Annotated in this window: 39 protein-coding genes, 1 pseudogene and 1 riboswitch; of the genes and pseudogenes, 11 read left to right on the top strand and 29 right to left on the bottom strand. The window is 44.0% G+C overall.

All coding sequences use genetic code 11. The features are described 5' to 3' along the window. The first annotated feature begins 649 nt into the window (after positions 1–649). On the top strand, positions 650–1,789 hold the full coding sequence (locus AB1L08_RS11080) for an ATP-binding protein (protein ID WP_413064715.1): 1,140 nt from the start codon (positions 650–652) through the stop codon (positions 1,787–1,789). 95 nt (positions 1,790–1,884) lie between these two features. On the opposite strand, the pseudogene AB1L08_RS11075 reads toward AB1L08_RS11080, so the two are convergent. After that, a pseudogene (locus AB1L08_RS11075) lies at positions 1,885–1,962 on the bottom strand (YjcZ family sporulation protein); the annotation flags it as partial. A 227-nt stretch (positions 1,963–2,189) separates the two neighbouring features. Between AB1L08_RS11075 and AB1L08_RS11070 the strand changes: the two are divergent. Next, positions 2,190–4,286, top strand: coding sequence for a DNA topoisomerase III (locus tag AB1L08_RS11070; RefSeq protein WP_413064714.1), 2,097 nt, complete (start codon positions 2,190–2,192; stop codon positions 4,284–4,286). A 101-nt stretch (positions 4,287–4,387) separates the two neighbouring features. Here AB1L08_RS11070 and ribH read toward each other — a convergent pair whose 3' ends face one another. Genes ribH through ribD form a run of 4 tightly spaced genes read right to left on the bottom strand, consistent with a single transcriptional unit; the run spans position 4,388 to position 7,832 of the window. Further along, positions 4,388–4,858: a 6,7-dimethyl-8-ribityllumazine synthase gene (gene ribH / locus AB1L08_RS11065; protein WP_413064713.1), complete on the bottom strand. Its 471-nt coding sequence runs from the start codon at positions 4,856–4,858 to the stop codon at positions 4,388–4,390. An 18-nt stretch (positions 4,859–4,876) separates the two neighbouring features. Beyond that, positions 4,877–6,070 (bottom strand): bifunctional 3,4-dihydroxy-2-butanone-4-phosphate synthase/GTP cyclohydrolase II, encoded by a 1,194-nt coding sequence (locus tag AB1L08_RS11060; protein WP_413064712.1) that lies wholly within the window; start codon positions 6,068–6,070, stop codon positions 4,877–4,879. A 30-nt stretch (positions 6,071–6,100) separates the two neighbouring features. Beyond that, positions 6,101–6,688, bottom strand: a complete 588-nt coding sequence (gene ribE, locus AB1L08_RS11055) for a riboflavin synthase (protein ID WP_413064711.1) — start codon at positions 6,686–6,688, stop codon at positions 6,101–6,103. A gap of 25 nt (positions 6,689–6,713) precedes the next feature. Next, positions 6,714–7,832, bottom strand: a complete 1,119-nt coding sequence (gene ribD / locus AB1L08_RS11050) for a bifunctional diaminohydroxyphosphoribosylaminopyrimidine deaminase/5-amino-6-(5-phosphoribosylamino)uracil reductase RibD (RefSeq protein WP_413064710.1) — start codon at positions 7,830–7,832, stop codon at positions 6,714–6,716. A gap of 153 nt (positions 7,833–7,985) precedes the next feature. Beyond that, positions 7,986–8,126, bottom strand: a riboswitch (FMN riboswitch). Positions 8,127–8,268: 142 nt separating this feature from the next. Here ribD and AB1L08_RS11045 point away from each other — a divergent pair. Then, entirely contained in the window at positions 8,269–9,249 is a 981-nt protein-coding gene (locus AB1L08_RS11045) for an SDR family oxidoreductase (protein WP_413064709.1), read from the top strand. 531 nt (positions 9,250–9,780) lie between these two features. After that, positions 9,781–11,316 (top strand): multicopper oxidase family protein, encoded by a 1,536-nt coding sequence (locus AB1L08_RS11040; RefSeq protein ID WP_413064708.1) that lies wholly within the window; start codon positions 9,781–9,783, stop codon positions 11,314–11,316. 223 nt (positions 11,317–11,539) lie between these two features. On the opposite strand, the gene aceA is transcribed toward AB1L08_RS11040, so the two are convergent. The 9 genes from aceA to AB1L08_RS10995 form a co-directional block, all read right to left on the bottom strand. Continuing rightward, positions 11,540–12,823 (bottom strand): isocitrate lyase, encoded by a 1,284-nt coding sequence (gene aceA / locus AB1L08_RS11035; RefSeq protein ID WP_413064707.1) that lies wholly within the window; start codon positions 12,821–12,823, stop codon positions 11,540–11,542. 137 nt (positions 12,824–12,960) lie between these two features. Further along, positions 12,961–13,248 (bottom strand): hypothetical protein, encoded by a 288-nt coding sequence (locus tag AB1L08_RS11030; RefSeq protein ID WP_413064706.1) that lies wholly within the window; start codon positions 13,246–13,248, stop codon positions 12,961–12,963. A 144-nt stretch (positions 13,249–13,392) separates the two neighbouring features. Beyond that, positions 13,393–15,576 (bottom strand): malate synthase G, encoded by a 2,184-nt coding sequence (locus AB1L08_RS11025; protein WP_413064705.1) that lies wholly within the window; start codon positions 15,574–15,576, stop codon positions 13,393–13,395. 210 nt (positions 15,577–15,786) lie between these two features. Next, positions 15,787–16,620, bottom strand: a complete 834-nt coding sequence (gene tatC, locus AB1L08_RS11020; protein WP_413064704.1) for a twin-arginine translocase subunit TatC — start codon at positions 16,618–16,620, stop codon at positions 15,787–15,789. A 17-nt stretch (positions 16,621–16,637) separates the two neighbouring features. Beyond that, positions 16,638–16,829: a twin-arginine translocase TatA/TatE family subunit gene (gene tatA, locus AB1L08_RS11015; protein WP_413064703.1), complete on the bottom strand. Its 192-nt coding sequence runs from the start codon at positions 16,827–16,829 to the stop codon at positions 16,638–16,640. Positions 16,830–16,847: 18 nt separating this feature from the next. Continuing rightward, positions 16,848–18,557, bottom strand: coding sequence for a GMC family oxidoreductase (locus tag AB1L08_RS11010; RefSeq protein WP_413064702.1), 1,710 nt, complete (start codon positions 18,555–18,557; stop codon positions 16,848–16,850). Positions 18,558–18,571: 14 nt separating this feature from the next. Then, a complete protein-coding gene (locus AB1L08_RS11005; protein ID WP_413064701.1) occupies positions 18,572–19,318 on the bottom strand; it encodes a gluconate 2-dehydrogenase subunit 3 family protein in 747 nt (248 codons plus the stop codon). 126 nt (positions 19,319–19,444) lie between these two features. Further along, positions 19,445–20,380, bottom strand: coding sequence for a dipeptidase (locus tag AB1L08_RS11000; RefSeq protein ID WP_413064700.1), 936 nt, complete (start codon positions 20,378–20,380; stop codon positions 19,445–19,447). 77 nt (positions 20,381–20,457) lie between these two features. Continuing rightward, positions 20,458–22,866 (bottom strand): heavy metal translocating P-type ATPase, encoded by a 2,409-nt coding sequence (locus AB1L08_RS10995; protein ID WP_413064699.1) that lies wholly within the window; start codon positions 22,864–22,866, stop codon positions 20,458–20,460. A gap of 274 nt (positions 22,867–23,140) precedes the next feature. Here AB1L08_RS10995 and AB1L08_RS10990 point away from each other — a divergent pair, with 274 nt between their 5' ends. Next, complete coding sequence (locus AB1L08_RS10990; protein WP_413064698.1) at positions 23,141–23,428, top strand: hypothetical protein; 288 nt, start codon at positions 23,141–23,143, stop codon at positions 23,426–23,428. On the opposite strand, the gene AB1L08_RS10985 is transcribed toward AB1L08_RS10990, so the two are convergent. Continuing rightward, positions 23,425–23,769, bottom strand: a complete 345-nt coding sequence (locus AB1L08_RS10985) for a hypothetical protein (RefSeq protein ID WP_413064697.1) — start codon at positions 23,767–23,769, stop codon at positions 23,425–23,427. The two genes, AB1L08_RS10990 and AB1L08_RS10985, sit on opposite strands and share 4 nt — an antisense overlap. Positions 23,770–23,881: 112 nt before the next feature. Beyond that, positions 23,882–25,291 carry a SpoVR family protein gene (locus AB1L08_RS10980; protein ID WP_413064696.1) on the bottom strand — a complete coding sequence of 470 codons (1,410 nt, stop codon included), beginning with the start codon at positions 25,289–25,291 and terminating at the stop codon, positions 23,882–23,884. 214 nt (positions 25,292–25,505) lie between these two features. Here AB1L08_RS10980 and AB1L08_RS10975 point away from each other — a divergent pair, with 214 nt between their 5' ends. The 3 genes from AB1L08_RS10975 (at position 25,506) to AB1L08_RS10965 (ending at position 26,814) form a co-directional block, all read left to right on the top strand. Next, a complete protein-coding gene (locus AB1L08_RS10975; RefSeq protein ID WP_413064695.1) occupies positions 25,506–25,754 on the top strand; it encodes a YhdB family protein in 249 nt (82 codons plus the stop codon). A 158-nt stretch (positions 25,755–25,912) separates the two neighbouring features. Beyond that, the gene (locus AB1L08_RS10970; RefSeq protein WP_413064694.1) at positions 25,913–26,347 is read left to right on the top strand and encodes a disulfide oxidoreductase; all 435 of its coding nucleotides are present in this window, start codon (positions 25,913–25,915) and stop codon (positions 26,345–26,347) included. Then, positions 26,344–26,814, top strand: a complete 471-nt coding sequence (locus tag AB1L08_RS10965; RefSeq protein WP_413064693.1) for a thioredoxin family protein — start codon at positions 26,344–26,346, stop codon at positions 26,812–26,814. The genes AB1L08_RS10970 and AB1L08_RS10965 overlap by 4 nt, the downstream gene beginning before the upstream one ends. A gap of 42 nt (positions 26,815–26,856) precedes the next feature. Here AB1L08_RS10965 and AB1L08_RS10960 read toward each other — a convergent pair whose 3' ends face one another. Together AB1L08_RS10960 and AB1L08_RS10955 are read right to left on the bottom strand one after the other, a co-directional pair. Next, the gene (locus AB1L08_RS10960; RefSeq protein ID WP_413064692.1) at positions 26,857–27,258 is read right to left on the bottom strand and encodes a DUF5365 family protein; all 402 of its coding nucleotides are present in this window, start codon (positions 27,256–27,258) and stop codon (positions 26,857–26,859) included. Positions 27,259–27,369: 111 nt separating this feature from the next. Further along, positions 27,370–28,233: an aldo/keto reductase gene (locus AB1L08_RS10955; protein ID WP_413064691.1), complete on the bottom strand. Its 864-nt coding sequence runs from the start codon at positions 28,231–28,233 to the stop codon at positions 27,370–27,372. Positions 28,234–28,365: 132 nt separating this feature from the next. Here AB1L08_RS10955 and AB1L08_RS10950 point away from each other — a divergent pair, with 132 nt between their 5' ends. The 3 genes from AB1L08_RS10950 to AB1L08_RS10940 are packed head-to-tail and all read left to right on the top strand — an operon-like array spanning position 28,366 to position 31,330. Then, positions 28,366–28,986, top strand: coding sequence for a DUF47 domain-containing protein (locus AB1L08_RS10950; RefSeq protein WP_413064690.1), 621 nt, complete (start codon positions 28,366–28,368; stop codon positions 28,984–28,986). Between the two features lie 14 nt (positions 28,987–29,000). Continuing rightward, a complete protein-coding gene (locus AB1L08_RS10945) occupies positions 29,001–30,005 on the top strand; it encodes an inorganic phosphate transporter (RefSeq protein ID WP_413064689.1) in 1,005 nt (334 codons plus the stop codon). Positions 30,006–30,031: 26 nt separating this feature from the next. Next, positions 30,032–31,330, top strand: a complete 1,299-nt coding sequence (locus AB1L08_RS10940) for an NCS2 family permease (RefSeq protein ID WP_413064688.1) — start codon at positions 30,032–30,034, stop codon at positions 31,328–31,330. Between the two features lie 220 nt (positions 31,331–31,550). On the opposite strand, the gene AB1L08_RS10935 is transcribed toward AB1L08_RS10940, so the two are convergent. The 11 genes from AB1L08_RS10935 to yhbH form a co-directional block, all read right to left on the bottom strand. After that, positions 31,551–32,549: an alpha-ketoacid dehydrogenase subunit beta gene (locus tag AB1L08_RS10935; protein WP_413064687.1), complete on the bottom strand. Its 999-nt coding sequence runs from the start codon at positions 32,547–32,549 to the stop codon at positions 31,551–31,553. Then, positions 32,546–33,613 (bottom strand): pyruvate dehydrogenase (acetyl-transferring) E1 component subunit alpha, encoded by a 1,068-nt coding sequence (gene pdhA, locus AB1L08_RS10930; RefSeq protein WP_413064686.1) that lies wholly within the window; start codon positions 33,611–33,613, stop codon positions 32,546–32,548. Before pdhA ends, AB1L08_RS10935 begins: the two co-directional genes overlap by 4 nt. Before the next feature lie 31 nt (positions 33,614–33,644). Beyond that, positions 33,645–34,754 carry a Leu/Phe/Val dehydrogenase gene (locus AB1L08_RS10925; protein ID WP_413064685.1) on the bottom strand — a complete coding sequence of 370 codons (1,110 nt, stop codon included), beginning with the start codon at positions 34,752–34,754 and terminating at the stop codon, positions 33,645–33,647. A 197-nt stretch (positions 34,755–34,951) separates the two neighbouring features. Further along, positions 34,952–35,749 (bottom strand): ABC transporter ATP-binding protein, encoded by a 798-nt coding sequence (locus tag AB1L08_RS10920; protein ID WP_413064684.1) that lies wholly within the window; start codon positions 35,747–35,749, stop codon positions 34,952–34,954. Next, on the bottom strand, positions 35,727–36,776 hold the full coding sequence (locus AB1L08_RS10915; RefSeq protein WP_413064683.1) for an ABC transporter permease: 1,050 nt from the start codon (positions 36,774–36,776) through the stop codon (positions 35,727–35,729). Before AB1L08_RS10915 ends, AB1L08_RS10920 begins: the two co-directional genes overlap by 23 nt. A 23-nt stretch (positions 36,777–36,799) precedes the next feature. Next, positions 36,800–37,828, bottom strand: a complete 1,029-nt coding sequence (locus tag AB1L08_RS10910) for an ABC transporter substrate-binding protein (RefSeq protein ID WP_413064682.1) — start codon at positions 37,826–37,828, stop codon at positions 36,800–36,802. A 165-nt stretch (positions 37,829–37,993) separates the two neighbouring features. Continuing rightward, a complete protein-coding gene (locus AB1L08_RS10905; RefSeq protein ID WP_413064681.1) occupies positions 37,994–38,767 on the bottom strand; it encodes an enoyl-CoA hydratase-related protein in 774 nt (257 codons plus the stop codon). 11 nt (positions 38,768–38,778) lie between these two features. After that, positions 38,779–39,555: an enoyl-CoA hydratase-related protein gene (locus AB1L08_RS10900; RefSeq protein ID WP_413064680.1), complete on the bottom strand. Its 777-nt coding sequence runs from the start codon at positions 39,553–39,555 to the stop codon at positions 38,779–38,781. Continuing rightward, the gene (locus AB1L08_RS10895) at positions 39,548–39,853 is read right to left on the bottom strand and encodes an EthD family reductase (protein WP_413064679.1); all 306 of its coding nucleotides are present in this window, start codon (positions 39,851–39,853) and stop codon (positions 39,548–39,550) included. Before AB1L08_RS10895 ends, AB1L08_RS10900 begins: the two co-directional genes overlap by 8 nt. Positions 39,854–39,948: 95 nt before the next feature. Beyond that, positions 39,949–40,305, bottom strand: coding sequence for a 1,2-phenylacetyl-CoA epoxidase subunit PaaB (gene paaB / locus AB1L08_RS10890; protein ID WP_413064678.1), 357 nt, complete (start codon positions 40,303–40,305; stop codon positions 39,949–39,951). 455 nt (positions 40,306–40,760) lie between these two features. After that, positions 40,761–41,930 carry a sporulation protein YhbH gene (yhbH, locus tag AB1L08_RS10885; protein WP_413064677.1) on the bottom strand — a complete coding sequence of 390 codons (1,170 nt, stop codon included), beginning with the start codon at positions 41,928–41,930 and terminating at the stop codon, positions 40,761–40,763. Between the last annotated feature and the right edge of the window lie 266 nt (positions 41,931–42,196).

Below are 42,196 nucleotides of genomic sequence, written 5' to 3'. Positions count from 1 at the left end.
TAAAAGATCACCGACAATGGCTAAACCGGAATGTGCTGTAATTCGTTCATCTGTCGTTTCAATAATAAACTTTTTCATAGAATACCACCCGTTTGGTGAAGTTACTAATTTTATCTTTTTTGGGTATTATACCTGATTTCACCAGCTTTTGGATGCATTTTAGCTAAATTTTGTCACGGATTAAGGTTCTTCTTAAATTCAATATTAAATAAAACTTATACTTGGCTCCACACGGCTTGCGATTTTTCTTGATAGCTCAGTTGGCCGGTTTCAGGGAAATAAGCCTCAAAGATAGTTCTGTCCGATTTCATCTGGCTGACAGAACCGCGTTTTATCTCCCGGGAAATGGTTCTCCATAGCTTTGGCGATGTCTGGTTACAGACGCCCCTTCGTTAAGCAGGGGCGGAGATTTTTCCGCGGTCAATAGCTGTCAAATGTGTAAAGGTGCGTTTGTTTGTGGTAGACTGTGTTTGAGCCATAGATAAACCCCTCCGTATTGATTGTGTTTTCGTCGACCTAATCATACACGGTTTGTCTATGGTTTTTCACGTTTTAGGTGTTGCATTTGATTATACAACTAGCCTAAATATATTTTTCATAGAGCTTTTTATTTTCTAGTTGTTATAATAGAAGAGAGGTGAGTGAGGGTATGGACCAGCTAAAGGATGATGTGATATCTTATCTCCAAGAAAAAAAGGCAACCATCCTCGAAAGATGGAACAATAAAGCAATGCATCCGCCCGATCAGTCCAAATCAGAACAATTGAAAACAAATCATGTAGGGCGATTTATTTTAAAGATAGCATTACATGGTCTGTCACTATCCCAAACTGAATTGGAAAATTATTTGAAAGCCAATGCCTGCAAATTGGCCAAGATGAAAATGAAGGATAACTTGGGCATTGAAATACTCGTATATAATGTCAATGTAGCAAAAAACATGCTCATTGATGAATTATGCCGTTATCCTGCCCATGTAAAAAAATTGGAGAATATCTTTTCGCAATTATTAAATATCATTGATCGATTTACATTCCATTTGGTTGCCCACTATAGTGCCATGAAAAAACAAGTGAATGAAGAGAAAAACCGCCATATTCATTCCAGCCATGAAGACCGCCTGACACTGCTTGGCCAGATGACATCCAGCTTTGTGCATGAATTTAGAAATCCGCTTACAACCGTGCAGGGATTCGTTCAATTATTGCGTGCCGAACACCCGGATCTCCCGTACATGGATATTATTGCAGCGGAATTGGATCAGTTGAAATTTCGGATTACGCAATTTCTCATGCTCTCAAAAAAACAAGTCGTTGATCAGGAAAAAGTGGTTTTTTCTTTAAATGATCTTTTAGAGCAAATTGCCGCCTTTGTTTATCCCAGGCTGCTCGAATTAAATGTTACCTTAAAGCAGGAATTGGAACAAAATCTATTTGTAAAAGGCGTTCAGGAAGAAATTCGCCAAGTGATCATCAATATTATTTTCAATGCGATTGAGGTGATGGAAGCAGAGAAAGCCGAAGCCGTTATACATATAAAAGGGTACAGAAATGGCGAAAAAATTGTATTGGAAACATCCAATACAGGGCCCAAAATACCGGAGCATTTAATGAAAGATATTTTTGAACCGTTTGTAACGACTAAAAAAACAGGAACCGGCCTCGGACTGTATGTATCGAAGGAAATTATTGAAAAACATAACGGGAAATTATTTTGCGAGTCAAACGATGATTGGACTACTTTTACAATTATACTTGATGCATATGATAAACAAGAAAAGTTTGACTAAAATTTGATCAAGTTGCAGACTGCCCCATACCTAGTGAAAAATGAGGCAGTCTTTTTAAAAATATTTAGGCGGAGAAAACAATTCTCCACCTCATTTTAGTAAACCCACGCCGCGCCTACAATGATCAACAAAATAAACAATACGACGATCAACGCGAATCCTCTGCCGTATCCATAACCGCCGTATCCATAGCCTCCATAACCATAACCGCATCCCCAGAAGCCCATGATGAAATCACCTCCTGATTCGGGAATAAGGGAGAATCCCCTACACCATAAACTATTCAAAAGTTCAGCTTTTGGACTGGGCAGATCCATTACAAATCATCAACTATTTTATCTTTCGCCCATTGACCGTTATACTAAAAGGATATGAACCCCAGTTCGAAAGGAGCACCATTATGAAATCATTAATATTGGCGGAAAAGCCCAGCGTTGCCCGTGATTTGGCACGTATTCTCGGCTGTAAAACAAAACAAAAACATCATATAGAAGGAGACAAATTCATTATTACTTGGGCGCTCGGGCATTTAGTGGAATTAAAGATGCCCGAAGACTATGACACAAAATATAAAACCTGGCGCATGGAAGACTTGCCGATCATCCCTGAAAAAATGGGTTTAAAAGTCATCCGGCAAACAACAGCCCAGTTTAAAGGAATTGAGAAGCTGGCGAGAAGAAAAGACATTAAAGAACTGATTATCGCTACGGATGCCGGACGGGAAGGTGAACTTGTCGCCCGCTGGATTATTGAAAGAATCCGATGGAATAAACCGCTTAAAAGGCTGTGGATCTCATCCTATACCGACCGTGCGGTAAAAGAAGGCTTTCGCCGTCTGAAGCCTGCAAACCAATATGATTCACTATACAAATCAGCTGTTTGCCGTGCAGAAGCCGATTGGCTCATCGGTTTAAACGCAACCCGTGCGCTGACGACAAAATATGAAGACCCTTTATCCGCCGGCCGGGTCCAAACGCCGACATTGGCCATGATCCTGAATCGCGAAAAAGAGATTCAATCTTTTATCCCCCAGAAATACTGGACCGTTCATGCCCAAATCGGAACCTTTACGGCCATTTGGGAAGCAAATGGGGAAAGAAAAGTTTTTTCGGAACAAAAAGCAAAACAAATATTAGACAAAATAAAGGGAAAGCAGGCCTTTGTAAAAACGATTGACCGAAAAGAAAAAACAGAACCGCAGCCGCTTCCCTATGATCTGACTGAACTGCAGAGAGATGCCAACAGGCGGTACGGGTTTTCGGCCAAAAAGACTTCCAACGTATTGCAAGGCCTTTATGAACATCATAAAATCGTTACTTACCCGAGAACGGATTCACGGTATTTAACGACGGATTTGGCCGCGACGATGACCGAGAGACTTTCCGCCCTTTCATCCGTTTATAAGGAAGAAGTGCGCCATGCAATGAAACATAATGGGAAAGTTTTGGCGAAACGGGTTTTTAATAACGAAAAAGTAACCGACCATCACGCCATTATACCGACAGAAGAAAGACCTTCCATGAATGATCTTTCCGGGGATGAAAAAAAATTGTACAGCTTGATTGCCGAACGTTTTTTGGCTCTTTTTTATCCCGCCTGCCGATTTGAGTCCGTGCGCGCAGTGTTTGAAATTGAAGGGGAGCGCTTTACAGTCCGTGAATCCGTAACGGTCGATCCGGGATTTAAAGTCATATTCCGGCAAAGCAATGAACAATCCGAATCATCCAATCAGCTGGCAGTTCTAAAACCAGGCAGGAAAATAGCCGTTCGGGATGCCAGCCTGAAAGAAGATTTGACAGAAGCGCCGCCGCGGTTTGACGAATCGGATTTGCTTGCCCGCATGGAGAAATACGGTTTGGGAACGCCGGCAACGAGAGCGGACATCATTGAAAAGCTCCTAAGCTCCGAAGTGATTGACCGCCAAAATAATCGGCTGTATCCAACCCCAAAAGGCAAACAGCTCATTGATTTAGTAAACGACGATCTAAAGTCACCTGAATTAACAGCCAAATGGGAAGCCGAGCTGGAAGCCATTGCTCGCGGAATAGGAAATCCGGATGAATTTTTGCGGAAAATAAGAAAACAAACAAGGCAAATCGTAACAGAAATCAAGCAGAGCGAAAAGAAATATAAAGCACATAATATTACCGGGACGAAGTGTCCGGAATGCGGTTCTCTTATGAAAGAGAAAAAAGGAAAAGACGGCCGGATGCTCATTTGTTCGGACAGGGAGTGCGGCTTTCGGAAACGGAAAGACCCGAAACTGTCAAACCGCCGGTGCCCGCAATGCCGCAAAAAAATGGAAATTCACGAGGGAAAGGCGGGCGCATACTTTCAATGCCGCCGCTGTAACATTGTAGAGAAACTGGAAAAACAGAAAAAAGCTGTGTCAAAAAGAGAGGAGCGGCAGCTTCTAAACAAATATGCCAATGATGAATCTTTTGGAAACAGTTTGGCCGATGCTTTAAAAGCCGCCTTGGAACAGAAAGAAAAATGAACGGAATGACTCATTACTGATGAATACAATTTGAAGGTAAAAAGTAGGGAGAATTGTTATAAAAACAGGCTGGGCTGAATGCCCTGCCTGTTTTTATGTCTCTATTGATCCATGGATCTGTAAAGGTTGGCCATTTCAATGGCGCTGACAGCGGCTTCCCAACCTTTGTTCCCCGCTTTCGTCCCGGCGCGTTCAATAGCCTGTTCAATCGTGTCAGTCGTTAATACCCCAAAAATTACGGGGATTCCGGATTCCATTGCAGCGTTTGCCACACCTTTTGCCGCTTCGGCGCTTACATACTCAAAATGGGGTGTAGCCCCGCGGATCACTGTTCCGAGTGTAATAATTGCATCATAATGGTTTGTTTTGGCCATTTTTTTCGCAGTTAACGGAATCTCAAATGCACCGGGTACCCAGGCAACGGAAACGTGCTCTTCTGAAACTCCATGCCGCTTGAGCGCGTCCAATGCACCGGAAAGCAGCTTTCCCGTAATAAATTCATTGAACCTCCCTGCTGCAATTCCGATTTTTAAACCTGTCCCAACAAGATTTCCTTCAAAAACTTTCGTCATTCAAACCTCTCCCTTATATTAAAATATCAGCATATGTCCCAGCTTTTCTGCTTTAGCTTTTAAATATCTTTCGTTTTCACGTTTGGTCGGCAGTTGAATCGGGATTCTCTCAACAACGTCCAAACCAACATCACGCAAACCGGATATCTTTCGCGGATTATTCGTTAAAAGCCGGACTTGTTTGACGCCCAAATCCTTTAATATTTGCGCTCCTGCAGAAAAATCACGCATGTCGGCGGCAAAGCCGAGCATCTCATTCGCCTGTACCGTATCGTACCCTTCATCCTGCAATTGATAAGCTTTTAATTTATTGACGAGCCCAATTCCTCTCCCCTCCTGGCGCAAATAAACAAGCACACCGTTTTTCTCTTCCGAAATCCTTTTTAAGGCAGCTTCAAGCTGGGGGCCGCAGTCACAGCGGCATGATCCGAACACATCGCCGGTTAAACATTCAGAATGCAGGCGAACGATCACAGGTTTGTCAGGCATAATTTCCCCTTTTACAAGTGCCACATGCTCTTTACCGTCCGATTTGTCCGTATAAGCCATGATCGTGAAATCTCCGTATTCCGTAGGCAGCTTTGTTTCTGCTGCGCGGATCATTTGGGATTCAGAAAAAAGCCTGTACATGATTAAATCTTTTATCGTAATAATGACCAAATCAAATTGTTTGGCCAATGCTTCAAGATCGGGGAGTCTGGCCATCGTTCCGTCATCATTCATAATTTCACAAATAACACCTGCCGGTTTTGCCCCGCACAGTATGGCAAGATCGACAGCAGCTTCCGTATGTCCGGGGCGCTTCAATACTCCCCCGTCCGCAGCAATAAGGGGAAATACATGGCCAGGTCTTTTAAAATCATCAGGCCCTGCTCCGTCTTCAAGCATTTCCAAAATCGTTTTGGAACGCTCAAATGCGCTGATGCCGGTATGAGTGGAAATATGATCGATGCTGACAGTAAACGCCGTTCCGAACGGGTCCGTATTTTCACGGGCCATTTTAGGCAAATGCAAGCCGGCGGCCAGCTGCTTTGTAATGGGTGTGCAAATAAGGCCCCTTCCCTGTTTTGCCATAAAATTAATGACTTCCGGAGTTGCCTTTTCGGCAAGGGCTACAAAATCCCCTTCATTTTCCCGGTCTTCATCATCCACAACGATAATCACCTTTCCTTTTTTCAGCTCTTCCAATGCTGTTTCTATATCAGCAAACATACTTTCACCTCCATACTTGAAATACGGGACTTATATAAAACCATTATTTGCGAGTTTCTCCATTGTTACCCCGCTCTGCTTGCTCAGCATATGATAAGCATATTTTGCAAGCATGTCACATTCTATATTTACTTGGTCTCCGACCGTTTTTTCAGCCAGAATGGTTGCCGTTTGTGTATGCGGGATAAGGGAAATGGTTACGTTATTTCCATTCACCCCAAAAACGGTCAGCGAAGTTCCGTCAATGGCGATCGACCCTCTGCCATGAATAAAAGGAACACATTCAGCGGGTACTTGAATCGTTGCATACAAGGCGTTTTCACTCCGCTTTTTCTTTATAATGGTGCCTGTACCATCGACGTGGCCGCTCACAAAATGTCCTCCGAATCTGCCATCTGCCCTCATCGCCCGCTCAAGGTTGACGGGCGAACCAGGCTGCAATTTTTTCAAGGAGGTGGCCATATACGTTTCAGGGATCACGTCGGCTTCAAAAGTGTTGGTACCGAATTTTGTAACGGTAAGACATGCGCCATTGACAGAGATGCTGTCTCCCAACTTAACATCTTCCAACACTTTTGTGGCTGAAATCATGATGGTAAAAGATTGGGAGCCGGTCACGACCTTCGAAACAGTCCCGATTTCTTCAACAATCCCCGTAAATATCGTCCTCTCCCCCTTCCTTTGGTACGGCGGTGATCTTTATGTCCGGGCCCATTTTTTCAACCGATTGAAATGCAATCGGCGTTCCTTCTTTTATCAGCTCTTTTGGAGGCCCGCCAAATGCCGGACGGCCCTTGGCGTCGCATAAAATTGTCGGTGCCATGTACATGATAATTTCTTGAAAAGCCTGCGCCTGAATAAAAGAGGAATGTACCGTGCTTCCTCCTTCCACAAACAGGGAGGTGATCTGCTCATTTCCCAGCCATTTTAAAAGTAAATCAATATGAATCATGTCTGATGGCATTCTTTTTACCTTTACGCCTTGTTGTTCAAGGGCATCCTGCCTGCTTTGTTCCGCGCCTTTCCCGCAAACAACAATAACGGGAGCGGCACCATCATGAAGCATATGGGCATCTAAAGGCATGTTTAAACAGGTGTCTAAAACAATTCGAATGGGATGTATTCCACCTTGGGGCAATCGGGTGGTGAGATGGGGGTTATCGGCCAGGACCGTGTTCACGCCAACTAAAATCGCATCATGGCGATGGCGGTATTCGTGAACATCCATCCGTGCCACTTTAGAAGTAATCCATTTGCTGTTCCCGCTTGAAGCTGCTGTTTTTCCGTCGAATGTAACAGCTGTTTTCAATGTGACAAACGGTGTTTTTGTTCTGATGTAATGAAAATAGTGTTTATACAATTCCTTGGAAATATGTTCGCATATTCCCGATTCAACAAAGATTCCGGCAGTGCGCAACCTGTCTGCACCTTTTCCCGCCACAAGCGGATTCGGATCCATACTTGCAATATAAACGCTTTTAACCTTTTTACGAATAATGAGATCTGCGCAAGGAGGCGTTTTGCCCGTATGCGAGCAAGGTTCAAGCGTTACATACAGATCGGCCCCTTTGGCCTTCTCTCCAGCCTCCACAAGGGCATTTACTTCCGCATGCGGTTCTCCCGTCTTCATATGCGCCCCCATTCCGATGATCTTGCCGTCTTTGACAACGACACAGCCAACGGGCGGGTTCGGACTTGTCTGTCCGACAACAGACTCAGCAAGCTGCAGTGCCATTTTCATATAAAATTCTTTACCGGGCATGGCTCCTCCTTTCAAAATGTACATTGATCATCGACGGAAAAAGCCCCGAAACCAATGGTTTCGGGGCTTAAAAAGAACAGCAAATAAACGTTAAGACGAAAACTTTTCCATGGGAAAACAGACATGCCCAAAAGCATGTTTCGCCCTTACGCCGGTTTCCTTCTCCCATCCAGACTTTCACTGTCGGCTTTGGAATTTCACCAAATCCACCGTCTTGACTCAAGACGGGTCACGGGCTAAGAGATTAATCTCATCACCGCCGGTCGGGATTTTCACCCTGCCCCGAAGGAAAAACCTATTCGATTAAATACTATTATCTATATTTAATCATGGTAATGTCAAGGTTTATCTTTTCTTAATCTGAATGATTCTAATTTATTTGTAGTGAACAGCATAAACATTCTATAGAAGAAAATTATTTCTATAGGAGGTTTCCATGGATCAAAAGGATCAAAGTCGTCAATTAGACCAAATAAAGCAAATGCAACAAATGTTTAGAGCGAACATGAAAACTCAACCTTATCCCATGTACCCTAACTATGGGAAAATAACACGTTACGAAGAAATTCCGATAAGTTTACCTGAACAGCGCCAGCTGCGCCATCCCGGAGTGGAAAAATTTATGGTACCCCTTCCAATTATCGAAAACCCGAACTATAAAGGGAGTGGGAAGTTAACAGGAAAAGTAGCACTTATTACAGGAGGTGACAGTGGTATTGGTGCAGCAGTAGCAATTGCGTTTGCTAAAGAAGGCGCAGATGTTGCTATTTCATACTTAGATGAACATGAAGATGCAAATAGAACAAAAACGAGGATTGAACAACTCGGACAACGTTGTTTTCTAATGCCTGGTGACTTGCGAGACAAACAACAGTGTATCTCCATTGTAGAACAAACAGTAAATACGTTTGGACATCTTGATATTCTTTGTAACCACGTTGGTATCCAATTCCAACAACTAAGTCTGCTTGACATTACAGATGAGCAATTCGATGACACCTTCAAAGTTAATATATACTCTCATTTTTACACAACAAGAGCAGCGCTTCCTCATTTAAAACCAGGCAGCTCAATCATTGGCACTTCTTCAGTGGTGACGTATGTAGGTGAGCAGCAAATGATTGATTATACGGCCACAAAAGGCGCAATAGTTGGTTGGACACGTGCCTTGGCTAAAAATGTCGTGAAACAAGGGATCCGAGTCAATGCCGTCGCCCCCGGCCGAATTTGGACCCCACTTATTTCAGCAAGTTTCTCGTCAGACCAAGTCGCTGTATATGGAGCATTTAATCCAATGGAACGAGTTGCCCATCCATTTGAACTCGCACCAACCTTTGTCTATCTTGCTTCTGATGATTCCCGTTTTGTTACTGGTCAAGTTCTTCATGTTGATGGGGGAGAATCCACACATTCCTAACGGAAGGGGGTTACCATTTTGAGATATGAATTTAATCCAGAAGTAAAGCTATTGCTAGTAAACCATTCAAATGAAAAAGTAAAGATGGTCTATATAGAGGATTCCTGGTCAATGTCTAAAATCGCACTTAGACCACCATACTATTGCTACCCAAGTTACAAGCTGAATTATCCAATAATCTAAATAATAACAGACAAAAAGACACAGTGCGGAAGTCCATTCAACATTTTGCTGGCCAAACCATTCATGTTAATGGTGGAGAGCTGACATCATCTAAGAAACTATTCAATCAGTAAGATTAGTTAATCTTGATGCTTGATAAATTCCATTAAATAAATTAATTATTGAGGGTACAACTTGTCAGTTCCTTGGTGTTAGGGATTTTTAAGTGTTGCGTGTGGTAACCTCACTTTTAATCTAAAACTATGGGAGTAGCAAGTTTTTTGCATTTATAGCCCTTTAAATCAAGGATTATTAACTCTTTTAATATAAAAGTTTTGACATTACGGTATGTTATAAAGGAGGCGAATTATGATTCTCTCTAAATTTGTAGACGAACTACCCATCCCACCTATTTTAAAACCTCGATGGAAAGATCAGTTTTATACTTATTACGAAGTAAATATGACTGAATTCAGTCAATCACTTCATAGTCAGTTAAATGACTCGACTGTTTGGGGGTACGAAGATGGATATCCAGGACCTACAATTGAAGTCGAAAGTGGAGAAAAAGTGTTTATTAAATGGATTAACAATCTTCCTGATAAGCATCTTTTTCCAATCGATTATACGGTTCATGGTGCCGATCGGGATGTGCCTGATGTAAGAACAGTGGTGCACGTACACGGTGCTTGTGTTGAATGGGAAAGCGATGGCTACCCAGAGGCTTGGTTTACAAAGGGATTCAAACAAGTGGGGCCATATTTTAGAAAGCAAATATATCGATATGATAATTGTAATTATGCCTGCACTTTATGGTATCATGACCATACGATTGGTATTACGAGGCTAAATATTTATGCAGGTTTGGCAGGATTTTATCTTATCAGAGAAAATCGGGAACGTTCATTGAATTTACCGAGTGGGAAATATGAGATTCCTCTTATGATACAAGACAAGACATTTAATAAGGATGGTTCTCTTTACTACCCGAAGCAACCAGAAAAACCGATTCCTGAATTAGAAACGTCGATTATTCCTGAATTTATTGGGGATACGATTCTAGTAAATGGTAAAGTATGGCCTTATTTAAAAGTGGAACCACGTAAATACCGCTTTAGGCTTTTAAACGCATCCAACACTCGTTTCTATAGGATTAAGCTTGATTCTGGACAACTTATGTATCAAATTGCGACTGATGGAGGGTTGCTGGAATATCCAATTGGTATCAAGGAAATCATGTTAGCACCTGCAGAAAGGGCAGATGTGATCATTGATTTTACCAATTTAGAAGGGAAGAATATTATCATGACAAATGATGCCCCCGCTCCTTTTCCAGGGGGCGACAAACCGGATCCATATACGGTTGGTCAAGTGTTGCAATTTAGAGTAACTCTTCCTTTATCAAGTGTTGACACTAGTACAATTCCGGCTTATATGATACCTGTTCCAAAAATAAAAGAACAGACAGTTACGAGGATAAGATACCTAACATTAAATGATAATATGGATCAGTACGGTCGTGAATGGATGCTATTGGATAATAAACCATGGGATGCACCCATATCGGAAAATCCAAAATTAGGGGCAACCGAAATATGGTACCTCATCAACGTAACTGATGATTCACACCCAATTCATCTTCACTTAATTGATTTTCAAATACTTGACCGAAGAAATTTCGATGTTGATCAGTTTAACAAGGAGAAGGTTATCGAATATACAGGTCCGGCAATGCCACCGGAACCACAAGAACGAGGATGGAAAGATACCGTTCGAGCTAATCCGAAGCAAGTTACTCGAATAATCATGCAGTTCGGACCATTTACCGGGTTATATATATGGCACTGTCATATCTTGGAGCACGAGGATTATGAGATGATGAGACCGTATATTGTTATCCGATAATAATCGGGGATCTGTCAAAATTAACTTAATTAATTGGGGGAAAAAGTGAATTTGTTAGTGTCCCATCGGCAAAAAGAAATAGACCTCCCTTGGGGGTGGTCTATTTCACAAGATTATTCGAGACGGCTATAGTGCTAGAGCGTGTTGCCAGCACTTGCGGTCTTTATAAATTCGTATTTCTTCCCCTTTTTATAACAAATTTCCCCGGAACGAATGCTGCAGATCAGCTTTGCTGGAATTGTTCTTCTTCTGTTGAACCCGACAATGCCGTTGTTGAAGATGTTCCGCCTGAAATAACGAGGGAAACCTCATCAAAATAACCGGTTCCGACTTCACGCTGGTGGCGGGTTGCCGTGTATCCGTCAGCTTCAGAAGCGAATTCGGCCTGTTGTAGCTTGGAGTATGCGGCCATCCCTGCTTCTTTATATCCTTTTGCAAGCTCAAACATGCTGTGGTTGAGGGAATGGAATCCGGCAAGCGTAACAAATTGGAATTTATACCCCATTTTGCCCAACTCTTGCTGGAAACCGGCAATTTCTTCATCTGAGAGTTTGCTCTTCCAGTTAAATGACGGCGAGCAGTTGTATGCGAGCAGTTTTCCCGGAAATTGCTCATGAATCGCTTCAGCAAACCTTCTTGCTTCATCCATATCGGGTTCGGCCGTTTCACACCAAATAAGATCGGCATATGGAGCGTAAGCAAGGCCTCTTGATATCGCCTGGTCAAGACCCGGCCTTGTATAGTAGAATCCTTCCGGGCTTCTTTCTCCCGTGATAAACGGATGATCGTAAGGATCCACGTCGCTTGTCAGCAAGTTCGCCGCATTGGCGTCCGTTCGCGCTATGATGACAGTAGGAATATCCATGACATCGGCCGCGAGTCTTGCAGCAATCAAATGCTTGATTGCCGTTTGGGTAGGTTGAAGTACTTTTCCGCCAAGATGCCCGCATTTCTTTTCGGATGCAAGCTGGTCTTCGAGGTGTACGCCGCCCGCCCCGGCTTCAATCATCGCCTTTGTCAATTCAAATACATTTAACGGACCCCCGAATCCTGCTTCCATGTCCGCTACGATCGGCGCAAACCAATAAGTGTCCCCTTTTCCCTCCGCCTGTTGAATTTGATCGGCGCGTTGCAAAGTTTGGTTAATGCGCTTGACAACATGCGGTACGCTGTTGGCAGGATACAAGCTTTGGTCGGGATACATTTGCCCGGCCAGGTTTGCATCTGCCGCCACTTGCCAGCCGCTTAAGTAGATGGCTTTCAGACCTGCTTTTACCTGCTGCATGGCCTGGTTTCCGGTTAAGGCGCCCAGGGCGTTGATGTAGTCCTCTTCATTGATGAGTTCCCACAATCTTTCCGCTCCCATGCGTGCCAATGTATGTTCAATCACGACCGATCCCCGCAGTTTTGCAACATCGGCCGCCGAATACGGGCGTTCAATTCCTTTCCAGCGTTCTGATTTCCAGCTTTTTTCGATTTGGCGAATTTGTTCCTCTCTTGTCGTCATTCTTCTTCTCTCCCATTCTTACATGTTTATTTTTTATAATGAATAGATTGGGCCCGGGCGCAATCTATCATTCACCGAATCTGTTATACATCTATAATTCAAGTTTTAAAATGTTATATAACAGTATAGGCAAAAAATTAATCGATATGTGCACAGCATTCCAAGGATTCCTTGTAAGAGGAGTGCTCTGTTCCGCATGCACGGCAAAAATTTACATTTTCTTCCGGTTTTTCCAACACGACCACTTCCGGTGCTCTTTGCGGTTCAACAACAAACGAACCATCAACTTTTTTCTTTAATGTCAATAATTCATTTCCGTATACGAATGTTGTTCCGTCCATCTCGTCCACCGATTTTCCCATGATCAACCTTTCCATTACCCATTCGTCAATAAAGATTCGTCCTTCTGATTGTTTCGTTTGCATGTTTTCACCTTCTTATTTAAGTTGTTTCTAATATATAACAGATACAAATAATTTTCAACTGTTATAAAACAATTATTTTGAAATTTTTTTATCGCTTTGGCCATTTTTGATCAATGGGTCAAGAATCACTTGACCCATTCCCCTTTACGCCCTGTTTAAAGCCCGGTTCTGCTTATATGCCAACCGGCGGCGGTGCAATATCGGTTCTGTGTACCCGTTTGGCTGTTCGGTCCCCTTGAATACAAGTTCACATGCAGCCTGAAATGCGGCTGATTCATCATAATTTCCGGACATCGGCGTATAATTTGGATCTCCCGCATTTTGTTCATCAACCACTTTTGCCATTCGTTTCATCGTTTCCAGTACTTTCTCCTTCGTGCAAACCCCATGGCGAAGCCAGTTGGCCATATGCTGGCTTGAAATCCGGAGAGTAGCCCTGTCTTCCATTAGGCCGACATTATGAATATCCGGCACTTTGGAACATCCCACACCTTGTTCAACCCAGCGGACAACATATCCCAATATGCCCTGGGCATTATTATCCAATTCTTCCTGAATTTCTGCTTCGTTCCAATTGGGAATATTCTGCAAAGGAATATCGAGCAATTCATCCCTGACATCCGGAATAGATTTACGGAGATCTTTCTGTACTTCTTCCACATTTACTTGATGATAGTGAAGCGCGTGCAATGTGGCTGCTGTAGGCGACGGCACCCAGGCCGTGTTCGCACCGGCCTTCACATGGGCGATCTTTTGCTCCAGCATATCTTTCATTTTATCCGGCATTGCCCACATGCCCTTGCCAATTTGGGCTTTGCCTGGAAGTCCTGCAGCAAGCCCGGTAAAAACATTTGATTTTTCGTACGCACCAAGCCATTTCGACTGTTTCATTTCATTTTTTCTGATCATCACCCCTGCTTCCATAGAGGTGTGAATTTCATCACCGGTTCTGTCAAGAAACCCGGTATTGATAAATGCAATGCGGTCACGTACTTCTTTAATACAGGCTTTTAGATTTAATGATGTCCGTCGTTCTTCATCCATGACCCCAATTTTGATCGTATTTCTTTTCAAACCGAGGAGGTCCTCTACCCGGTCAAACAGCTCGTTGGCAAAAGCAACTTCTTTCGAACCGTGCATTTTCGGCTTAACGATGTAAATCGATCCCTTTTCGGAATTTTTCTTTACCGTATTGCCAAGTAAATCATGTTTCGCAATTAAACTGGTCACGATTGCATCGAGAATGCCTTCGGGAACTTCTTCCCCTTTCTCATCAAGCATGGCAGGTGTTGTCATTAAATGGCCAACATTACGCACAAGCTGCAAGGAGCGTCCTTTCAGCCGGATTTCTTTTCCGTTGGGCGAAGTATATGTTCGATCGCCATGAAGCGTACGATGAACCGTTTTCCCATTTTTCGCAAAAGTAGATGTAATCGTTCCTTTCATGAGGCCGAGCCAATTTCTGTAGACAAGCACTTTGTCTTCCGCATCGACCGCGGCTACCGAATCTTCGCAATCCATAATGGTTGACAGGGCCGATTCCAAAAGCAAATCTTTTACCCCGGCACAGTCCGTTTTTCCTACGGGATCGTTCCGGTCGATTTGGATTTCGATATGCAGCCCGTTATTCTTTAACAAAATCACCTCCGGCTGATCCGCTACTCCCTGAAAGCCGGCAAATTGATCTTCGTTTTTCAATCGGGTTTTGCCGCCATTTTTTAATTGGACGACAAGTTGGGCTTCTTCAATCACATATTTTACCGCTTCTTGATGGGATGATTTGGCTAGCGGGAATACATAGTCCAAAAATGCTTTTCCATAAGCGATTACCCTTTGGCCCCTGACAGGGTTGTATATGTCTGTCCGTTCCGCCCCGTTTGATTCATCCAATGCATCCGTACCATATAATGCATCATACAAACTTCCCCACCTGGCATTCGCCGCATTAATCGCATATCGGGCATTATTGACGGGCACAACGAGCTGCGGTCCCGCCTGTTTGGCAATTTCCTCATCGACATGGTCTGTTGTAATTTTGAAGTCTTCCACTTCGGGCTCCAAGTAGCCAATTTCCTTCAGGAATTTCTTATAATTGGCCAATCGGAACGAATCGGCGTGCTGTCTATGCCATTCATCTATTTTGGTTTGCATTGATTCGCGTTTTTTAAGCAAGTATTTGTTTTTGGGAGTTAAATCCCGAATAATTTGGCCTGTTCCCTTCCAAAATGCTTCAGGGTTCACTCCTGATTGAGGCAAAGCCTCTTTTTCGATGAAATCATAAAGGACAGAAGCCACCTGCATACCGCCTGCTTTTACATATTTCTCCATTCCATCGCCTCCTAAGAATAACATTGTTATATATCAGATTAAATAAAATCGTATTTATTATATAACAACAAAAGTGGAAATGAAAGAGTTTTTTTGGAAAAACAGTCCATGTTTGAATCCATAAATGGGGGAACAGTCGGGAAATCCCCTCAGCACAAAGCCAGCGTATTCAGGCACAAAAAGAAATCCGCCTTTTTTAAAAGCGGATTCTTACATCGTTTCAACACTTTCTTTCATGTTTCTATTTGCTTCCATCTTTCCGACGACATAAATGCTTGTTTCATAAAGCAGGGCCATTGGAATAAGGACCATTAATTGGCTGATGAAATCAGGCGGGGTAATGAGTGCCGAAACAACGGCTATTACCAAATATGACCACTTCCTCGCCATTTTCATTCTTTCCTTGGTTAACAAACCGATGGATGCCAAAAACATGGCAATGATCGGCAATTCGAATAAGAAGCCGAGCGGGATCGTCGTCATAATAAGAAAATGGACATATTCCTGAGCCGAAACCATCACATCAAAATTCTCGGCCCCAACTTTCATTAAAAAATGATAGCTTAATGGATGAACGATGAAATAACCGAAAGCTACTCCGCCAATAAACAAAAGAAACATCACAGGTGAATAAAGACCGAGAAACCGAATTTCATTCGGTTTCAATCCAGGCTTGACAAACTGCCATAAAAAGTGGACAAGAAAAGGGAGGGAGAGCCCGAGTGCCAGCGTTACACAAATAGACGTGTAAAATTTCACGACTTGAAACGGTCCGAACACGACAAGCCCATTCCCTTTTGTTACGTATGGAAACCACTTATTGATTGTTGAAAATACAACAATCAAAAACAATATAAACACGATCGCACTTTTCATTAATTGCTTGCGGAGATCAGTGAGATGTTCAACGAGCGACTCCACTTTTCTCCCACCCTCTTGGCCAAACGGAGGCGGCCCATCCGGCTTTTCCGTCCCCGCTGTTGAAACTGTCTCCTTATCGAGGGGACTTAGGATTTTTCGCTTTTGTTTGATTACTGGTCCCATAAAAAACACCTTCTACATCATAGTTGCTTTTTTTCTTCTTTTTTCGGGGCATCGTTTTCATCCATGATTTCCCGTGTGGACTTTTTGAATTCCGAAAGTGTTTTTCCCATCGCTCCTCCAATTTCAGGCAATTTCTTTGGACCAAAAATGATGAGGACGATGACTAATATAATAATTAAGCCCGGTATCCCAATTTGTGATATTCCCATTACATCCACCTCCTAAAGTTATGCCAAACTGCCCCCGTTTTTACTGTATTTGACGATCCCTTCCGAACAGCGGTAGGCCAAAGCGCCAACAGTTCCTGTCGGATTATAACCGCTGTTATGCGGAAAATTGCCTGCACCAACGACAAACAGATTATCCGCATCCCAATGCTGTAAGTAATTGTTTACCACACTCGTATCCGGATCATCTCCCATAATGGTCCCTCCTGCATTATGCGTGGTTTGATAAGGGACAATATCATAATCAGAGATTGCATTTTCCGGAACGACCTCTTTTGCTCCCATCTCTTTTATGATTTCAGCAGACTTGTTAGAAGCAAATTTATGGAGTGCACGGTCCTGGTCTGTAAAGTTATATGACATCCGCAACAAAGGAAGACCGTATGCATCCTTGTACGTTGGGTCCAAATCCAGGTAATTTTCTTTGTAGGGTAAAGTGGACCCCTGGCCTCCGACATAAAGTGTCCTTGTATAGTAATGGATGGATGCTTTTTTGAATTCCTCTCCCCATAACGGAACATCTGGCGGAACCGGGTTGTTGGATATGGGCCTGGAGCCTGATTGTGTAATCCAAATGCCTGCACCATGCAAAAAGTCTTCTTTTGAATGGTCAAAATTATCCCCATTAAAGTCATCCATATACATGCCTAAAGAACCGGCTCCCATGAACGTATTCATTTGTTCGTCAAAGAATCCGGTTGCCCCGGCATTTACCTGATAGCAATAATTTTTCCCAAGCGTCCCCCTGCCCGTATCCGGATCATATTGGGTACCAATATTGGAAACCATCAGAAGCTTGGCATTATTGAGGACATAGCTTGTCAGCACAACAATATCGGCAGGCTGGATATATTCTTCCCGTGTAAGCGTGTCTATATATCTTACACCTGTTACCTTATCTCCCTGCTTGAGAATCTCTACCACATTTGAATGTGGCCTTACCTCGAAGTTCCCTGTTTTCATGGCCGTTGGAACAACCGTTATTTCCGGAGAGGATTTTGCCCCGTATTCGCAGCCGAATCTTTCGCAAAAACCGCAATATTGACACGCATAAATGGTTTCGCCATCTGGGTTCTTATAGGTCTCCGACAAGTTTGCCGATGGCATCATGTATGGATGATACCCTTTTTCTTTTGTTGCTTTTTCAAATTTTTGCAGGATCGGCGTCATTTTCATGGGCGGTGTAGGATAATCATTTTTCCTTTTTCCTCCAAGCGGATTTGTCTCGCCCGAAATGCCGGCTGTCTTTTCAAATTTTTCGTAATACGGTTCCAATTCATCGTATGTAATGCCCCAATCCTGTAGCTGAAAACCTTCCTTAATCTTGTTTTTTCCATACTTTTTTTCAGTCTGTGATTTAATTTCAAAGTCATATGGAAGAAACCGGAATGTCCAGCCGTTCCAGTGCGTGCCCGAACCGCCAAGGCCCTCGCCAAGAAGGAATGAACCCATTTGGCGCATTGGAAGTGCCCGCTCCTTGCGGCTGTTCCTGAACGTAACTGTTTCCTTGGACAAATCTTGCATTAATTCATAGCGGATTGCATATCTGTATTCATCGTGTATCCTCAGGTAATCTTCGGTCCCTCTTTTTCTTCCTCTCTCAAGGCCGACCACTTTTAAGCCGGCTTTCGCACATTCGGCTGCGACGATTCCTCCGGTCCAGCCGACGCCGACTGTCACAACATCCACTTTATCCATTGTTTTAGCCATCATTTATATCTCCTTTAATGATCCATACTTGCCAAAGATTGCGGTTGGATTTTTTGAAATTTGTCACTCTCAATGACGTTAATGTATGCGGCCTGATGACCAGGGAAGTTTTTCATTTTCCAGCCATCCATATTATTATTGCCGCCATAAATCGGGTCGGAGTATGCTCCTTCCAGTGTGGCAGACCTCAGCAGGGTAAAGAAAAAGTCGGATGTGACCCCGTTCATTTTCACTTCCCCTTTTTGAAAGGCCGTTAAAATCTCATCCATTTGGCCGCCCTCAAGCTCGGTGAACCCTTTTTTAAACCGTTTTTGAGCCTCATTTTCCATTGCAGCAATGCCGACGGAAAAAATTTCCGCTCTCGTTAAGGGACTTTGATAACCTTGCGTCTCCTTGCCTACAAAAAACGGACCCTGCATATACTCTCGCGCATTCGTTCCGTAACTGCCCGCAAGCTGGTTGTCAATAAAGTAGGGGACACCCAGTTCGATGGCTCCCGGCCCTAAATCATCCTTGGGAAAGATCCTCTCTGTGGCTTGGGAAAGCACCTGGAAATCTGCATCACGCGTAAAAAATTTCCTCCCTTTCGGGCTGATATGTCCGGCTTGTTCTCCGCTTCTTTTCGGGGATGTATCCGCGTTGTTTCTGGCATTATAGCCAATCACTCCGCCCAGTAATCCGCCCCCGATCAATGTGCCGGTGGCGATGCCGGATGTTTTCAAAAAATCCCGGCGGGAAAGCCCTTTATCCTTTTCCGTCATATTGAACCCTCCAATATTTTTAGTAAAATAAACAGGTGTTTTGAAAAAAGTAAAAAAAGAAAACAACCGCTTATGACTTTTATTGCACTTTAGCGGTTGTTTTAAACTTAACAAGTGAAAAATTATTCATTTTTTGCTATTTATTGGGAGATGATGGAAAAAGTTCCTCCCTGCAAATCCTTTGACCTGTTCTTCCGAATAATATTTAAGGAGTTCGTTGATGACATTTTGGTATTTGGAAGCATCTTCCAAGCCGATGATATGCCTGTCGATCCCATCAAAGTCGGAACCAAATCCAATGTGCTTGATTCCCCCCAAAGAACAGAAATGATCAATATGCTTGATCAAATCTGAAATATGCACGTTTTCTTTCTGTGCCGTAAAATCCGGATAAAAGACGACATGAATCATGGCGTTCTTCAAAAAAAGCGTTTTTGCCTGTTCGTCCGTCAAGTTCCGTGGGTGGCTGCAGATAGCCCTGGCGTTGGAGTGGCTTGCCATTGGATGATTTGCGAGTTCAACTACTTCCCAAAAGGCGCGTTCACTTAAGTGGGATACGTCAGTGAACAGGTGGTGTTTATTATTGAACCGGACAACCTGTTTCCCGAATTCAGTCAGGCCGGCTCCCCGCGGCTCTTCAATCCCATCAGCCGCAAGGTTGGCGTTATTCCAGGTAAGCCCGATCAACCTTACCCCAAGGTGATATAATATCCCCAGCTTTTGCAGATCACTGCCGATGCAATCAACTCCTTCAAGGGAGAGGATGGCTCCGGTTTCATTGTCCTTTAATGCAAACAAATCGGACCATTTTTTTATCTGCTTCATACCGCCAGTTTTCAGTATTTCCGAATAAAAATAATTCACTTGGTCCAAGGCAGCCTGGAATTTTGCTTCTTCTTTCACTTCGGGAGGGACAAAAATGGCAAAGCATTGCACTTTAATCCGTCCTTTTTTCATTCTTTGCCTGTTTGAATCGAGCTTTTGGGAATCGCTAAAGTTTAATTTCCCATTGCTTTCCCACATTTTCCACAATACATCACAATGAAGGTCAATGATATTCACGGCTCTTCCCGCCTGTTCTGTTTTTATATTATCTTTCATACATTCTTTGCCGCATGGCCGTACCCGGATTTTTCATTTCAACCAGCTGACACTGAAATATGTATTCTTTTTAAACGCAAAGAATTCGAAACGACAGAAACCGAGCTGAATGCCATGGCTGCCCCTGCAATCCACGGGGCAAGCAAGCCTGCTGCTGCAATGGGAATCCCGGCTATATTATAGGCCAAAGCCCAAAATAGATTTTGCCTTATGTTTTTCATTGTAGCATGGCTAAGGCGGAATGCTTTCGGTACAAGCATTAAATCCCCGCCCAAAATCGTTACATCAGCTGCTTCAATGGCCACATCGGTTCCTGTGCCAATGGCAATGCCGACGTCCGCCATGGCCAGGGCGGGAGCGTCATTTATGCCATCTCCAACCATCGCTGCAATTTTTCCGCTATGCTGCAATTTCTTGACCATCTCCGCCTTTTGCTCCGGGAGGACTTCCGAATATACTTGATCAATCCCCGCCTTATTTGCAATCGCACGGGCTGTCCTTTCATTATCTCCCGTCAACATGATGACCTCTATCCCCTTTTTTCTTAACGCCTTAATAGCCTTGCGTGCATGTTCTTTCATCGGATCTGCGACAGCAACGATGCCCGCCAATTGGCCGTTGATGGCCATGAATATAACTGTTTTTCCTTTTTCTTCCAAAGCTTCCGCTTCTTTCACCTTTTCCTGATAGATCACGAGATGATCTTGCATCAGCCTTCTTGTCCCAATCAATATATGGTTGCCGTCAATCTCCGCTTTAATCCCGTGTCCTTGTAAAGCCTCGAAGCTTTTGACTTCCTTCGGTTCGACTCCCTTTGTTTTTCCATAAGCCACAATTGCCTCTGCAAGGGGGTGTTCAGAAGCATTTTCAGCTGAAACAAGATAGCAAAAAGCATGATCATGAAAAAGCTCCATATCGGTAACAACCGGTTTGCCGACTGTAATGGTGCCGGTTTTGTCCATTATCACCGCATTAACATTATGAGCAATCTCCAAGTGTTCGCCGCTTTTAAACAAAATGCCGGTTTCTGCTCCCCTTCCCGAACCGACCATAATGGAAGTGGGCGTTGCAAGCCCCAGAGCACATGGACAGGCAATGACAAGGACGCTAATGGCAGATTCCAATGCTTTTTCGATATTCCCCGGATCCAAAAGGAAAAGCCAAAAAATAAACGTTGCAACGGCCATAGCGACAACGAATGGAACAAATATGCCCGAAATTTTGTCTGCCACACGCTGAATGGGCGCTTTGCTTCCCTGGGCAGCTTCGACAATTTGAATGATGCCGGCAAGCGCTGTATCTTTGCCGACTTTTACGGCTCTTATTTGAAGCAGGCCGTTCTTGTTTATTGTACTTCCGACCACGGCATCACCCGTTTGTTTTTCCACCGGGATAGACTCTCCGGTAATCATTGACTGATCAACAGATGACTTGCCGGAAATGACCGCTCCGTCCACAGGGATTTTTTCCCCGGGCCGAACTAAAAGAATGTCTCCCGCCTTGACTTCCTCAATCGGTATTTTCTGCTCGGCTCCATCTCTGATGACCGTTGCGTGTTTTGCCTGCAGGTTCAGCAAGTGGGATAGTGCTTCTGTTGTTCTCCCTATCGCTTTTGTTTCAAACAATTTCCCAAGCAAAATGAGCGTGATTAATACCGCGCTCGTTTCAAAATAAAGATGCGGTTCATAGGCAGGATAAACCAGTGAACGAATTCCTTCCAAAACACTGAAGAAAAATGCCGCGGATGTCCCAAGAGCCACGAGTACATCCATGTTGGCACTTTTGTTTTTTAATGACTTGTAAGCCCCTTTATAAAATGGCCAGCCGATATAAAACTGTACAGGGGCTGCAAGTCCCAATTGCACCCAGGGGTTCATCAATATGTGTGGAACAGGCAGGGTGAGCCCGCGCGGCAAATGGCCGAACATCGTATAGAGAAGAGGCAGGGAAAGCATTGCCGATAAAATTAGCTTCTGTTTCTGTCTTATGTAATGTTCCGAATGGTGACGTTTATGATTAGGCTTGCTTTCATGTATTTTTGCATCATAGCCCAATAATTTGATTTTATCAATAATGGCAGGAGCAGAAATGAATTTTTCCTCAAAGTGAATGGATGCCGTTTCCGCAGCCAAGTTGACATTGGCCGACCTGACGCCTTCCATTTTATTTAAAACCTTTTCAATTCTGGCAGAGCACGCGGAGCATGTCATTCCGTATACATCCAACATAACAGTATCCGTTTTCACTTCATAGCCCAAATCTTCAATTCGGTCAATGATATCGGCAGGCGTAGTTGCTTTACTGTTGATTGAAACAGAGGCTTTTTCAAGTGCGAGATGAACATTGGCTTCGACGCCATCCATTTGATTCAGCGCTTTTTCAATTCTGCTGGAGCAAGCTGCACAAGTCATGCCTTCAATGGACAGGTCAAACCGGGTCTTCTCCAATTGGTTTCCCTCCTCTCACAGATATCAAAAATGATTGGATGATCAACTCGTTCCGCTTCATTGGATTGAAAATGTCATGCCGGCATGCGGCAAAATTGCCAATATCTCAACACAAACCGCCCATCCACTATTTCTTAATTAATTCTACGTATTTGCCCAACAATCCTTTTTACAGTCCTTATAAAAAAGAAGCGTCTATTATTTAAGGCGCTTCTTTCTTATTTTTACGATTTTTTGGGCATGATAATGTTATAAAGTCAGGGGAGGATTGATGATGGAGCATTTTCCCGTCGTTCATACAAATTTTTGGGATGCGGTGATCGCCGTTCCCGCGGTTCTTGCAGCAACCCAAGTGATCAAGCTTTTATTTCCGATACCCCGGGTTTTCATTCCCACAATTGCCACCATACTCGGATTGATTTTTTCCCTTTTCATCGCCCACCGTTTTAATTTTTGGGGAGCTGTTTTCATGGGCTTTTTTTATGGAAATGCCGCTGTCGGCACATACGCCTCGTTACAAACGGCCTGGAAAACATACAGGGCTTCCGGGTATACGGATTAAGAATGGAAACCGATCAGTTGCGTTTCTTTGCCGGCTCCCTCTGGATTTCTTTGCGGAAACGCAATAACGGACTCGATATACTCCCATTTTATCAACACATTTGTCGGACATTTTTCCTGTATCTGCTCTTCACTTGGGACGGCTGACCCGTCTTCTTCCTGCACTTTCGTATGCTCATAGCAGGGGTTTTCAACCCAAATCCCCATTGATTCAACATACACGAGTTTGGCAACACACCACTTATCCGGATAATAGATCCCTGTGATGGGGCCTGATAAAGATTCAGGCAAATTTTTAAATCGGATTTGGATTTTTTGATTTACATAGCTGTCTAAAAACATAAAAGCCCTCCTTGAATTTTTCTGCCTATGAGAAAGTCCCATTATTTATTCATTCCTTCATACCAGGTACTTAAAACATAAACTGGGAGCACACCTTCAGGCATGCTCCCGGCTATAAAAATTTTCGTTGTACGTTCCTTCCGTCATAGCTGAATAGCATCGGCCGGTTTTCCACTACGCTCTCCATGTGAACAGTCCTACCCCATAGTTGATAAATATAAGGCATCACTTTTTCAAGATATTTCAGATCCAGTTCGACCCCTTCATAGGAATGTTTCAAATAAAGTTCCCCGTTCTTCATATAGTCGCCGTCATTGACGGTGATGTAAGGAAAGCCGCCGTTTACTCTCATATTGACGAGCTGGTCGCGAACCTCGGTCCATTCCTTGTCAACTATTTTATAGTCCCTTCCTTGCTTTTGAAACAAATACATATCTTCCCGCAGTACAAGTTCTTTCGTTAAGTAATTTCTTAAAAAGGATATATCGGATTCCAATTCGCGGACTTCAAACATCTTTTCCCTTCCCGAATCAGGCTTGATTCCTTGTTTTATCATTTCTTCATCCGGATTATTCCATCTTTCTTCGATATCCTCAAAAATTTTCAAGCCCAAATAATAAGGGTTAATACTTGTCCTTGACGGCTGAATGACCCCCGCATTCAGTTTGGCAAATTCAACCGCCTCATCGCTTGTCAAATCCAGCTCCCGGATGATCCTCTGGTGCCAGTAAGATGCCCAGCCTTCGTTCATGATTTTGGTTTCGAGCTGCGGCCAGAAATACAGCATTTCTTCCCGAACCATCGTCATGATGTCCCGCTGCCAGTCGGAAAGTTCCCGGCTATATTGTTCAATGAAAAGCACAATATCTTTTTCCGGACGGGGAGGAAACTTTTTTTTCCTTTTTTTCCCCGTCGGTTTCTCCTTTTTCCCTTCATCCAAGCTCCACAAATCATCGTATTCCGTTACCGGAGGAACATCCTCCTCCCATTCCTCCTCATCCATCTCCCAATCCAGCATAGGCCACATCAAGGACGGGTCAATATGCTCTTCAATCGAGAGCACTGCATCCAAAAATTCCTCTACCTCTTTTTTTCCGTATTCAATTTCATACTGCCTGATTCTCCCGGCTGTAGCCGCCATGCTTTCCACCATATCCCGCTTCGTATTTTTAAACCGGACATTGTTCTTGAAAAAGTCGCAATGGGCGAGAACATGGGCCACGATCAATTTGTTTTGTATAAGCGAGTTGGAATCAAGGAGAAATGCATAACAAGGATTCGAATTGATCACGAGTTCATATATTTTGCTTAAACCAAAGTCATAATGCAATTTCATTTTGAAAAATTGCTTTCCAAAGCTCCAGTGGGAAAAACGAGTCGGCATTCCGTAAGCTCCAAACGTATAAATAATGTCAGCCGGGCATATTTCGTAACGCATCGGATAAAAGTCGAGGCCAAATCCGCTGGCAATTTCGGTAATTTCACTTATCGCATATTCCAACGCTTTCGCATCCGTACTCATGGATATTCCCTCCCTTTATCCACAATGTATGAAAGGCAAGGGGATATCATGAATTACATCAGCCTGCACCAACAAATTATTTTACCCGCCAAAACGGAGAATGATCCATGAATGATCTGGCAGTTGCTCAAATCCCGTCATGTCAAGTTTTACACCTTTATTATCCCCATGCTGCGCATATAATAAATGCAACTCCTAAAAAGGAGGAAACCACATGGACTATGATCGTGCCCTTTACTATACGCACCGATCGGAATGGGACAATCTGATCGTTTTAATGGTTCGTACAAAAGATCATATGCTGTCGAAGAGAATAGAACGCTTTTTGCACGCGTACTATTTTTCACGGGATTATACCCAGATTGAGCGCCAGTTGTTTTCACTGCTTCGTTATTTAGAGCATGCCGTTTCCGTTACGGAAGAAAAAAGCATATTTGAAAATGACCCGGTAATTCTCGTTTGAGCGACCGGCTGCTGTGAGCAGCCGGTTTTTTGCAGCTGAGATTACAACCGGATGTTTATCCCGCAACCTTGTTAAACGATCTTTGTTCATTTACTTTGTCCGCCTTTTTCCACTATAATCAAAGGGATACATAAACCTTTTTAAAGGCAGTGATATGCATGAAGAAAAAAGACCAGAAGGAAAATATGCTTTTTTTTGCATGGGCCGTATCCGTCATTGCGACGCTCGGGAGTTTATATTTTTCCGAAATCAAGCAATATGAACCGTGCGAACTTTGCTGGTACCAAAGAATTCTTATGTACCCGCAAACGATTTTGCTCGGACTGGCCCTGGTCAAAAAAGATTACAAAGCGGCATTCTACACGGCTGTACTTTCCGGAATGGGCCTGCTTTTATCCCTTTACCATTATCTGATCCAAAAAGTGCCTTTTTTCACCGCCAACTCCCCTGCTTGCGGCCGGGTTCCGTGTTCCGGGCAGTACATTAACTGGGCGGGTTTTATTACGATTCCTTTTTTGGCATTTATTGCATTCACGCTCATATTTTCCGTCAGTTTACTTTTATTGAAACAATTAAAGGAGAATGAAAGATGAAAAAGTTAATCATATTTTTAGTAATCATTATTGGATTATTTGCCGCGATCGCTGTCATAACAAAAATGCAGCAGGAAAAAGCGTCTGAAGGAAACATTTATAAAAAAGAGGATCTGCACCCCGCAACCGTGGACCTGCTTGACGATCCGCTGTACCAAAACATCATCTTGCCGGATGAGCTGGACAAAAAATTGCGAAACAAGGAAGATGTCACCGTTTATTTTTTCAGTCCGACATGCCCGCATTGCATGGAAACGACACCGATTGTATCGCCCCTTGCAAAAGGAAAGAATATTGAAGTTCTTCAATATAATTTGCTCGAGTTTGAAAATGGATACGAAAAATATAAAATAAAATATACTCCGACTCTCATGCATTTCAAAGACGGGAAGGAAGAAGCACGCATCGTCGGGGCCCATCCGAAAGAAGATTTTGAAGCATGGTTTGATGAACATGTTAAAAAGTAACCGTTACAGACATTGCAAAAAGCTCCCAAAAGGGAGCTTTTCTTAGATCAAAAAATCATTGTATGCAGTCTTAAAAATGCTCAAAGAATGGCTGGGCTGTTTTTGCCGGGTGTACTGGGAATATGTAAACGGAAAAGACACGCCATATTTTTCCAAAATCTGCTTGTTTTTATAAAAAATGGCTTCCAAATGGGCATTTTGCCGGGAAATGTTGTTCATTTCCAATAATGATTTCATGACTTGCAGTGCCGCAATCACGTTCAATGCATCCTCTGCGCTGTTGGGCCAGTCTTCAAAAGAAGGAATTCGCATGATGTTCAACTCAAAAAACGAGTAAATGTCGTCGTCCTTAAAATAAGAAGGGAAAATGGAAGAATAAAAATCGTCGATCAAGCTGTTTATGGTTTCCTTCTGTTCTTTTGTAGCCGCAAACACAACCTTCATATCCCGTAAACCTGCCTTATGCTTTGATTGTTCTCCATCATTAGAATAACATAAGAACAAGGCCTCAAACAGTTGGGAAAGTAAGGTAAAACGGGCTTTTACCTGCGCCCGTTAATCAAATTGAAAATGATCCGGATGAGGACCGTACCTTTCATCCATGTTCAATCCGTTTATATCACTCATATCCTTCATTGAGAGTTCAAAATCAAAAATCTCTGCATTTTCACGGATCCGATTTTTATTGACGGACTTCGGAATGATAATATTTCCGTTTTGCAAATGCCAGCGCAAAATAATTTGTGCGCTGCTTTTTCCGTATTTCTCGCCAAGCGCAACGAGTGAAGGCTCTTCAAGCAAGCGAGCGCGGGCAAGCGGCGACCATGCTTCTACCGCAATTTCCTGCCCCTGGCAATATTCCCGAAGCGGCTCTTGAGTCAGTCGCGGATGCAGTTCAATTTGATTTATGACAGGCTTTTCATTGCTGTGGGCGGCCAAGTCCTCCAAATGATGAATTTGGAAATTGCAAACACCGATCGCCCGGACAAGCTTTTCATCATATAACCTTTCCAGCGCACGCCACGTGTCCAAATATTGATCTTTTACGGCCCAGTGAATCAAATATAAATCCACATAGTCCATCTGTAATTGATTCAAGCTTTCTTCAAATGCTTTCAATGTGTTGTCATAGCCTTGATCCGTGTTCCATACCTTCGTCGTGATAAACAGTTCCTCCCTCGGAATGCCCGAATCCCTTACGGCTTCGCCGACAACATCTTCATTTTGATAAATTTTTGCCGTATCGATCGACCTGTATCCGTACTGTAATGCATATGTAATGGCTTCGGCCGCTTCTTCTTTCTCCTTCATCAAGTAAACACCAAGGCCGATATATGGCATTTTGACCCCATTATGCAACGTTTTTTCACTCTGTAAATGTTGAACCACTGAGATCACCCTTTCTTTCATTTTCTTCATTGTATATGGTTCCATTAAATAGTGCTAACAATTTGTTCACATAATTTATTTCGACAGAAACTTTCAACTTTCTCTCATATGAGCTAAAATAAAGTCGTTTGATATTTTAACCTTGTTTAAGGGGGCTCCATTATGGTCTTTAATCGGAAAAAAGACAAGTTTGCAGCATTACTGGAGAAAATAGCGGGTAACTTAAAGGAAAGCGCCGACTATTTTGCCGATTACAAGCTGGGAAACAAAGAAGATACGAAAATTTTCGCCGATAAAATGAAAGAATACGAAAACATGGGCGATTCACTCGTACACCAGGTCATTACCGAATTGAACAATTCTTTCATTACGCCCATCGAGCGTGAGGATATTTGGGCGCTTTCCATGAGCATGGACGATGTGCTCGACGGAATGGAACATACGGCCGGCCTTTTTGAAATGTATGCAATTGTAAAAGCTGACGAGTTTATGTATCAATTTGTGGATGCCATTCGTAATTGTGCCATTGAAATTGAAAAATCCATCCCGTTGATTTTTACGAAAAAATTACCGGAAATCCGTCCGCTTGCGATCAAAATCAAGGATTATGAGTCAACGTGCGACGAGGTTCACAGGGAAGCCATGACTCATCTTTTTGCCGTGGAAACCGATCCGATCCGACTTATCAAATATAAAGAAGTATACGAACATATGGAAGAAATCGCGGACAACTGCCAGGCTGTCGCAAACACGCTTGAAAGCATTGTTATGAAAAACGCTTAAGGGAGTCTTTAATCATGGGTCTAGATTCAGTATTTTTGATCACTTTATTAATCGTTATCGGTGCCCTTGCATTCGACTTTATTAACGGTTTTCACGATACGGCCAATGCGATTGCCACGGCGGTCTCCACGAAAGCGCTGAGGCCCCGTATAGCGATTGTACTTGCTGCTTTGATGAATTTTCTTGGGGCTATGACATTTACCGGTGTCGCCCAAACAATTACAAAGGATATTGTCAATCCATTTGAGCTCCAAAACGGATCCATCGTTATTATGGCCTCATTGCTGTCGGCCATTTCATGGAATTTGATTACATGGTATTACGGGATACCCAGCAGTTCCTCCCATGCGCTGATCGGATCGATCGCGGGGGCGGCCATTGCCTCTGCAGGTGTGGAATCATTGCATTATAAAGGTTTTGTCAAAATTCTCGAAGCACTCATTTTTTCGCCGATCATCGCTTTTATCATTGGGTTCATTATTTATACCATTTTTAAAATCAGCTTTAAAAATTTAAACTTGGCGAAAACGAACAAGCGCTTCCGTTATTTTCAAATCGCAACCGCTTCTTTGCAGGCATATACCCATGGCATGAACGACGCCCAAAAAGCGATGGGGATCATCACAATGGCGCTCATCGCCAACCATTATCATACAACGTTCGATATCCCTTTTTGGGTGCAATTATCCTGTGCAACAGCGATGGGGCTCGGAACTTCTATCGGCGGCTGGAAAATCATTAAAACAGTCGGCGGTAAAATCATGAAAATCCGGCCGGTTAACGGGGTTGCAGCCGATTTAAGTTCCGCCTTGATTATTTTTGGCGCTACTTATATTCATTTACCCGTAAGTACGACACATGTCATCTCCTCCTCCATTCTTGGTGTCGGAGCTTCACACCGGGTACGGGGCGTAAAATGGGATACGGCAAAAACGATGATCATTACCTGGTTTATTACATTGCCAATTACCATTTTACTGGCTGCTCTCTTTTATTATTTGTTAAATATAGTGATGTAAAGAATGCTTGATGCCGGAGGTCTGTCATGTTTAAGCTCAAGGAAAATCAAACAACTGCAAGAACAGAAATCATTGCAGGAATGACCACTTTTTTGACGATGGTGTATATTATTGTCGTCAACCCGATCATATTAAAAGATGCCGGGGTGCCCTTTGATCAGGTGTTTACGGCAACCATCATCGCGACCGTCGCGGGAACCCTTTGGATGGCGCTGGCGGCCAATTACCCGATCGCGATTGCTCCCGGAATGGGGTTGAATGCCTATTTTGCCTATTCCGTTGTCGGAACACACAACATATCTTACACAACGGCGTTTGCCGCTGTGTTTGTTGCAGGCACCATATTTATCATTTTATCCCTGACACCTTTTCGCAAAGTATTGATCGAAGCCATACCCACAAACCTGAAAAATGGTATAACTGCGGGAATCGGACTTTTCATTGCTTTTATCGGGATGAGGCTGACAGGCATTATTGTCGCGCATCCCACCAACCTTGTCGCCTTGGGGGATCTTCACTCCCCTCATGTCCTGCTTGCACTTTTGGGGCTTATCGTCACACTCGTTTTACTAGTACTAAATGTGCACGGGGCCCTGTTTATTGGAATGATTATCACGGCTATGACAGCATTTTTTACGGGCCAGCTTCAATTTGACCACGGCTTTGTCCAAATGCCCTCGCTTCCTGAAGGCATCCTGATTGCTAATCCATTAACCGCATTCAGTGAAGTAGCGGAGCATTTTCTTTTTGCTGTTGTATTTTCCTTTCTGCTTGTAACGATTTTTGATACGACAGGTACCATGATCGGCGTTGCCCAGCAAGCCGGTTTGATGAAGGAGGGTACGCTGCCAAGGGCACGGCAGGCGCTTTTGGCCGACTCGGTGGCCACAACCATTGGGGCCATGTTCGGTACAAGCCCGACAAGTGCCTATATCGAGTCTTCTTCCGGTGTTGCTGCAGGCGGCCGTACAGGTTTGACAACTTTAACCGTTTCGGTTCTTTTTATCATTGCCGCTTTTTTCGGCCCGCTCGTAAGCGCCGTTTCCGGACTGTCTGCGATTACTGCTCCGGCACTGATCATCGTCGGCAGCATGATGATGGGGGCTATTTCGAATATCAACTGGTCAAAAATTGATGAAGGTTTTCCCGCCTTTTTAATAATATTGAGCATGCCGCTTACTTCCAGCATTGCAACAGGCATCGCTCTCGGATTTATTTCCTACCCGATCTTAAAAATGGTGAACGGAAAATGGCGGGATGTCCATCCGCTCGTATACATATTTGCTGTCCTGTTTTTCTGCCAGTTGGCATTCCTGCCGCATTAAGGTTTTGATATAGAGGGAAAAGTTTCCGAGTATTCCGTATCTGCTGCTTTGCGAACAAAGAGAGTGAAAACACCTTGATTCTCTACAACTGAAAGCCTGATCGCTTTAAAATCAGGCTTTTTTTACCAGTAAAGAAAGATAAACTTGCTAAGAAAATTTTTCTTTAAAAGAAGCTTTCTGTATCTGGCTCAGCACCCGGATATCAAGATACAATCTTTTTTTAAAAATTGACTGTTTTTTCAATCGCTTTCATTACGCGCTCCACGGTAGGCAAATAATGCTGTTCCAAGGCGTAAAAAGGAACAGGGACATCAAAGCCGGTAACTCTCTCGATCGGGGCTTTCAAGTATAAAAATGATGTGTCCTGAATAAGGGCAATAATCTCTGTACCAAGACCGTTCGTGGCCTGTGCCTCATGGACGATCACGGCACTGCCTGTTTTTTGGACAGATTCGGCGATCATATCTTTGTCAAGCGGATATAACGTTCTTAAATCAAGTACGTCACAATGAACACCTTGGTCTTTCATGTTTTCAGCCGCTTGAACCGCCACCGGGACCATCGCTCCCCAGGCAATGACCGTTACATCGTCTCCTTCCATGACTCTTTTTCCCTTTCCGATTTCAACCGTATACTTTTCAACAGGGACATCTTCTCTAAATGCCCGATAAGATCTCATTGATTCGAGAAACAAAACTGGATCCGGATCCTCGATGCTCGCAATGAGCAAGCCTTTAGCGTCATATGGAGTGGCCGGACAGACGACTTTAATGCCGGGCATATGCGAAAACAGCGCTTCTACACTGTCAGAATGGATTTCAGGGGCACGGATACCCGCTCCGTAAGGAGCCCTGATCACGAGCGGCACAGTAAAATGGCCGTTCGTCCGCATCCGAATCCGTGTAGCATGGGTCATAATTTGTTCAAATGCGGGATAGATGAACCCGAGAAATTGCATTTCCACCACCGGAAGAAGGCCGTTTACCGCCATTCCGATTGCGGTGCCGACAATCCCTGATTCACTAATGGGCGTATCGATGACGCGCTGTTCCCCAAATTCCTCCATCAAACCGTCCGTTGCCCGAAACACTCCGCCATTTACTCCGATGTCTTCACCCATAATGATCATCTCGTCGCGCTCCCTCATCATCGTGCGAAGCCCGTCAGTGACCGCTTGAACCAACGTTAATTTTTGGGTAGCCGGTGCCGATACATTCATGAAGTAACACCTCGCAAATAGTCAAAGTATTTGTTTTTCTGCTCCTGGATGGTCCATGGATTTTCCTCAAACACGTGATCAAATAAATCATTCACGTCGGGGGCAGGGTAGGCTTCCATGTCCTTGACTGCTTTTTCAACCTGTTCTTCCGCCTCGTCTTTCACACGTGCTGCCCACTGTTCATCCCACATGTCAACTTTTTTCATGTATCTTTCCAGGCGCAAAATCGGATCGCCTTCTTCCCTCTTCATTTCACTTAATGATTGGTCACGGTATTTGCCCGGGTCATCCGCTGTCGTGTGCGCACCGTAGCGCCATGTAACAGCCTCGATCAATGTAGGGCCGTCTCCATTGCGCGCACGCTCCAACGCCTTTTTTGTCTCAAAATAAACGGCAAATACATCGTTGCCATCAAGCCGGATGCCGGGAATGTCGTAAGCCACTGCCTTTTGGGCAATTGTTCGGGAGTTCATTTGCCTTTCAATAGGGACAGAAATGGCATACTGGTTGTTTTGGTTAAAAAATACGACCGGAGCCTTAAAGATGCTCGCAAAATTCATTCCTTCATGAAAATCCCCTTCTGATGTGGAGCCGTCTCCAAAGTAAACGATGGCTGCGTTTTTCGTCCCTTTGTATTGTTCAGCCATCGCAGCCCCCACGGCATGGGGAATCTGGGTTGCGAGCGGTACAGCCGGGGGAAAGATTTTTTTCCCGGGCGGCGGGACACAGCCTTCGACCCTCCCATTCCAATATAAGAAAACGGTTGGAATAGGAAGGCCAAAAGTCATCGTTGCTGCATGATCGCGGTATGTCGGGAATATCCAATCATCTTTTTGAAGCGCCAGGGCACTGCCTACCTGAGCCGCTTCCTGTCCCTCAAACGGCGCATACGTCCCCAGTCTTCCCTGCCTCTGCAAATTAATGGCCTTTCTGTCAAACGTTCTCATTAAGATGAGCCGCCTGTATATTTTCCGAACAAATTCGTCGGTCAATTGCCCGCTTATTTCTTCATTGACCAGTTTGCCGTTGCCTTCCAAATAAACAATTTTTTTAAAGTTCTCCATGCTTCTCCTCCTTAGATGATGACACGGATTTTTAATGTTTGATTTGCCATTTGGGCGGAACTTTGCGAGAGAAGAAACTATTTCCGGCTTTTCTTGCTGCCAATTTTTGCTCGCAAAATCTGTTTGCTGCTTCCACCGTGGAAACGCTGTCATTTTCAGAAACGATAAATATTTCCATCAGGGCATCGTAAATTGCGTTCGTTTTTTGCAGCACCCGTTCTTGATTGGCTCCGTACAGTTCGTCTGCCACTTGAATCAACCCGCCTGCATTCACGATATAATCAGGGGCATAAACGATTCCCTTTTCTTGCAATGCAGCGCAATGATGCTCTTCTTTCAACTGGTTGTTCGCTGAACCGACAACGGCTTTTACCTTTAACATTCCGATCGTCTCATCGTTCAGTACGCCGCCGATGGCACATGGCACGAAAACATCGGCTTCAACTCCGTATATGTCGTTTGATGGGACCACTTGAATCGAATGGTTGCCAATCTTCTGGCCATACTCCACCAATTTGGCAACGGGTTGCTCGTTCGGTTCGGTCACGTACAGATTGGCACCTTCTTCAAGCAGCCGCTCTGCCACCTTTAATCCCACTTTTCCAAGACCCTGCACAGCGTATGTTTGATTGCCCAAGTTTTTGGAACCGCTTACAAACTGGTTGGTGGCCTGGATGCCGTAAATGACACCAAGGGAAGTTGGGACAGATGAATCTCCGCCACCCCCGTATTCCTTTGGAAGGCCGACAATGCAGTTTGTTTCTTTCATTGCATGAACAAAATCACCCGGGGTTGTGCCCATGTCCGTTCCTGTGTAAAAACGTCCGTTCAATGATTCTACAAATCTTCCGAAAGAGCGGAATAGTTCCGGCGATTTGTCCCTGGCAGGATCACCAATCATGACCGATTTCCCGCCCCCAAAATCTACGTCGGCAGCAGCACATTTGTACGTCATTCCTTTGGACAGGCGCAGAACATCATCCAGGGCATCTTCAAAAGAACGGTATGGATACATTCTGCAGCCGCCGATTGCCGGACCGAGCGTCGTATCATGGATGGCGATGATGGCTTTCAGTCCCGTGTTTGGATCATTGCAAACAACCACTTGCTGATGCTCGTGGATTTGTTCAAAAAAATCCATATGGTTCTCCCCTTTTCTGCCAATCTCTTTTGTTCCACAAACGAGGAATTCGTTCGGCTGATTCATTTGATTGACAGTTATCCGCCTTTTTGCCGCGAATGACCGTCAAGTTATTTTTAAAATATGGAAAAATAAAAACGAGAGAACATCGTAAAGAAGCCTCCCTTTTTATTAAAATCATGAAACGCAAATATCTCCTAACTCGATAATAGCGCTTTGTCACTTGCAAATTGCTCTCCGCGGATGCGCTGGAATTCGGCAAGCAGCTTTTCAATTGTTAGTTCTTTTTTCTCTTTCTCATTGACCTCCAAGATAATTTGGCCTTTATCCATCATAATCAGACGGTTGCCAAGATCGAGCGCCTGCTGCATATTGTGCGTAACCATGAGTGTCGTCAAGCGGTCCTTTTCCACAAGCTCCTTTGTCAGGTTCGTGATAAGTTCGGCCCTTGCCGGATCCAGTGCCGCTGTATGCTCATCCAGCAGGAGAATGGAAGGCTGTGTAAAGGTCGCCATTAACAAAGATAAAGCCTGCCGTTCTCCCCCAGACAACAATCCGACTTTTGCGTTTAATCGGTTTTCCAAATTTAAATGGAGCCTTTCAAGCGCCGTTCTGAAAAAGTCTTTTCTTTTCTTGTCGACCCCTCTTCTTAAACCGCGTTTTTTATTGCGCGAATAAGCCATGGCCAGGTTTTCTTCAATCGTCATCGTCGGTGCGGTTCCGGCCATTGGGTCCTGGAATACCCTTCCAATAAATCGCGATCTTTTGTATTCCGGCAGTTTCGTTACTTTTTTGGAATCAATTTCCACTGTCCCGACATCTGGAGTCAATACTCCGGAAATCATATTCATTAATGTGGATTTCCCCGCACCGTTACTGCCGATCACTGTGACGAAATCACCTTTTTTCATTTCCAGGGTTACCCGGTCCAGGGCTATTTTTTCGTCAGGTGTTCCTTCATTGAAGGTTTTGCTAATCTGTTCGAGCTTCAGCAACGGTTTCTACCTCCTCTTTTCCGGCCGATTCCAAAGCCGCCATGCGCTCGGCATGCCATTTGACCTTTCTCCTGTTTGTTTTTCTCTTTTCGATCATTTGAGGCATAACAAGTGCGGCAATGACGATGACTGCCGTAATTAATTTCATGTCCCCGGTATCAAGCAGTTTGATCCTCAGTGCCAATCCAAGAACTATTCTGTAAATAATGGCCCCAAACACAACGGCCATCGTTGTTCTGACAATTGTTTTCGTACCAAAAATCGCTTCTCCAATAATGACAGATGCAAGCCCGATGATGATCATCCCGATCCCCATGCCAATATCGGAGAATTTCCCATATTGGGCAATCAAGGCTCCGGAGAATGCCACAAGTGCGTTGGAAATACCAAGCCCGAGGATGACCAGCGAATCCGTATTGGCGGAGAAGCTGCGAATCATCCGCTTGTTGTCACCGGTAGCACGAATGGCAAGACCCACCTCGGTTTGAAGAAACCAGTCGGCAATCAATTTGATGATCATGGTTACGATCACCATCAGGATAAGTGTCCCCCAAGTGGATGGGAAATACTTGACTCCCATGGATGCCAGCATATTGTTCATCGCGGCATCGATTCCAAGGTTGCCCCAGAATGCATGAAATTTAGTGAAAATCGTTTCAGAATTTAATAAAGGTATATTCGGGCGTCCGACCGAGTTTTCGGAAGTTAAACCCATAATCCGCAAATTGATCGAATAAAGTGCAATCATCATTAAAATACCGGATAACAGGGGGTTTATTTTTCCTTTCGTATGCAATAGTCCCGTGACACAGCCAGCCAAAAATCCAACGACCAAGGCAACAGCCGTCGCTGCCGCCGGATGGTATCCGAAGATAATCATCGTGGCGGCAACGGACGCGCCTGTTACAAAACTGCCATCAACCGTCAGATCCGGGAAGTCCAGCACCCGGAAAGAGAGATACACTCCAAGTGCCATGATTGCATAGATGATTCCTTGCTCTACGGAGCCAAACATTGCTGCAAACATTTTAGAATCATCTCCTATCTATATTATTCGCCTTCGTAAACTTCAGCTTCCCATTCGTCTTTAATTTCCTTTTCAATTGTATCTGCCGTCTTCTTGTTGACCATAAGCATTAAGTTTTGCGGGGCTTGTACCGGCATTTCGGCTGGTTTTGCCTCGCCTTTTAGAATTTTCACTGCCATTTCCCCTGCTTCATAACCGATGTCATAATATTCAAATCCATAAGCGGCAAAACCGCCTTTTTTCAATGAATCCAATTCTCCCACCATTAATGGAAGCTTGTTGTCATTGGCAACGGAAATCACGGACTCCAATGCGGACACAACTGTGTTGTCCGTAATAATATAGATGGAGTCAACTTTGCCGATCAGTGACTCTGTTGCCTGCTTTACTTCGGCAGAAGTTGATACAGGTGCTTCAACAATGTTCAAATCCAGTTTTTCTTTTTTAATGGTGTCTTTTACTGTATTGATTTGAGCGACCGAGTTTTGTTCCCCGGCGTTATACACCATTCCCACCTTTTTGGCTCCAAGCTCTTCACTAAGGAACTTGACTGAATTCGGAATGGCATCCGGATGGGTATCAATTGTTCCAGTGACATTTCCGCCAGGCTTTTCCATTGACTCGACCAATTCTGCCCCGACTGCATCCGTAACAGATGTGAAAACGATTGGGATATCTTTCGTGGCGCTGGCTACGGATTGCGCACTTGGTGTTGCGTTGGCGAAAATCAAGTCAACGCCGGCATTGACGAGATTCGTAGCAATGGTCGAGGTGTTGTTTTGATCTCCCTGTGCATTTTGTTCGTCATATTCCACTTTCAACCCTGAATCCTCCAACGCTTTCTTAAAACCGTCGTAAGCAGCATTCAGGGATGGATGGTCAACGAATTGCGTGACGCCGATTTTATATGTTTTTTCTTCCTCCTGCTGCTGGGCAGGTTCGTTATTATCTTCTTCTTTCTCTGGAGCAGCAGTGTTATTTCCGCACGCCGCCAAAACGAGGACAGAGCTGCCAAACAGGGCCATTAAACCTTTTTTCCATTTCACATTCATTTTTGTTCCCCCTTTTTAATTTTTTATCGCCTGTTTTTACTGTATGTAAACGGCAATAATTATCGTAATCGTACACTGGTTATGGTCGATAGTCAATAAGTTTGGGAGATTAGTGTACGATGGAATTTTTTCGTTAAAAGAATAATAAAGTCTCCGTTTTTTTCTTTATTTCCCTTGAAAAACAGGTGTCCGTTTTTCCATGAATGCCTTTACACCTTCTTGATGGTCTTTCGATTGGCCGGCCAGCCGCTGTGTTTCTGCCTCCAAGTCCAGCATCTCTTCAAGTGTTGCGTTCCATGATTTCAGCACATTGCTTTTAATCATGGCAATGGCCCTTGTCGGCATGGCCGCAAGTTTATCCAGAAATTCCAATACTTCATGGGTCCAACGATCCTCTGTAATCAGCTTGGTGACAAGTCCCAGTTGATCTGCTTGTTCGGCACTTACTTTTTCCCCGAGGGCCATAAGTTCAAGCGCCTTTGCATGACCGATCATGCGCGGTAAATAGTAGGTATTTCCGGAATCCGGAACGAGCCCGATATGAACAAAAGCGTTTAAAAAACTGGCCTTTTCCGATACAAGCCGGAAATCTGCCGCCAGCGCCAGGCTGAAACCGGCTCCCGCTGCCGTCCCGTTTACTGCAGCAACAATCGGTTTTTGGCTTTCGGCCATTTTCATGATAATCGGGTTGTACCGGTTCGTGAGCAGTTCACCGTAATCGATGGAGTCATCAGCTTCCCCCAAATCTTGTCCCGCGCTGAAAGCACGGCCTGCTCCTGTAATGACGATTACCCGAACATGTTCATCCTGATCCGCTTTTTCAAGGGCGTTCAGTAATTCGGCGTGCATCTTGGCATTGAAGGAATTCAATTTGTCCGGACGGTTTAATGTAATCCATGCAGCGGATTTCCGGACCTCATACATAATGGTTTCAAACATGGCAACCTCCATTAATACCCTTTAAAATCGGGTTTTCTTTTTTCCATAAACGCTTTCATGCCCTCTTTTTGATCTTGGGAGGAAAATAGCAGATAGAAGTTTTTCCGTTCAAAATACATGCCTTCCTGCAGTGGATAATCCACTGCTTTGTTGACGGCTTCTTTGATCAATCGAACAGCGAGGGGAGGCTTTTCAGCCAGTTTTTTGGCAAATTTCAGCGCTTCTTCAAATATGGCTTCAGCAGGATACAGCTTATTGACGATTCCGGAAGAAAAAGCTTCCTCCGCGCTTATCATGTCCCCGCTCCAAATCCATTCGAGCGCTTTTGTCTTTCCGAGCAATTTGGTCAGCCTTTGCGTGCCTCCGGCACCGGGCATGACCGCCAGGTTTATTTCCGGAAACGCAAATTTGGCATCATTTGCGGCAAAAAGCAAGTCGCATAGCAGTGCGAGCTCAAAGCCGCCGCCAAGGCAATAGCCATGAACCGATCCAATGATCGGCTTTTTAATCTGCCCAATGCGGTCCCAATCCGCAAACTGGTTTAGCAATTCCAATGAGACCGAATCTTCTTCCGCCATTTCATCAATATCGGCCCCGGCTGCAAATGCTTTTCCTTTCCCCGCAATCAAGATGACCCTGATCCGGTCATCTTGGCCGTATGCTTCAAAGGCCTGCAAAATTTCCCGGACCATCGCCCGGTTCAGGGCGTTCAATACTTTTGGGCGGTTGAGCCACACAATTCCGACCGGGCCTTCTTCTTCCGTTATAATATATTGATAGTCACTCATTTACTTCCTCACCAAACATGAATGTTACAATGTTGCCGGCGAATTTCATGACATCCTTTCCGGAAGCTTTCGATTCCTCGGTTTTGGACGCCTCTTTAAAAGCTTCTTTATTATCATAATACATTTCACACATTAAATAATACGGGCTTTCCCCCATTGGCGATCCGGTAAATTTTGTCACATTGATTTTTCGCAGCCCGGGAATTTTTTCCGTCAGGGGCAAGTGTGTGCCAAAGTAGTATTGGTCAAATTCCTCCGGATTTTCGGGTTTTTTGAACAGTGCAATCATTTTAAACATTTTCATATCCCCTTTCCATTGTCTGCTTATTGATTAAAGGACAAAGCCTTTTTTAACAAATATACATGGAAAAATAATAATCGCTGGCGCTTTTCCTACTTGGGGCGATCTTCGCCCCATGACATGATTTCTTTTTCATCGAGCATTTTTTGCTCGTATTGGCGCCATTTTTTTCTCAAATAGCCATACCCTTTCGTCAGCCGGTAGTCTTTGTTGTCAATCCTTTGAACCATTTCCCTCTCCTCCGGCTTCATCCTTCGGATGTCCGAGCGCTTTACCACCCATATATCCACGACGGGCTCCCTGCGCATGAAATTTTCCTGGGCCATGATAAAGGCCATGTCGGGATTCGGGGCCAACAAGCTGAATTGATGTTGAAAATCCCCTTTATGGCTTCTCTTGCTAAAAACCTCATATACTTCGTAAAAACCATCTGTTTTCCCGCTGTCCATAGCTATTCCTCCTCCTGTGGCAAAATGGGGCTTAACGCTTGCCGGACCCTAAAGATTGTAAGCGTTTACCAAGTTCTGTATAACAAATTTATGCCATTAACGTAAAATGTCGTTATATTGTTTATTTTAAGGATACTTTTTATTTCCTCCGCTGTCAACTAAAAAATGCATTGAAAGAAAAAGGAGGAAACAATCCTGTTTCCTCGCTTGTTTTTTATTGTTAAACCACAAATTTGGACCAATCCGGAAAGAAAAGCGCAAGCGCCCGTTTAGCGACGTACAAACTGGAGCACTCTGCAATCAGATAAAGGAAACACGGCGATGAAAGACAGTTCTCAAGCAGCGGCGTCCTGACCGTCGAGCCAGACACGGAAAAACTTCTTCTGAAGAAAAATTTTCTTGGCAAGTTGCTTTCTTTACTCCCAAGGAAAGAACACGTCAGTTTTTTTCTTGTTTTATATATAGCTGTTTTCCGGCTTCTTTCTGAAAAAGCTTTTCATTGCGTTGTATACGTCCGCCTTTTGCTTCAAAATATAATAATAAAATTTTTCATTTTTAATATTTTTATAGGCGGACATTAAGGTGGAATTACGCTGATACTGGTTTACTTCACCGTACCCGAAAATGTTTGACTTTTCCATCAGCTCATGCACAAGCTTTACACATCTTGCGTTGTCCGATGTCAAATTGTCGCCATCGGAAAAATGGAATGGATAAATATTGTAGCGCTCGGGATCATATTTTTCCGAGATCACTTCCAGTGCTTTCCGGTATACGGACGAACAGATCGTGCCGCCGCTCTCTCCTTTGGAAAAAAAGTCTTCTTCGGAAACTACTTTTGCTTCCGTATGGTGGGCGATAAATTCAATAGAGACCTTTTCATATTTCGTCCGCAAAAATCGGGTCATCCAGAAGAAAAAGCTGCGTGCCATATACTTTTCCCAAATACCCATGGAACCACTTGTGTCCATCATTGCAATAACCACCGCATTGGATTCCGGTTTTTCGACTTCATTCCACGTCCGGAATTTTAAGTCTTCCGGATATATGGGATAAAAACCCGGTTCCCCTTTGATCGCGTTGCGTTTAAAGGCTGTCATCATCGTTCTTTTTTTATCAATATTTCCCATTAATCCCGTTTTGCGCACATCGTTATATTCGATATTCGTCACTTTGTTGGCATCTTGTTCTTTGCGCTGCAAATTGGGAAGCTCAAGCTCCTTGAACAATGCTTCTTCCAAATCCAACATGGAGACTTCCGCTTCATAATAATCTTCCCCGGCCTGGTCGCCTGCCCCGTGCCCTTTTCCCGGACCGGGTTTTTTGGATCCTCCATCTCTTGCAACAACGTCACCAACTTGACTGTCTCCGTCTCCTTGGCCGACATGTTTGTTTTTATCGTAGTTATAGCGAATTTTATACTCATCCAAAGATCTGATGGGAATTTTTACAACATCGCGGCCATCGGACATAATGATACTTTCCTCGGTAATCAGGTCAGGCAAATTATTGCGGATCGCTTCCTGTACCTTTTCTTGATGGCGCTGTTGATCATCATAACCTTTCCGATGGAGGGACCAATCTTCTTTTGAAACAGCAAACTGGTGAGACTTCGAGTTTGACATGGTTACGACGCCCCCCTTTAAATTTTTAATTAAACATGTGTACCTTAAATCCGTGTACAATCATCTTTAATTATTCTATCTTATGCGAAATTATAAATTTATTTACTGGTAGTTGTGAGAATGGGACAAAGATTTTACAGGATGGACGGCCTGGCGGCAATCCCGCTTCCGTATACCGGTCAGGACCGTCTGAAACCTCTCCCCATTGAAATGGGGAGGTTCCGGGACCCTAAAGGGTCACGATTCCATTGCGACAAATCGCAATG

The sequence above is a fragment of the Siminovitchia jepli genome, assembly GCF_047228825.1.
In the GTDB taxonomy this organism is placed as follows: Bacteria; Bacillota; Bacilli; order Bacillales; family Bacillaceae_C; genus Siminovitchia.
Note: the sequence above shows the minus strand (reverse complement) of the source record. Positions and strands in the feature narration are given on the sequence as shown.

Excerpts from the sequence above, each read along its gene's own strand:
- AB1L08_RS10955 (WP_413064691.1), bottom strand. The coding sequence starts at position 28,233 with ATGAAGAAAATGAAAGAAAGGGTGATCTCAGTGGTTCAACATTTACAG.
- ribH (WP_413064713.1), bottom strand. The coding sequence starts at position 4,858 with ATGACGAAAGTTTTTGAAGGAAATCTTGTTGGGACAGGTTTAAAAATC.
- AB1L08_RS10965 (WP_413064693.1), top strand. The coding sequence starts at position 26,344 with ATGAAAAAGTTAATCATATTTTTAGTAATCATTATTGGATTATTTGCC.
- paaB (WP_413064678.1), bottom strand. The coding sequence starts at position 40,305 with ATGGACAGCGGGAAAACAGATGGTTTTTACGAAGTATATGAGGTTTTT.
- AB1L08_RS10925 (WP_413064685.1), bottom strand. The coding sequence starts at position 34,754 with ATGGATTTTTTTGAACAAATCCACGAGCATCAGCAAGTGGTTGTTTGC.
- AB1L08_RS11040 (WP_413064708.1), top strand. The coding sequence starts at position 9,781 with ATGATTCTCTCTAAATTTGTAGACGAACTACCCATCCCACCTATTTTA.
- AB1L08_RS11025 (WP_413064705.1), bottom strand. The coding sequence starts at position 15,576 with ATGGAGAAATATGTAAAAGCAGGCGGTATGCAGGTGGCTTCTGTCCTT.
- yhbH (WP_413064677.1), bottom strand. The coding sequence starts at position 41,930 with ATGTCAAACTCGAAGTCTCACCAGTTTGCTGTTTCAAAAGAAGATTGG.
- AB1L08_RS10935 (WP_413064687.1), bottom strand. The coding sequence starts at position 32,549 with ATGAATGTATCGGCACCGGCTACCCAAAAATTAACGTTGGTTCAAGCG.
- AB1L08_RS11070 (WP_413064714.1), top strand. The coding sequence starts at position 2,190 with ATGAAATCATTAATATTGGCGGAAAAGCCCAGCGTTGCCCGTGATTTG.
- AB1L08_RS11060 (WP_413064712.1), bottom strand. The coding sequence starts at position 6,070 with ATGTTTGCTGATATAGAAACAGCATTGGAAGAGCTGAAAAAAGGAAAG.
- AB1L08_RS11080 (WP_413064715.1), top strand. The coding sequence starts at position 650 with ATGGACCAGCTAAAGGATGATGTGATATCTTATCTCCAAGAAAAAAAG.
- AB1L08_RS11010 (WP_413064702.1), bottom strand. The coding sequence starts at position 18,557 with ATGGCTAAAACAATGGATAAAGTGGATGTTGTGACAGTCGGCGTCGGC.
- AB1L08_RS11030 (WP_413064706.1), bottom strand. The coding sequence starts at position 13,248 with ATGCAAACGAAACAATCAGAAGGACGAATCTTTATTGACGAATGGGTA.
- AB1L08_RS10985 (WP_413064697.1), bottom strand. The coding sequence starts at position 23,769 with ATGTTTTTAGACAGCTATGTAAATCAAAAAATCCAAATCCGATTTAAA.
- AB1L08_RS10900 (WP_413064680.1), bottom strand. The coding sequence starts at position 39,555 with ATGAGTGACTATCAATATATTATAACGGAAGAAGAAGGCCCGGTCGGA.
- pdhA (WP_413064686.1), bottom strand. The coding sequence starts at position 33,613 with ATGGAGAACTTTAAAAAAATTGTTTATTTGGAAGGCAACGGCAAACTG.
- AB1L08_RS10970 (WP_413064694.1), top strand. The coding sequence starts at position 25,913 with ATGAAGAAAAAAGACCAGAAGGAAAATATGCTTTTTTTTGCATGGGCC.
- AB1L08_RS11045 (WP_413064709.1), top strand. The coding sequence starts at position 8,269 with ATGGATCAAAAGGATCAAAGTCGTCAATTAGACCAAATAAAGCAAATG.
- AB1L08_RS10980 (WP_413064696.1), bottom strand. The coding sequence starts at position 25,291 with ATGAGTACGGATGCGAAAGCGTTGGAATATGCGATAAGTGAAATTACC.
- tatA (WP_413064703.1), bottom strand. The coding sequence starts at position 16,829 with ATGGGAATATCACAAATTGGGATACCGGGCTTAATTATTATATTAGTC.
- AB1L08_RS10910 (WP_413064682.1), bottom strand. The coding sequence starts at position 37,828 with ATGAATGTGAAATGGAAAAAAGGTTTAATGGCCCTGTTTGGCAGCTCT.
- ribD (WP_413064710.1), bottom strand. The coding sequence starts at position 7,832 with ATGCCCGGTAAAGAATTTTATATGAAAATGGCACTGCAGCTTGCTGAG.
- tatC (WP_413064704.1), bottom strand. The coding sequence starts at position 16,620 with ATGGGACCAGTAATCAAACAAAAGCGAAAAATCCTAAGTCCCCTCGAT.
- AB1L08_RS10950 (WP_413064690.1), top strand. The coding sequence starts at position 28,366 with ATGGTCTTTAATCGGAAAAAAGACAAGTTTGCAGCATTACTGGAGAAA.
- AB1L08_RS10945 (WP_413064689.1), top strand. The coding sequence starts at position 29,001 with ATGGGTCTAGATTCAGTATTTTTGATCACTTTATTAATCGTTATCGGT.
- AB1L08_RS10940 (WP_413064688.1), top strand. The coding sequence starts at position 30,032 with ATGTTTAAGCTCAAGGAAAATCAAACAACTGCAAGAACAGAAATCATT.
- AB1L08_RS10915 (WP_413064683.1), bottom strand. The coding sequence starts at position 36,776 with ATGTTTGCAGCAATGTTTGGCTCCGTAGAGCAAGGAATCATCTATGCA.
- AB1L08_RS10905 (WP_413064681.1), bottom strand. The coding sequence starts at position 38,767 with ATGTTTGAAACCATTATGTATGAGGTCCGGAAATCCGCTGCATGGATT.
- aceA (WP_413064707.1), bottom strand. The coding sequence starts at position 12,823 with ATGACGACAAGAGAGGAACAAATTCGCCAAATCGAAAAAAGCTGGAAA.
- AB1L08_RS10975 (WP_413064695.1), top strand. The coding sequence starts at position 25,506 with ATGGACTATGATCGTGCCCTTTACTATACGCACCGATCGGAATGGGAC.
- AB1L08_RS11005 (WP_413064701.1), bottom strand. The coding sequence starts at position 19,318 with ATGACGGAAAAGGATAAAGGGCTTTCCCGCCGGGATTTTTTGAAAACA.
- AB1L08_RS10990 (WP_413064698.1), top strand. The coding sequence starts at position 23,141 with ATGGAGCATTTTCCCGTCGTTCATACAAATTTTTGGGATGCGGTGATC.
- AB1L08_RS10960 (WP_413064692.1), bottom strand. The coding sequence starts at position 27,258 with ATGAAGGTTGTGTTTGCGGCTACAAAAGAACAGAAGGAAACCATAAAC.
- AB1L08_RS10895 (WP_413064679.1), bottom strand. The coding sequence starts at position 39,853 with ATGTTTAAAATGATTGCACTGTTCAAAAAACCCGAAAATCCGGAGGAA.